Annotated in this window: 51 protein-coding genes, 1 rRNA gene and 1 pseudogene (1 of these 53 running past the window's edge); 22 read left to right on the top strand and 31 right to left on the bottom strand. The window is 41.7% G+C overall.

Annotation, left to right across the window (positions count from 1 at the left end; genetic code table 11):
• From ACJAZP_RS06295 to ACJAZP_RS06265, 7 genes are all read right to left on the bottom strand, one after another.
• Positions 1-2743, bottom strand: the 5' portion of a protein-coding gene (locus tag ACJAZP_RS06295; protein WP_415229888.1) for an ATP-binding protein. It extends 35 nt beyond the left edge of the window; 2743 of the gene's 2778 nt are visible here — the first part of the coding sequence; its start codon is at positions 2741-2743; the stop codon falls past the left edge of the window.
• Positions 2744-3186: 443 nt separating this feature from the next.
• Positions 3187-4728 (bottom strand): DHA2 family efflux MFS transporter permease subunit, encoded by a 1542-nt coding sequence (locus tag ACJAZP_RS06290; protein ID WP_415229887.1) that lies wholly within the window; start codon positions 4726-4728, stop codon positions 3187-3189.
• A 10-nt stretch (positions 4729-4738) separates the two neighbouring features.
• Complete coding sequence (locus ACJAZP_RS06285) at positions 4739-5812, bottom strand: HlyD family secretion protein (protein ID WP_415229886.1); 1074 nt, start codon at positions 5810-5812, stop codon at positions 4739-4741.
• A gap of 32 nt (positions 5813-5844) precedes the next feature.
• The gene (locus tag ACJAZP_RS06280; RefSeq protein WP_415229885.1) at positions 5845-6273 is read right to left on the bottom strand and encodes a MarR family winged helix-turn-helix transcriptional regulator; all 429 of its coding nucleotides are present in this window, start codon (positions 6271-6273) and stop codon (positions 5845-5847) included.
• A gap of 652 nt (positions 6274-6925) precedes the next feature.
• Positions 6926-7399 (bottom strand): hypothetical protein, encoded by a 474-nt coding sequence (locus ACJAZP_RS06275; RefSeq protein WP_415229884.1) that lies wholly within the window; start codon positions 7397-7399, stop codon positions 6926-6928.
• 142 nt (positions 7400-7541) lie between these two features.
• Complete coding sequence (locus ACJAZP_RS06270) at positions 7542-8045, bottom strand: hypothetical protein (protein WP_415229883.1); 504 nt, start codon at positions 8043-8045, stop codon at positions 7542-7544.
• Positions 8046-8083: 38 nt separating this feature from the next.
• Complete coding sequence (locus ACJAZP_RS06265; RefSeq protein WP_415229882.1) at positions 8084-10294, bottom strand: YHYH protein; 2211 nt, start codon at positions 10292-10294, stop codon at positions 8084-8086.
• Between the two features lie 1213 nt (positions 10295-11507).
• Here ACJAZP_RS06265 and ACJAZP_RS06260 point away from each other — a divergent pair.
• Positions 11508-11792: a hypothetical protein gene (locus ACJAZP_RS06260; protein WP_415229881.1), complete on the top strand. Its 285-nt coding sequence runs from the start codon at positions 11508-11510 to the stop codon at positions 11790-11792.
• Between the two features lie 291 nt (positions 11793-12083).
• Here ACJAZP_RS06260 and ACJAZP_RS06255 read toward each other — a convergent pair whose 3' ends face one another.
• Both ACJAZP_RS06255 and ACJAZP_RS06250 read right to left on the bottom strand, forming a co-directional pair.
• Complete coding sequence (locus ACJAZP_RS06255; RefSeq protein ID WP_415229880.1) at positions 12084-12962, bottom strand: Dyp-type peroxidase; 879 nt, start codon at positions 12960-12962, stop codon at positions 12084-12086.
• A gap of 200 nt (positions 12963-13162) precedes the next feature.
• Positions 13163-13654, bottom strand: a complete 492-nt coding sequence (locus ACJAZP_RS06250; RefSeq protein ID WP_415229879.1) for a MarR family winged helix-turn-helix transcriptional regulator — start codon at positions 13652-13654, stop codon at positions 13163-13165.
• A 92-nt stretch (positions 13655-13746) separates the two neighbouring features.
• Between ACJAZP_RS06250 and ACJAZP_RS06245 the strand changes: the two genes are divergently transcribed.
• A complete protein-coding gene (locus ACJAZP_RS06245) occupies positions 13747-14946 on the top strand; it encodes a multidrug effflux MFS transporter (RefSeq protein ID WP_415229878.1) in 1200 nt (399 codons plus the stop codon).
• Between the two features lie 141 nt (positions 14947-15087).
• Here the strand turns inward: ACJAZP_RS06245 and ACJAZP_RS06240 are convergent, their stop codons facing one another.
• From ACJAZP_RS06240 to ACJAZP_RS06215, 6 genes are all read right to left on the bottom strand, one after another.
• Positions 15088-16485, bottom strand: coding sequence for a TolC family protein (locus ACJAZP_RS06240; protein ID WP_415229877.1), 1398 nt, complete (start codon positions 16483-16485; stop codon positions 15088-15090).
• 4 nt (positions 16486-16489) lie between these two features.
• Positions 16490-18442: a MacB family efflux pump subunit gene (locus ACJAZP_RS06235; RefSeq protein WP_415229876.1), complete on the bottom strand. Its 1953-nt coding sequence runs from the start codon at positions 18440-18442 to the stop codon at positions 16490-16492.
• 2 nt (positions 18443-18444) lie between these two features.
• Positions 18445-19632: an efflux RND transporter periplasmic adaptor subunit gene (locus tag ACJAZP_RS06230; RefSeq protein WP_415229875.1), complete on the bottom strand. Its 1188-nt coding sequence runs from the start codon at positions 19630-19632 to the stop codon at positions 18445-18447.
• 69 nt (positions 19633-19701) lie between these two features.
• Positions 19702-20403, bottom strand: a complete 702-nt coding sequence (locus tag ACJAZP_RS06225) for a YbhB/YbcL family Raf kinase inhibitor-like protein (RefSeq protein WP_415229874.1) — start codon at positions 20401-20403, stop codon at positions 19702-19704.
• A gap of 218 nt (positions 20404-20621) precedes the next feature.
• Positions 20622-22097 carry an ATP-binding protein gene (locus ACJAZP_RS06220; RefSeq protein ID WP_415229873.1) on the bottom strand — a complete coding sequence of 492 codons (1476 nt, stop codon included), beginning with the start codon at positions 22095-22097 and terminating at the stop codon, positions 20622-20624.
• A 9-nt stretch (positions 22098-22106) separates the two neighbouring features.
• A complete protein-coding gene (locus ACJAZP_RS06215) occupies positions 22107-22790 on the bottom strand; it encodes a response regulator transcription factor (RefSeq protein WP_415229872.1) in 684 nt (227 codons plus the stop codon).
• A 286-nt stretch (positions 22791-23076) separates the two neighbouring features.
• Between ACJAZP_RS06215 and ACJAZP_RS06210 the strand changes: the two genes are divergently transcribed.
• From ACJAZP_RS06210 to ACJAZP_RS06190, 5 genes are read left to right on the top strand one after another with little or no spacing between them, the layout of a single operon-like run.
• Positions 23077-23742: a CerR family C-terminal domain-containing protein gene (locus ACJAZP_RS06210; protein ID WP_415229871.1), complete on the top strand. Its 666-nt coding sequence runs from the start codon at positions 23077-23079 to the stop codon at positions 23740-23742.
• Positions 23743-24738 (top strand): HlyD family efflux transporter periplasmic adaptor subunit, encoded by a 996-nt coding sequence (locus tag ACJAZP_RS06205; protein WP_415229870.1) that lies wholly within the window; start codon positions 23743-23745, stop codon positions 24736-24738.
• Entirely contained in the window at positions 24728-26308 is a 1581-nt protein-coding gene (locus ACJAZP_RS06200) for an ATP-binding cassette domain-containing protein (protein WP_415229869.1), read from the top strand. Before ACJAZP_RS06205 ends, ACJAZP_RS06200 begins: the two co-directional genes overlap by 11 nt.
• The gene (locus tag ACJAZP_RS06195; protein ID WP_415229868.1) at positions 26305-27420 is read left to right on the top strand and encodes an ABC transporter permease; all 1116 of its coding nucleotides are present in this window, start codon (positions 26305-26307) and stop codon (positions 27418-27420) included. The genes ACJAZP_RS06200 and ACJAZP_RS06195 overlap by 4 nt, the downstream gene beginning before the upstream one ends.
• A 48-nt stretch (positions 27421-27468) precedes the next feature.
• On the top strand, positions 27469-28569 hold the full coding sequence (locus ACJAZP_RS06190) for an ABC transporter permease (protein ID WP_415229867.1): 1101 nt from the start codon (positions 27469-27471) through the stop codon (positions 28567-28569).
• Between the two features lie 82 nt (positions 28570-28651).
• Here ACJAZP_RS06190 and ACJAZP_RS06185 read toward each other — a convergent pair whose 3' ends face one another.
• Entirely contained in the window at positions 28652-28828 is a 177-nt protein-coding gene (locus ACJAZP_RS06185; RefSeq protein WP_415229866.1) for a hypothetical protein, read from the bottom strand.
• A gap of 512 nt (positions 28829-29340) precedes the next feature.
• Here ACJAZP_RS06185 and ACJAZP_RS06180 point away from each other — a divergent pair.
• Positions 29341-30006, top strand: a complete 666-nt coding sequence (locus ACJAZP_RS06180; RefSeq protein WP_415229865.1) for a cytochrome b/b6 domain-containing protein — start codon at positions 29341-29343, stop codon at positions 30004-30006.
• Between the two features lie 74 nt (positions 30007-30080).
• On the opposite strand, the gene ACJAZP_RS06175 is transcribed toward ACJAZP_RS06180, so the two are convergent.
• Positions 30081-30530: a c-type cytochrome gene (locus ACJAZP_RS06175; RefSeq protein WP_415229864.1), complete on the bottom strand. Its 450-nt coding sequence runs from the start codon at positions 30528-30530 to the stop codon at positions 30081-30083.
• A gap of 439 nt (positions 30531-30969) precedes the next feature.
• On the opposite strand from ACJAZP_RS06175, the gene ACJAZP_RS06170 reads away from it, so the two are divergent.
• Positions 30970-31128 carry a DUF542 domain-containing protein gene (locus ACJAZP_RS06170; protein WP_415229956.1) on the top strand — a complete coding sequence of 53 codons (159 nt, stop codon included), beginning with the start codon at positions 30970-30972 and terminating at the stop codon, positions 31126-31128.
• 304 nt (positions 31129-31432) lie between these two features.
• The gene (locus tag ACJAZP_RS06165) at positions 31433-31819 is read left to right on the top strand and encodes a DUF488 domain-containing protein (protein WP_415229863.1); all 387 of its coding nucleotides are present in this window, start codon (positions 31433-31435) and stop codon (positions 31817-31819) included.
• Positions 31820-32023: 204 nt separating this feature from the next.
• On the opposite strand, the gene ACJAZP_RS06160 is transcribed toward ACJAZP_RS06165, so the two are convergent.
• On the bottom strand, positions 32024-32758 hold the full coding sequence (locus ACJAZP_RS06160; RefSeq protein ID WP_415229862.1) for a sulfite exporter TauE/SafE family protein: 735 nt from the start codon (positions 32756-32758) through the stop codon (positions 32024-32026).
• Between the two features lie 319 nt (positions 32759-33077).
• Between ACJAZP_RS06160 and ACJAZP_RS06155 the strand changes: the two are divergent.
• A pseudogene (locus ACJAZP_RS06155) lies at positions 33078-33234 on the top strand (transposase); the annotation flags it as partial.
• A 345-nt stretch (positions 33235-33579) separates the two neighbouring features.
• On the opposite strand, the gene ACJAZP_RS06150 reads toward ACJAZP_RS06155, so the two are convergent.
• The 3 genes from ACJAZP_RS06150 to ACJAZP_RS06140 all read right to left on the bottom strand — a co-directional run bounded on the left by ACJAZP_RS06150 (position 33580) and on the right by ACJAZP_RS06140 (position 36045).
• The gene (locus ACJAZP_RS06150; RefSeq protein ID WP_415229861.1) at positions 33580-33774 is read right to left on the bottom strand and encodes a hypothetical protein; all 195 of its coding nucleotides are present in this window, start codon (positions 33772-33774) and stop codon (positions 33580-33582) included.
• A gap of 305 nt (positions 33775-34079) precedes the next feature.
• Positions 34080-35177: an alkene reductase gene (locus ACJAZP_RS06145; RefSeq protein ID WP_415229860.1), complete on the bottom strand. Its 1098-nt coding sequence runs from the start codon at positions 35175-35177 to the stop codon at positions 34080-34082.
• A gap of 334 nt (positions 35178-35511) precedes the next feature.
• Positions 35512-36045 (bottom strand): TetR/AcrR family transcriptional regulator, encoded by a 534-nt coding sequence (locus ACJAZP_RS06140; RefSeq protein WP_415229859.1) that lies wholly within the window; start codon positions 36043-36045, stop codon positions 35512-35514.
• Between the two features lie 139 nt (positions 36046-36184).
• On the opposite strand from ACJAZP_RS06140, the gene ACJAZP_RS06135 reads away from it, so the two are divergent.
• Together ACJAZP_RS06135 and ACJAZP_RS06130 are read left to right on the top strand one after the other, a co-directional pair.
• Positions 36185-36619 carry a VOC family protein gene (locus ACJAZP_RS06135; protein ID WP_415229858.1) on the top strand — a complete coding sequence of 145 codons (435 nt, stop codon included), beginning with the start codon at positions 36185-36187 and terminating at the stop codon, positions 36617-36619.
• A gap of 9 nt (positions 36620-36628) precedes the next feature.
• Positions 36629-37579, top strand: coding sequence for a pyridoxamine 5'-phosphate oxidase family protein (locus ACJAZP_RS06130; protein WP_415229857.1), 951 nt, complete (start codon positions 36629-36631; stop codon positions 37577-37579).
• Positions 37580-37598: 19 nt separating this feature from the next.
• On the opposite strand, the gene ACJAZP_RS06125 is transcribed toward ACJAZP_RS06130, so the two are convergent.
• Together ACJAZP_RS06125 and ACJAZP_RS06120 are read right to left on the bottom strand one after the other, a co-directional pair.
• Entirely contained in the window at positions 37599-38378 is a 780-nt protein-coding gene (locus tag ACJAZP_RS06125) for a prolyl hydroxylase family protein (RefSeq protein ID WP_415229856.1), read from the bottom strand.
• A 54-nt stretch (positions 38379-38432) separates the two neighbouring features.
• Positions 38433-39800: an aldehyde dehydrogenase family protein gene (locus ACJAZP_RS06120; RefSeq protein WP_415229855.1), complete on the bottom strand. Its 1368-nt coding sequence runs from the start codon at positions 39798-39800 to the stop codon at positions 38433-38435.
• A gap of 1006 nt (positions 39801-40806) precedes the next feature.
• Between ACJAZP_RS06120 and ggt the strand changes: the two genes are divergently transcribed.
• From ggt to ACJAZP_RS06100, 4 genes are all read left to right on the top strand, one after another.
• Positions 40807-42549 (top strand): gamma-glutamyltransferase, encoded by a 1743-nt coding sequence (ggt, locus tag ACJAZP_RS06115; protein WP_415229854.1) that lies wholly within the window; start codon positions 40807-40809, stop codon positions 42547-42549.
• Between the two features lie 852 nt (positions 42550-43401).
• Complete coding sequence (locus ACJAZP_RS06110) at positions 43402-45513, top strand: protein-disulfide reductase DsbD family protein (RefSeq protein WP_415229853.1); 2112 nt, start codon at positions 43402-43404, stop codon at positions 45511-45513.
• Positions 45510-46037 (top strand): protein disulfide oxidoreductase, encoded by a 528-nt coding sequence (locus ACJAZP_RS06105; RefSeq protein ID WP_415229852.1) that lies wholly within the window; start codon positions 45510-45512, stop codon positions 46035-46037. Before ACJAZP_RS06110 ends, ACJAZP_RS06105 begins: the two co-directional genes overlap by 4 nt.
• 118 nt (positions 46038-46155) lie before the next feature.
• Positions 46156-46884, top strand: coding sequence for a DsbA family protein (locus tag ACJAZP_RS06100; protein WP_415229851.1), 729 nt, complete (start codon positions 46156-46158; stop codon positions 46882-46884).
• A 176-nt stretch (positions 46885-47060) separates the two neighbouring features.
• On the opposite strand, the gene ACJAZP_RS06095 is transcribed toward ACJAZP_RS06100, so the two are convergent.
• From ACJAZP_RS06095 to ACJAZP_RS06075, 5 genes are read right to left on the bottom strand one after another with little or no spacing between them, the layout of a single operon-like run.
• Positions 47061-48242 carry a hypothetical protein gene (locus tag ACJAZP_RS06095; RefSeq protein WP_415229850.1) on the bottom strand — a complete coding sequence of 394 codons (1182 nt, stop codon included), beginning with the start codon at positions 48240-48242 and terminating at the stop codon, positions 47061-47063.
• A complete protein-coding gene (locus tag ACJAZP_RS06090; RefSeq protein WP_415229849.1) occupies positions 48242-49150 on the bottom strand; it encodes a cyanophycin synthetase in 909 nt (302 codons plus the stop codon). The genes ACJAZP_RS06095 and ACJAZP_RS06090 overlap by 1 nt, the downstream gene beginning before the upstream one ends.
• Positions 49147-49986 carry a hypothetical protein gene (locus tag ACJAZP_RS06085; protein WP_415229848.1) on the bottom strand — a complete coding sequence of 280 codons (840 nt, stop codon included), beginning with the start codon at positions 49984-49986 and terminating at the stop codon, positions 49147-49149. The genes ACJAZP_RS06090 and ACJAZP_RS06085 overlap by 4 nt, the downstream gene beginning before the upstream one ends.
• A complete protein-coding gene (locus ACJAZP_RS06080; RefSeq protein WP_415229847.1) occupies positions 49980-50516 on the bottom strand; it encodes a hypothetical protein in 537 nt (178 codons plus the stop codon). The genes ACJAZP_RS06085 and ACJAZP_RS06080 overlap by 7 nt, the downstream gene beginning before the upstream one ends.
• Positions 50517-50518: 2 nt before the next feature.
• A complete protein-coding gene (locus ACJAZP_RS06075; protein ID WP_415229846.1) occupies positions 50519-50974 on the bottom strand; it encodes a YHS domain-containing (seleno)protein in 456 nt (151 codons plus the stop codon).
• A 400-nt stretch (positions 50975-51374) separates the two neighbouring features.
• Between ACJAZP_RS06075 and ACJAZP_RS06070 the strand changes: the two genes are divergently transcribed.
• The 3 genes from ACJAZP_RS06070 to ACJAZP_RS06060 all read left to right on the top strand — a co-directional run bounded on the left by ACJAZP_RS06070 (position 51375) and on the right by ACJAZP_RS06060 (position 53555).
• Positions 51375-51887 (top strand): hypothetical protein, encoded by a 513-nt coding sequence (locus ACJAZP_RS06070; protein ID WP_415229845.1) that lies wholly within the window; start codon positions 51375-51377, stop codon positions 51885-51887.
• A gap of 1 nt (position 51888) precedes the next feature.
• A complete protein-coding gene (locus tag ACJAZP_RS06065; protein WP_415229844.1) occupies positions 51889-52653 on the top strand; it encodes an NRDE family protein in 765 nt (254 codons plus the stop codon).
• 146 nt (positions 52654-52799) lie between these two features.
• Positions 52800-53555: an NUDIX domain-containing protein gene (locus ACJAZP_RS06060; protein ID WP_415229843.1), complete on the top strand. Its 756-nt coding sequence runs from the start codon at positions 52800-52802 to the stop codon at positions 53553-53555.
• 61 nt (positions 53556-53616) lie between these two features.
• On the opposite strand, the gene ACJAZP_RS06055 is transcribed toward ACJAZP_RS06060, so the two are convergent.
• Positions 53617-54579 (bottom strand): LysR family transcriptional regulator, encoded by a 963-nt coding sequence (locus tag ACJAZP_RS06055; protein WP_415229842.1) that lies wholly within the window; start codon positions 54577-54579, stop codon positions 53617-53619.
• 131 nt (positions 54580-54710) lie between these two features.
• Between ACJAZP_RS06055 and ACJAZP_RS06050 the strand changes: the two genes are divergently transcribed.
• Both ACJAZP_RS06050 and ACJAZP_RS06045 read left to right on the top strand, forming a co-directional pair.
• The gene (locus tag ACJAZP_RS06050; RefSeq protein ID WP_415229841.1) at positions 54711-55346 is read left to right on the top strand and encodes a carbonic anhydrase; all 636 of its coding nucleotides are present in this window, start codon (positions 54711-54713) and stop codon (positions 55344-55346) included.
• 220 nt (positions 55347-55566) lie between these two features.
• Positions 55567-56205, top strand: a complete 639-nt coding sequence (locus ACJAZP_RS06045) for a hypothetical protein (protein ID WP_415229840.1) — start codon at positions 55567-55569, stop codon at positions 56203-56205.
• Positions 56206-56228: 23 nt separating this feature from the next.
• Here ACJAZP_RS06045 and ACJAZP_RS06040 read toward each other — a convergent pair whose 3' ends face one another.
• Both ACJAZP_RS06040 and rrf read right to left on the bottom strand, forming a co-directional pair.
• Positions 56229-56798, bottom strand: coding sequence for a VOC family protein (locus tag ACJAZP_RS06040; protein WP_415229839.1), 570 nt, complete (start codon positions 56796-56798; stop codon positions 56229-56231).
• A gap of 411 nt (positions 56799-57209) precedes the next feature.
• Positions 57210-57325 (bottom strand): 5S ribosomal RNA (gene rrf / locus ACJAZP_RS06035).
• Between the last annotated feature and the right edge of the window lie 346 nt (positions 57326-57671).

Genomic DNA, 57671 nt, shown 5'->3' with positions numbered 1-57671 from the left:
CAGTAGGTTCGGCTGATTGTGCTTTGTATATTGCAAACATAAAATATTTACTATTATCTAAATCTACAATTTTTCCCCCTTGCCTTGGGATATTGTCAATATTATTAGGGTGAGTCAAAACACTCCAATAATCATTAATTTTTCTTATTTGGAGTAATGCAGATGGGATTGCATTCTTAAACGATGGAGATAATTTATCAAGATCGAAATTCTTCACAAATAGCCAACTATCAAGGTATTGCCCTGTTTGGGTGTAAGAGCTATATTCACTCCAATAATTTTCATAAGTCTTATTTAAAATATAGTTATAAATAGTATGCTCAATTATTGAAGCTTGTTTATCTACATTAAGAACACACGAGTACGCCATATCATCAAATAATTTAATAAAATTTTGTTCATAAATAACCCCTCGTTTTTGAGATGTTGATATAAAATCAACGAAGGTATAATTAGTTTTTTCAAATAATTCCTTACAAGTAAATGGTATTACTTTTTCAGGTAAAAAAACTAAAGGCAATAACTGTGTGTTGTAATTATTGATAGGGTACTTTTGGATTACATTTTTTATAAAATCTTGATTAAACTTATAGTTAACTAGAATTACTTTAACCTCTTCAATAAATATATTTTTGACACTTTTATTCAATTTTTCTATTTCAAAAAATTTATCTGTAACAAGTGCATCCCTTGTCAGGTTTAATGGAAAGACACCTTGATTATCAAAAACACAAATTTCTAGATCGTTAATTTGTATCGTGGATATACCATAAGATATTTTTATCATGGGAGTTTTCATATTTTGAATCATGATGCCATTACAGTATAAGTATGGGGTTGGAGCACTCCTTTTCCAAAGCACCCCTTCTAATATAGAGTCATTCACCCTTTGCCAATTTTCAAACAAATCTCTTTTAGCTAGATTGTGATATGCATGTTTTTCAGTGGTTATATTTTCTTTAAGTACATTAACTATGATTTCTGGTGAATCTAAATAATACCACCAAGAGGTATTAGGTTTTTTATCTTCATAGTATAAATGCTCAATATAGGGCTTACCTGCTAATCCATTCTCAATATCAGTTAAACTTTCTTTATTGGTATGAATGATTATTGTCGTACCTATGTCCTGTTTATCGGAAAAAATCAATTCTATTTCATTAGAATCTAATTTATATGAAAAAGAAATTGCCCTAACATCACTATCGTTATGGTATTTTGTATGTACTTCTATTTTATGACCAATAAGAAAACCAGCTAACATCCCGATACCAAACTTGCCTGTTCGTGGTACTAGTGCATGGCCTTCTGGCATAAAATTAGATTTCCAATTTTCAGATGTTCTATAAGATGATCCGATTTTTAAAAAATAATTTTTTATCACATCAACATCCATTCCAACCCCTTGATCTTTTATCATCAAAGTATTGTTATCGAAGTTTAATTCAACATGGATTTGAAATGGTACAGTTTTATCATTCGCTGGGCAGCCTTGTTCTATACAAAAACGCTCATTACAGGCATCTAAAGCATTCTGTAACAGTTCACGCAGTCCTATTTTAGGGTGATTACCGTAAAGTGGTTTTATAAGCAGCGGAAATAATTTTTGATCATCTGTTTTAATGGATAAAATTTCTGGGTGGTATGATTTATAGTTTTTCTCAACATACTGACTTGCATTATCAATATTTGATTTTACTCTTCTGAAAACTATTGCTAATTTTTGGACTTGGGGGTATCGACTGTATACTTCTCCATTAACAGCCCAAAATTCGTCTAATTCTTTTTGCAAGCCAGTTAAAAGGTATTTTATTCCAACTAAAGTTTTTGCATCCTCAGGGAAAGCCTCAACAAACAATAACTCGTCATCGGGATGAGAGGTATTAGTTGAAATTATTGCTAAATGTTTTTTCCACTCATTAATAGAAATTGGGCTACAGAAACCCATTGTATTAAATAAAATCTTCGGTGTTCTGTCCGATTTAAATTGTAAATAATCAGAAATTCTCAAAACTCCCATCAGATAAGTTGGATGAGTATTTCTAAACTCGCGCTTTCTATCATCAAGCAGATCAACTACAGTTCGTAAGCTGTGATTATGGCTTCGAGCGACGAGCCCTGATAATTCATTTAAATACTTAAATTCTTTGTTGAACAATTCATATGGACCACCTCTGGTAGGCATTCCATGTGTTGCAATAATTTGAGCAATACATGCATGATATTGCCTTACAAAATCACCAATAAGAACTTTTTGATCATCATTCATTGAACTACAGCCTTTTTCAGGTAGCTCAATATTTTTATCTTCACCAAAAAATTTAGTAAAATCTGATTCATCAAATTTTGTTACATCGGAGGAAAATTTTTCCCACCTTTTTGACCATTCATCTTCTCTAGAAAATCCTAATAAAACACCATTATAAATATCACTAGAAATAAGATCCCATAATCCCGACTTTGTTATATGCATAGCGCAATCGTGTAATAGTATCGAAGATGTAAGTACGTATATATCCTCAGGAGTTAATATATTCCATGATTCATCTGTAATGATTTCTTCAGTAGTGTTCAAAACTGATTGGATATGTTCAATACCATGATCCGTATATTCGGGGAAAAACTCGGTGTTATTTGCCCCTAACCATCCAGAAAATCTATCTATAACCGTAAATAATGCGCCATACAAGGAACTGTTTTTTTCAATGATATTATTAAATTTGATAGGTAAACTGAGTTTCATAATTACCACTTTTAGGTAGGGTGAAATTTTTAAATTAAAAAATAGCATCCGCGGTCTCTGGTTTCTACTTTTTAAAAGAAATGAATTTGAGTATATTTATACAATAACAAACATGGCATTACATACATATTTATAAAAAAAATAAAAAAACTTAATCAGGTTTAATTGTATGAAAATGTAAAATAACACTGAATAAACAAGTGATGACAGCCAAAGCTTTTTATTTCTAAAGCACCAAACCAATGCGGCTAGGCAATTTCCGTACGTTTTTCTTGCGATGAACAAACACTTTAGCAAGAGAAAACATGGAAGTTTTCTCTAATCTCAGCCAGTACAAGGACGTACTGTCTGAGGTGCTGCGTTTAAAAGTGGTTGGGCAGTGCAAGAATAAAAAACGTCAGGTCGGAATGGCACTGCATTAAGGCTGAATCGCCTGATTTATTTTACGAACCGGCCTTTTTTTCTGGTGCTTTAAGCAAAAAAACCAGCGGTACAGCGGCTAAGGTCACCCAAATCATCAATCGAAAATCCTGTAGATAAGCGAGCGTTAGCGCCTGCCTGGTAACTTCAGCGTTAATCCCAACTAAACCCGCTGTTGTTGCCATATCATACACACCTAACTGAGATGCATGATTAAGTGCATAGCTGAAAGGATTGATATATTCAGAAAATACAGCATGATTAATTTGTGTGCGCTGAGAGAGATAAGTAACCACCACAGAAATACCAATACTACTTCCAATACTACGCATTAAGCTAAACAACGCGGTACCTTCCGTCCGAAAATGGGGAGCAAGCGTCGAAAAAGTAATAGTTGATAAAGGTACAAAAATAAAACCTAATCCAAGTCCTTGAATAAGTCCCGTTCTAACAATATCCCAGCCTTTAATGTTCAGATCAAAGCGAGTCATCTGCCATAACGACAGAATGGTTAATGTTAGGCCGAGTAATATTAATGGTCGCGGACCAATTTTATTTAATAGTTTACCCACCAGGATCATTGAGATCATCGTTCCCACACCGCGTGGTGCCAACAAATAACCTACATCTATTACCGGATAATTAAGCAAATTTTGTAAAAATGGCGGTAACAAGGCCATTGTTGCTAATAGGATCACCCCAATGATAAAAATAAATACCAGTCCCACACTGAAATTTCTATCTTTAAATAAATCAGGATTAATAAAAGGATGTTTAAAGGTAAACGTATGACATAAAAATAGATAGAATGCCAACACGCATAAAATTGCTTCGGTGATAACTTCCGGACTACTAAACCAGTTTTGTGACTCGCCTCTATCTAACATCATCTGCAACGCTCCGATAGCCAAACTCAATAGCGCAAAACCTAAAAAATCAAAGCGCCGTGAGCTATCTAGTACGGTTTCTTTTACAAAAGTAGAAAGACCAAACCAGGCTAAAAGACCAAACGGAATATTGATATAAAAAACCCATCGCCAATTATAATATTCGGTTAACCAACCACCTAATGTCGGACCAAGGATGGGACCCACCATAATTCCCATCCCCCAGATAGCCATCGCCGAGCCGTGTTTTTCTTTCGGGTAGGTATCAAGCAATACCGATTGTGATAAAGGGACCAAGCTTGCCCCAAAAAGGCCTTGAAGTAGTCTAAATACGATTATCTGATTAAGACTTTGCGAAGCACCACACATCATGGAAGTGACCGTAAAACCGATAACCGAAATGATAAATAAACGTTTGCGACCAATGCGCGCACTAATAAAGCCAGTTAGCGGCATAAATATGGCTGATGCAACAATATAAGAGGTTAACACCCAAGATATCTGATCTTGAGTTGCTGACATACTACCGCGCATATGAGGTAGTGCGACATTGGCGATCGTGGTATCAAGTGATTGCATGAGCGCAGCCAACATCACTGATAAAGTGATAAACAGGCGCTGCGTATTCAGTTCTTTTTCGCTTGGTAGCTTGCGCTCAATGGAGATTGAATTACTCATAACCAGAGCCTTAAATCGTCATGCCAAACAATTGTCGATGATGGCCGGTATCAATTTCAACGATTGCGCTCAAACCAGCAAGTAACTGAGGTAGTCCCTCAATATTATCTAAACTTATGCGAACAGAAACTCGTTGCGTAATTTTAACCCAATTACCCGTCGCATTTTGTGCAGGTATCACCGAGAACTCAGATCCCGTTGCAGGACTAATACTTTCAACTTTTCCGGTCCATTTAAGATCAGGATAAGTATCGATTTGTATCGTAACATTCTGCCCTTTTTTAAGGTGTGTTATATCTGTTTCAGTAAAATTCGCTTCAACCCACATGTTGCGGTTAGCAATCAATGCCATCGCCGTATTACCAACATTTGCGAACTGCCCAGGTTGTGGTATATGACTAACGACGCCGGGTAATGAAGCGCGTACATTCACTCTTTCAAGATCAAGCTTTGCCTGATTTAAAATCGCGACAGCAGCAAGATAGCTTGGATGTTGCTCAGTAGGCGAATCAACACGCCCTCCTAGGGTTTCAGCAATTCGATGTAAATCTTGTTGAAGTACCTTAATTTGCTGTTTAACAATATCAGCAGTCTCTTTAGACTGATCAAATTGACTGCTGGAAACAAAATTCTTAGCAATCAGACCTTGTTGACGAACTTGCTGCTTATTTGCAAATTCTAAACGTGTTCTTTCCAATTCAATTTCTGATAGTTTCTCAAAATAACTGGATTTTAACGCGGCCAAATCGGTACGCACCTGGGAAATATTTGCCTGTGCTTTAGCAACTGCAACCTCAAAAGTCGCGGAATCAATACGAAAAAGTACCTGACCAACTTCGACTTGTTGGTTTTCTTTCACTAAAACTTCTTCAATCATGCCGTCAACTTGTGAACTCACAGGGACCTTGTCTGCTTTTACGTAGGCGTTATCTGTGTCCACAAAACGTCCACCTGATAAATAAACACCCACGATACCAACAGCGATTAAAGCAGGGATAACGGTCAATAACACAAACCGTTTTTTCCGGTGTTTAGGCTTTGAGTTGTCTTCTGCAACATCATCTGCTAATTCGTTACTACTCATCACTACAACTCCAAAAAATTTAATATGAAATACTATTGCGACAGGTTATGGCGCATGGTTTTTAAATACTGAAAGACCACTTCGTGTTGGCTTTCGTCAATACCCACAAAAGCCTTCTCGCGTATTTCTGAAATAACCCGATTAACGACAATAAGCTCTCGTTCACCTTCGGGTAACAGGTATAAGCAATAGGCACGACGATCATTTATATCTGGCCTGCGTTCAACCATTTTTGCTTCGCTTAATAGATCAACAAGACGGGCAATTGTTATCGGTTTTATATCTAGCTTTTCGGCTAATTCTACTTGCCGTAGACCTTGAAAAGTTGATATATAACGTAGCGCTTTAGCCTGAGCAAAGGTGAGATGTGAAGCACCTTGGACTTGTTGTTGATAGTTATGACGCATTAACCGAAAAATATCGGACATTAAAAAACCGAGATGTTCTTTTTGCAAATTCATGACTAAAACCCTCATATAGTAAGCTTTGCTTATTATATGTATTAACTATTAAATTTCAACCACAATTTGAACAAGTGTTCATTATGCATAATTGTAGATATGCCAATAGGCATTAGCTTATTAACGACGACTTAAATAACAGAACAAAATTATCAAGACACCTAAGCAAAAATATCAAGATACTCATGTTAATTATTTGAATTTACAAAAAAGATTGGGCAGTGCAAGAATATAAAACGGCTAGGAGAATTGAATATCAGTTCAGAATTATGAGCAGAGCAGGCTCTGCCGTCCCTGTATACGGCACTGTGAGTTATGCATCAGGATAGATCTGCGTGGCCTGTTTTCTTTTGCTGTTGAAAGAGCATGTGCGAAACTGCGTTTAAGTTTTTCATCGTCTACACGCCGTCATGGGTGAAATACCAACAAAGAAAATGAAACCAACAGCCACCAGCGAAAAGGACGATGGGGTCAAACCTTTGATGGTGCAAAATGAAAGAGCTAACTCTCATGACAAAAGCGAGCCCCGTTGCCTTAGAACGATTACATAAAATGCTGGAAACCTGTTTTTATACCCTACAGATAATCTAAAGACCTTTCCAAAAAAATTCGCTTCAGCCCCCTTTATGCTGAAGCGCTGGTTGGGCCAATATTAAGCAAGCCGCAACTCATTTAAAGACGCAAATACATTTCTATCACTGATGTCTGGATTGATGCTCAACTCCAGAATAGTGACTGCCGGAAGATCTACCTCATATTCTTCAATTTCACAGGTTGAACCATCGGGACTGAAGTTCCACTGCTGCCTTACAATTTCCTGATAGGATTGACCACCGTCCTGAAAGCAACGCAAGACATATTCCTGCGTACGTTCAACCTTCAATTCTTCGAATTTCAAGCGGATCTCTTTTATACTCTGAGGATTGTCGAAAATAAGTCTAATCATCTGCTTTCCTCGTTCTGAGGCACGCCACAGCGAGACTTTACCAGGCAGCAATGCGCACTCGATTGGAAATGCTTGATCCTCGGAGGTGACTTCGACTAGCGCAATATTGTCGATATCCAACCATTTTGGATCAGGAATAATCTCTTGTTTATTTTCTGAATTAATAATTTTTTTACGCATCAGGATCCCTTATATATTGTCACAAGTGCTAAACACGCTTAATAACCAACCGTATTTTGACTTGTTGATTAACTTGATAAACTACTCTCACTTACTAAAAGAATTACCAAGACACCCATGTTGATTTTTATAATGATGAAAGTTAAAACACAACATCTGCCCTTTCACCTGCACTGAGTAATTTATATTGTGGTTTAACAAAACTTACGTGTACCGCGCCTAAGCTTTTATGAAATGAAATAGATACATTCTTCACTTCAGGAAAGGCATGTTGCGCTTGAAAAACGATTTCACCTCTGTCTGTGTTGGTATTATTTGCCAACGTAACTCGTTCAAAACTTATCACTTTATTGTTTACCATTAAGTGCATTTTTTGTTTAAGCGCCTTTTTAATAAAATCCGCTTGTTGGACAGCGCTTAAATTTTCAGGCATCACGGTATCAATATCACCCAACAGCCATGCCTGGTTGTCTTGTAAGGCCGATATTAAATGATCTATATCGGTTATGACTCTGACTTCAACCTGCCCGTCTCTTAAAATCACTTGCGCGCTTGTATCATTTAACTCATGTGCGCTTAGCGAGAGATTCATCCCCGCTAAAGCACACGCTAAAATGAGCCATTGTAATTTTTTAAATAAAGTCATAATAATTAACTTCTCGTTCTCAGTATTGTTATTTGAATCTAAGAGGGTTGCTCAATGGTTGTTCTGCATATTAGCGTATTGTCTGTTTCAAGGTCTTCACCCCAAATAAGCTGCGCATTTTCATCCCAATTTATTTCATCATAACCATCTTTCGGCCCGACAGAGGCAACGCTATGCTCTGTTGCATTAGGCCAGCTTGAGTCATCAAAATTGCTTTGTAACCAATTTGCAGGTGCTTCTTTAGACATAAAGGTGCAAGCGCCTTCACCGGCAATGGGGTTAGACTCGCCCTCACATGACTTATCGAGCGGTGCCCGGTGCAGTACTTCGCACTTCCAACTGTTATTACTGACTGCCACGACTTTATTTGTGTCGGTATCGGTTATTTGTAATATAAAACCGCCATCACCCATTTGTTGATTTCTGGCACCTATATACTCTAACCCGGAGTCATTTTGCTTGAAGTCTTTTAATATTAAATTAAGTTGAATGGGATAGTCTGCTGAAAATGCGATGCTCTCTGCATTAAATGAACGTTCGGTAGTAATAGACACTGAATCTTCAATCAGTAACTCTTCACCAATGTAAGCTGCAAACCAATTATCCGCCCATGCTTCTAATTTCAGTTTATGTTCACCCGTGATTGTCAGATTAGGCTCACTGATGGTCATTGACTTATGTTCATTTACTGCTGGTTTAGGCTCTCTTTGTTTAAGGTCACGGGGTTTAGGGTCACTCGGCTGTGCGTCTCGACAGAATGTACCTGCCTGAACTTTACCGCCATTACTGATGGTTTTTTGTTTAAAGTCGTAACAGCTATCGTCCTCAGCTGATCCGCTATAAGTAGTGTAATACTCTTCACCCTGGTACGAATAAGTCATAGTACGACTGCCATCTTCAGCAACAGTGTATGTTAAGTTTTCAACCCCACCCCTTGGTGGTCTAAGATCTGCCCTTATTTTTTGTGTGTCACCACTTAACGGGGCAACGCGAGGTAATTTACTGGTATCCACTTCCCCCACTAAACATTGAATAATATAAGGCGGGGTGACTGATGTCTGGTAGCGATAACCGTATGTATCGTCTGCTTGACCGTTACACACGTCTAACTCACCCGTTTTAATAGTACTGCCGTCGGGGTTTTGATTGCCATACAGTGGGTAACCATCGTAAGCCCAACCAATAATTGCGGCACTTGTCGGATTTTTCATGGTATCGATCATACACGTAGGTGACACATGGTAGTGATAGTCATCACCTCTTCCTGCATGTCCACCGCAATTATCCAACTGCCCGAGCACCAGGGTATCGTGCTTTGCATCGTAATTATTGACATCTAACTCACCCTGCGACGAGTAATCGTAGATAGGCACGCCATTCACTGCCACACCCACTGCAGCATCAATAGTGGTTATTGCCTGGGCTTTTTTAGGGGCAAGCTTAATAGGTGCGGCAAAACCTTTTGCAGGCACCGGAATTTGCTCATTGGTGCCGGTAATGCCTGTCATTAGCTCATGGTCTGGGTAAGTAGAAGAAGCAATGTAGGCATAATTTTCATCACAAGTAACAGCAACACTCTGCTCAAATCCGGCTTTATCTACAGAGCCTTTAATGAGTTCGCAGCGAGGTGAGTCAACATTTGCAGCGATTTTAGAGGTCATAGAGGATTTTTGATCATTATTAAGTGGAGCCGCGCTTTCACTGCTTTGCGTATAACTTACGTTCATTTCTGCCGAGTCTAAGGTGATATCCTTTATGGCCGCCAACAGCGTGGCTCTGTCTATTTTTGTTTTATCATTAAAATCAACCGACGCAGACAAAGCATACACAGTGTACGTATAGGTTTTCGATCCCGGACCTTTAGAGCAAGGTGCTGCGTATGCGTTTAAATCATTGACACTATTTGAGCCTGTTTGACCCACGGTTTCAGCACTTTTAATCTGCGTAGTATCGGCATTTATATTATACAAAGTCCAATACCAATGCACACCATCGGGTGAATTATGATCAATAATTAACGCATAAGACTTTGTATCTTGCGGCGCGCCGCTCCAACTAAGTGGAGGACTAACACTGTCGCCATCACAGGTGTAGGTAATGGGTAAATTACCGCCGTCGACCATTTGCGAGCTGCTTAAAACAAACTCATTGGGGTTAGTTTGTGGCTGTGATTGGCTATTATCGTCATAACATGCACTTAGCGTAAAGCAGCATACAGTGCCGAGTAAAAACGTTCGCGTATTTTTCATTATTTAAAGCTCCAACAAGATAAAGACCACCATCGAGGTCTGGTGTTTTGCTCCGTTAGGCGCAAAACAATGGGAGACCCGAATGGCAAGCACTGTGAGTTAATGGACAGTAATGATTTATATCGTGATATTTTTAGTTTACAGATATTGATAATAAAAAAGACGGGACAGCCAAGCCTTTTGTAAGTTAATAAATTGAATTTAAATTCTTCAATAAATCGGTTTTCTCGACTTCTATTTAATAGGCTGATCAACATTGTCTTAGTCACCGATTGATGTCAGTAAGCATACCTACTTTTACAATATGAAACATCACCTTACAGCGTTTTAATAAAAAACGAGAACACATAACCACATAAAAGTGAATTACTTACTTTGCTCTCCTTAGTTCACAAGAGAAAAGGAAAACTTCAGTATGCAGTGGCTTTTATTCCACACCACTATATTTAACCCACCTGCACGACTAGGAAATTTCCGTACGTTTTTCTTGTGATGAACAGACACTTTAGCAAGGTAAAACATGGAGCAACAAATTTTTCAGGAACAAATTTGAACGTTGGAATTTACGACAACGACCTGAAAGGCGTAGGACAGGATACCCGAAGTCATTTACTGCAGTTCAGAATCATGAGCGGGCTAAGCTCTGTGTGCCCTTTGATTTGACTAGCCTCAGCCAGTACAGGGACGTACTGTCTGAGGTGGTGCGTTAAAAAGTGGTTGGGCAGTGCAAGAATAAAAAACGTCTAGGCTTATGAGCGGCAGCTCAGACTTATGAGCGGGACAGGCTCTGCCTGTCCCTGTGTACGGCATTCTCTTTACCTTATTTTTCTTGCTGTTGAGAAGCATGACTCCTTCGATCTTCAAAACTGCGTTTCGGTTTCTCATTGTCTACACGCCTTAAAGGGCGGAATACCAACTAAGAAAATGAAACCAACAGCCACCAGCAAAGCTTTCGAATAACCAATGTGTTGTGAGTTATGCGACAGCAGATAAGAGACTTACCAAGACAACCCTGTTCATTATTTAAAATAAAAAATGAACCACTTTAGCGCTTAGAACAATTCAAAAAAAGGCCGCAAAAAAGGACCTAAATGCCAATGTTAAAAACAACAACTCAAGCTTGGTATTAAAAATAATTTAGATTATTTTACTACTGCTCAAAAAAGCGCCTATAATTGTGGGTTAGATAATCCTATTAAGGAGCAAAAAGTAAATGACTACCCTCACAGAAACCAGATTGCCGCAACACGATCCGCTCGTTCATGGTGAATTGATGCACGTCGCCTCTCATGTCCAGCGCTTTAACGGTGAATGTATGGTCAACACCCTGATGATGGATGGCTTCGATTTCCCGTTTAAATACGGCCGCAAAAATAAATGTCGAAATCTTAAAGGCAAACAGGTCGACCTCTCCTATTATCCTTCAATAGAAGTCATCGCTGATTTTGAAATGAATATTATGAAAGTTGTGCAACTCAAAGTCATTGCAATGGAATAAGACGTCCTGCTTATACCTAAGCAACGTCTAGGTAAGCGACTTCAAAATACAGATTCAAAGCTTTGCCGCAATCCAAGAGTAAGATACAACATGTTCCATTTTTAAGTGTTGTAACCTAGGGTTCGCTTTCGGGAAAAAATACTGAAGGGTAATACGATAAACGATGATTTTGGTTGCCAGGTGCTGTCGATTTATATCAACTAAATCTCAACCTTGCGCCCGTAAGTTCATCATTTATCGATTTTTTGATGACTGCATTTTGCAGTATGTTGGGAATATTAACCTGTTAAGTTAAATGAGTGCGCTTAGGTTCAAGCCAGAAGCATCAACAGGCGGACACCAGAAATAGGCTCCGGTGACTGGACGACTAAATTCAAATAATCCATCGGTAATACCATCCTCCATGCCAATCATGCGTTTAAGCTGTACCTCAAAGGGGTAATAGCTAGTTGCAAAACAGATAAAGTGCAATCCACAACGGCCATTTTGCGTCCAAGGCAGTGAACGACGCCACATAAAGGCTTCCGGTGTAAAGCTTTCCTGCGCGGTACGTTTAACATGCGCCGAGACAGGCGCGTCATCTAATTCCTCATTATCGCTTAAGCGGCGGCCGATAATGTGGTCCTGATCTGTTTGCGGCATACTTTTGAGGTGCTTAATATCATGAACCCAGGATTGCACGGCCACAAATGATGAACCATTGATGCCCACTTTATCGCTTTGAATAATAGCCGTTTTAAGCGCATCATCACCTTCCGGGTTTTCGGTGCCATCCTCATAGCCGCTTAAATCGCGGTTTTGGCGATGGGTAAAAGCCGGAACTTGTTCGCTCAATACAAAACCTTCGGCAACGGCTTGGATGACGGATTCAGCGCGAAACATGCACTCACCCGGATCACCGCCGCTGACGCGAACCCATAACGCACCATGAGAAGTAGGAATGCTAATGGCTCCAGACTGCAGTGATGGCATGGGTTTTAGCCCCTCAATCACGCAATTTAATGTTTTTGTCAGGCTCGCGCCTATTCCCACTAACATTGAGTCATTATCAAAAATTGACTGCAGTGCCAGCAGTGAAGCTTTGGCTGTGCTGCCCGACTTGCGTTCAAAAGTCAAAAATTGTGCGTGAGCGGGTAAGGAAGCTAGGATCTGATCTTGATAAATTGGCATAAAATATCCTGTTTTGAAATGGAGTAAGTTTAAACTATCATCTTATATGGGCTTTGACCCATAACATTATTATCAATTTTATTAGCGGAAATAAAAAATAGATATCAAAATTTATCAAGCCTTAGATTCAAATAATAAGTGATATGGTGATAAATTTCAGTTTACAGTTATTGATGGATAACCCGTCCGCTTCGCTTAAGTTATTCCCATTCGTCTAATATTTTATTGAGTAACACGTTTAATGCGGCTTTTTCATTTTCAGATAAAAAAGCCATTTTTGTCTGCTCTTGTTGATGCAATTCAACAATTACTTTGCCAATTAAAGCGTTACCCTTCTCGGTTAGTTGAACTAACTTTCCACGTTTATCTTGTGGGTTATCTACACGCTCGATAAAACCTGCAGCAGTGATCCGGTTTAACAATTTAGTCAAACCTCCGGAGCTGAATACCATCGACTGAGATAATTCCGTGGCTGATAAACAGTGCGGTGGTGGTTCTTTTCTCAATGTTTCTAATGCACCAAAATCAGCCGGTTGAAGGCCATAACTTTCAACTGTTTTATTTAAATTCTGTTGTAAATGTTGGTGAATTCGATGAATTTTTAATATTTCAGGTGAAATATTTTGATTAGATTCCGGCCAATTCTCTGCTGTATTTTTGAGTATGCTGGTAATTGATTTTTGTTTGCTCATAACCTCATTCCTTTTTAATGGAGACAATATACCTTGCTAGAAAGCTAAAATACAACTATTATATTCCTTTCCAGAAAGCAAGTTGAGTTGTTATGAGTAAGTTTATTTCTACACCATTATTATTTTTATTGGCGGGTATCTCCGCATTAACCCCTTTTGCAACGGACGGCTATTTATCGGCGCTGCCGGTCATGGCGGAAGATCTTAATACGGATATATCGTTAATAGCGGTAACCGTCAGTTTGTATATCTTAGGCCTTGCCATTGGTCAATTGATTGGCGGACCATTATCAGACAGATTAGGTCGCAAGCCTGTCATTATCATTGGTTTGATCCTGTTTTCCATTGCCAGCTTTGTTATTCCCTATGGACATTCTATAGAAATGCTGTGGGGATTTCGTATGCTCCAAGCTATCGGCGGTGGTATTGCCTTTGTCGGTGTTCCTGCCATTATAAGAGACAATACATCGGGGAAAGATTCTGCTCGGTTATTCTCATTAATTATGTTAATTACTATGCTGGCGCCTTCAATTGCGCCTTCCGTGGGAACGGTCATTTTAAAAACTCTGGGCTGGGGCTGGATTTTTATTTCGTTGGCATTGGTAGGTCTTATGGTGACCATGTCGGTGATCGTCATTATGCCCAAAGAGACTAAAACGAAACAAAGGGTTAAAAATTGTGGTTACCTTGGTGTGTTTAGAGAACGTCGTGCATTGGGTTATTTATTAGCTCAAGGTTTTGGCTTCTCTGTGTTGATTACTTTTTTGACTAACGCTCCTTTTGCCTACATGACGCAATTCCATGTTGATGAGACATTTTTCTCCGGATTATTAATCCTTAATGTTGCCGGGGTTGCGGTTATAAATCGCCTTAACCATTTTTTATTACAGCGTTTTGAACCGCATCAATTATTGAAACTATTTTTGAGTCTACAGATGGTTGGTGTGTTGATATTGGTACTTGCAACCGCCTTTTTCCCCGACAATTTGTGGTTAACCGTCTTTGCTTTTGTTGCGACAACGGCAACAACAGGAGGAATACTGCCCAATTCAAGTGCCTGTTTTATGAATTATTTTGGTAAAAGTGCGGGTATTGCAGCGGCAACCTTAGGTGCCACTCAATATCTTGTTGGAGCGGCAGTGAGCGCGCTCGCTGCAATATTAAGTGATGATTCCCTCTGGCCTATTGTGCTGATAATGACGACCGCTACGATCATTGCCCTTTGTGGTGCATTTTACCGCCCACAGGTTGAAGGAGAAAAGCAAGAAGGCTTGATGAACGCCTGCTCGTAGGGTGCGCTTCAGCACCTATTGCGGCTGCTTGCGGTGCATAAAATGCATCCTACCGATAGCTAGAAGTGAGAAGCCTAGAGAGCGGCGAGTCGCTAGTGGCGACCCGAAGCTCGAAAGCTCGAAGCTAAACGCCCTAAAGCCTTATTGATTGTCCAACAAACTTAGTTGGACAATATCAGCACCACCAAGAGACTGATAAATTTTAGCCAAGGTCACAAACTGGTTATATCTGTTTTCCAGTACCGAAGCTTCGACATTGCGCCTGGTTTCCATTGCATCTATCCAGTCAACCATATTAATCGCACCAAAGTTATATTTCCCGGCGTAGATATCTTCTACCTCCTTGGCAGTCGTATATTGCTCGGTCAGGATATCTCCTTGATATTGATACTGTTGTCTGGCGGATAAAAAATTAGACACCTCTGAAAAAGCCTGATAAAGCGTTTCGCGGTAATTAACAACGGTCATTTGATAGTCTATTGCGGAAATCTTTTTATTGAGTTTCATTTCATGCCAGTTAATAAAAGGTAAAGCCAGATCGGCACCCAGTGTGCCGATCGGATTTTTCAATAACTCAACAAGCTGCGATGATGAAAAACCTAAAGAGCTGGTTAAACTTATTTTTGGAAAATAACCGGCATCAACGGCATCTTTACTGGCCAGTGCAGACTTTAATGCATACAAGGAAGATTTGACATCGGGTCGACGCATTAACAGATCTGCGGGAATCCCGGCTGACACGCCCGGCAATGCCGTTTCAGGCAGTTTATCAAGACTCCACAGCGCTTCCTGTAAAGGCTGATTAAGGAGAATGGATAAAGCATTTTGTGTTTCAGTTAACTGCTGCTGCAACTGACTATACTCAACTTTTTGGCTGTATAGGCTTTGCGTAGATTCAAGCACCTCCAGGCGGGGGGCTGAACCGTTGGTGTACTTACTTTGGGTCAGCGTTACGACCTGCTTAATGCCTTTGATATTTTGCAAAGAGAGCGCAAGTCGCTGCTTCAAATAGCCAATTTTCCAATACAGTGAAGCCGTTGTCACGATCAGGCTTTGCGCTGTACTTTCTCTGTCCTTGGCACTTGCTTTGGCAGCCCATTGTGCGGCATCAGCCGTTGCCGATACCCGCCCCCATAAATCGAGCTCGTAACCGAGCGACAGGCTGACGCTATGACTGACATCTGTGTCGCCACTGTTGAAATTCTTTTGATCGGAAAATGCAGAAGAAAACGCCGGTGTCGGCAATTTATCAATTTCAGTCAGCCCGGCTGCAAGACGCGCCTTGCGCAGGGTCAGAGTAGCCAGTGCTAAGTCATTGTTGGTTTGCATCACCGCGCTAATCAGACTGTCGAGTTTTGGATCATTAAATTTTTTCCACCATTGCCCCTGCAGCAATGATGGAGCACTGTCAGCGCCTGCTTGCTGCCAGCTGCTCGGAGTGCTTGTTTCCGGCAGCGTAAACTCACTGGGAGAGGCGCAGCTAAATAGCAGCGAGACAACAGGAATCAGTGTTGTTAAACGAAGTTGAACTGTTTTCATAGTATTAATCTCTTGCTAATGCATCGACAGGGTTAAGTCTGGAGGCGTTTCGAGCTGGCAGATAACCAAACAGGATCCCTATCAAGGTTGAGCAGGCAAAAGCTGCAACGATAGAGGTCATAGAGTAAACCATCTGGAAACTGCTATTGAATGACGAGAAACCGAAACCGACCAAAAACGCCAGGGCGATTCCCATAATGCCGCCGCAGATGCAGACCAGCACCGCCTCAATTAAAAATTGCCGCATAATATCGCTCTGTCTGGCACCGACAGCCATGCGTATACCAATTTCCCGAGTCCGCTCGGTCACCGAAACCAGCATAATATTCATCACCCCTATTCCGCCGACAATCAATGAAATAAACGCAATAGTCGAAATAAGCAAAGTCATAGTGGCCGATGTTGCCTCTATGCTATTTCTTATCGTATCGGTATTGATGGTAAAGAAGTCGATCAGCCCATGGCGCATTTTCAGCAGACTGATGATCCCCTGCTCAGCGGCGCTGCTGGAAACCTGCTGATCGATGCGCACCGTGATATCACTGACATAATTCTGTCTGTAAATACGTCCGGAAACCGTGGTATAAGGGATCCAGATATTAAGTGCATCACTGTTATCAAATGCGTTTTCGCGCGGTTGTGTCACTCCTATTATGCGCACCGGCAGTTGCCCGAGGAAGATCACTTTGCCAAGCGCAGTCTCATTTGCAAACAACTCACTCTTGGTATTAGCGTCAATCACAGCGACCTGAGCAAGCTGGTCAACATCGTCATCGTCAAAATATTGCCCCGATGCCAGCAGATAACCGCGCACTCGAAAGTATTCGGTGCCGACTCCCTGTACCTCTCCGCTAACAGCTTCACTGCCATAACGAATGGCGACATTGGCTCTGATGGTAGGAGTAACACTGTCAACAAAGGAAAGGCTTTTTAATGCCGAGGCATCAAGCGCGGTCAGTGTTTCTATCCTGCCGGAATGCCTGTCTCCGCGGCCGGTGCCGGGTTTGATCTCGATCGTATTGGTACCCATCGAGGCAATGTTATCCAAAATAGCCTGCTGCGATCCGGCACCAAGCGCAACCACGGAGACCACGGAAGCGATGCCGATAATGATGCCAAGCATCGTTAAAAAGGTCCGCAGACGGTGGTTGGACATCGCCAATAAGGCCATTTTCAACGCTTCTATATAACGCGACCAGTCTAATCGGCTATGCGTCATTTTTTCAGAATTTTTTTTAGGCAATGCAGCAGAGGGGTTATTTTGTGCCGATCCGGTAAGATGATCACTTGTTACCTCACCATCTTTTAACTCAATAATACGATCAGCAAAGGCGGCAACATGCGGGTCATGGGTCACCAAAATAATAGTATGACCGTCTTTATGGAGCTCCTGCAGCAACGCCATCATCTCCTCGCCACTGTGACTGTCCAACGCGCCGGTGGGTTCGTCGGCCAAAATCACATCGCCGCCATTAACCAGTGCGCGTGCCACACTGACACGCTGCTGCTGTCCGCCACTCAATTGACTCGGCTTATGAGTCAAGCGGTCACTTAAGCCGAGACGGCAAAGTAGTTTTTCAGCCTTAGCACGACGAGTTTGTTTATCTTCACTGGCATACAGTGCCGGGATCTCCACATTGGCGACGGCGGTAAGGTCGCCAAGAAGATGATATCGTTGAAAGATAAAACCAAAGTATTCACGGCGCAGTGCCGCCAATTGATCCTCACTCATTTTGGAGGTATCCTGGCCATTTATCAGGTAGCTTCCTGCGCTGGGTTTATCCAGACAACCGAGAACATTCATCAGGGTCGATTTTCCCGAGCCGGAAGCACCGATAATGGCAATCATCTCGCCCTGATTAATTTCCAGATTGATATCTTTAAGTACGGTTAACTCCTGCTCTCCCGCAGCAAAAGAACGACTGACACCAACAAGTTTGAGCAATGCTTCTGACATATTTAAAACCTCATCGCTTGTTGTACGCTTCTGCTTGAAACAGTCTGATCAGCGCTCGACGATTCACTCAGAATAACCTCATCCCCCTCTTCAAGACCGGACAATATCTGCACATAAACTTTGTTGTTGATACCGACCTCAACATCTCGATATTCAACCTTTCCATCTATTTTAAGCGGTACTTGATAGGCATTTTCCTGATTGGCTTTCTTAACCAATACCTGAGAAGGAACCAGAAGTGCGTCCGTGGCATCAGCCAAAATAATCGACACTTGCGCAGTCATCCCAAAGCGTAAGCGCTTGTCGGGATTTTCAACGTCAAACAGTGCGTTATAGTAGATAGCATCACTGTCACCAATAGTCAGGTCAGTGTCATCGCCATCCATTAAGGTCGGGCCGGGTTCAATCGCGCGCAGTACGCCTTTATATTTAAGGCTAGTGTCACCCAGAGTGGTGAAATAGACGCTTTGTCCGGAGCTGATATAAGCAACATCAGCCTCAGAAACCTGTGCTTTGACCGTCATGACATCCAGTTGAGCGAGTTCAATAATGCTCGGCGTACTTTGATTGGTATTAACCGTTTGCCCTTCTTCCACTGAGATATAAACCACAGTGCCGGCTATGGGCGCTGCAATCGTTGTATAGCCCAAATTTAATTTGGCATCATCGACACTGATAAGCGCCTGCTCTTGCAGTGCTTTTAACTGATCCAAATCCGCCTGGTAGACCGCCAGTGTGGATTCCGCCGAGTCATAAGTTGATTGTGACGTTGAACCATCCGCCAACATTTTTTTCTGACGTTTAAACTCTGAAGCGGCTCCGCGAATTTGCGCTTGTTTTCCCCGGTACTGGGCATCAATACTATCCTGTGATGCCTGTGCTTCTTTTAATGCGTTTTGCTGGGTCAAACTGTCAATTTGTACAATCAAATCACCCTGCTTTATTTCATCACCATTGTTTACTGAGATTGTATCGATCATCCCTGACACCTGAGCCCCGACATTAACCAGCTTAGAAGGATATAAAACACCATTAGTCAAAACAACATTTTCTATGTCTCCTCGCTGCACGAAAGTGGTCGTATAAACGAGCTGATCTTTCTGGCCTGCAAATAAATAAACCGCTAAACTCGCAGCGACAACGACAATAAGTAACCCAATAATTAGTCTGCTTTTTAATTTTTTTTTCATTTTCTGTTACCTGTTACTTAATAGAAAGGAAGCTGAACTCGCTGCCGGTGTTAAATCTTGTGTGCCAGTTTATTGACATGTTACTGCCGGAATATTATTAGCGGCGTGCTTCAAAGGTGGCGGGTTTTTACCCTTTTCCGGATTTTCCTGTGTTGCGCTTCGTTCGAATTCCACCGACAGGGAAGCGCTGTCCAGAACAAGATTCTGCATGCATTTGCGTAAAACAGCTTCGCTTACCTTTTTAGGATCGGACAAGGTTAAAACGTCGGATAACGCATAGAGATGAATAGTGTAGCGTTTCAAACCGGGACCTTTTGAACAAGGCGGCGCATAGGCATTTTCATTATTGACAATGTTGCTGCCAAGTATGCCCAATGACTGACCGGCATCCAGCTTGCTTGCACTCACGGGCACATTATATAGAGTCCAATACCAACGCAGCTCAGTGGATTGAGACTGAGGGTCTCGGTGCGCAGCAGTCGCTTTATTGCTGTCAGCTTGGGTTTGTGTTTGCTCTTGCGCTTGCTTTTGCGGACCTGGGCCCGGATGAGGTTGGTGATCCATAATAAAAACCAATGATTTTGCGGCTGCAGGGACACCACTCCAGCTTAATGGCGGAGAAATAGCCTTCCCCTCACAGGTGTAAAGAACAGGCAAAGTTCCGCCCTCTTCCATCACCGGACTTGTTAGTTTAAGCGCATCTTTTGCGGATACATTCGCGCAACAAAGTACAGCCAAAACAATGGCGGGGACAACAACTTTAATTTTCATTTACCTATTATCCTTAACTCATATGAATTAGCTTTAGTATATAGAGTGGAATAGGCGCATAAATTACATTATTGTCATTTAACTCATGAGCAAGCAATACCTAGTCTTGCTTTTGCCCGCCTGAAGGCGGGATTCCAATTTAGTCTGCCACTTAACAGCGGGGTTTTGGTGGGTATTTTCGACACTCAGTTTTTTTTATGTATTTCGGAACTGAGCCTTCAGGCTCGGCGCTTTCCAGCTTCTAGCTTGCTGACGGGGAGGCTAAGCTTTAGTGTCACCACATTTTCTGCTGTTGGTTCAAGAAGTAAATCACCTCCATGGGCTCGCGCTATCTCTCGAGCGAGGCTCAGACCTAAACCGCTACCGGAAATGCCCTGATAATGGGCGGGCTCGCCACGATAAAAACGATCAAAAAGATGCTCACGGCAGTGGCTTGAAATGGGCCGGCAATGATTGCTGATAAACACTTCGATCACTGTACCATTGAGGCTGGCGTTAATGGTTATACCCTGCTCAGGCTGGCAATAACGCATCGCGTTACTGAGCAGATTATTAAACAACTGCCGCAATAAGAGAGTATCGCCCTTGAGGTTCAAATCACGTTTGATATTACAATGCAGTATTTGTTGCTCGGAGAGTAACTCAAGATCATCAATCATCTCGTCTAACAGGTCGGTTATACTTATCTTCGTAGGATGAATAGCCAATGATCCGGAATCTGCTTGTGATAATAATAACAACTTACGCGTAATTGCCGACAGGTTGCCGACCTCATCCAGTATGCTGTTAAGATCGACTAGGCGGGGATTCTCTTGATTTACCGCCAGCTCAAGTCTGCCCTGCAAAATGGTCAGCGGCGTTTTAAGTTCATGCGCAGCATCTGCGGTAAACCGGGATGTCTGCTGAAAACTGTATTCCAAGCGGTCAAGCATAGTATTATAAACATCAATCAGTACTTTAAATTCATTATCTTCTTTATGTTCCGGCAGGCGATGAGCGAACTCTTTTGAGGTGACCATCTGCATGGCATTATGGAGACGATTTAAAGGCCTTATGGTAATACTGGCAATAAACCAGGCACCGAGCGCACTGAGCAATATCGCAACCGGAATAACCACAATAAGCGCGGTGTGCACAGCACTTTGCAGATCACTATTAGTTGCAGCAATATCAACGGCCACAAAGCTGCGAGCGTAGGGCAATGTATAAAGACCCGCCCGCCATTCACCTTGTTGATTCGTAAACGACACTAACTGACAAACTTCTTGTTTTCGATTGTGCAGCGCGCTTTCTTGATTAGCAGCGATCATAAGCGAGACGTCAGGCAGGACAGTCTTTGCCGCTGGCCAGTCCAGGTCATTGATAAAACGCTGGTTTACCTCTGTATCAGACTGAAATTTGATGCCCTGTTGTGACGATTCAACCAATACCATCAATTGTTGTAAAGAGTGAATACGCAGTTTTTCGGCCAAATCATTAGTCAGATTTTGTCCTGCGGGCGTATTGCTCAACAGCACAGGTTGATCTGCTAAATGTTTTTCCGGCACTAGACGTTTGGCTTCCATGCACAGTCGAGTATCAAGATGATCAAGCTCGACCTGCATAATACGCGACCAACTGATTGCCATAACAACAATTAATACGGTGCTGACGGTCAGAATAGAGATAGCAAAAATTCGCGTGCGAAAAGACATTCTAATACCTCAACGGGGATTCAAACGGTAACCTGTACCACGCACCGACTCAATGGCGCCCGCCATTTTTCCAACTTTATCTAAAGAATTGATCTTACGACGAATTCTCTTAATACAGACATCAACCACATTGGTGCAGGGATCAAAATCATAGCCCCAAACGTGTTCTAAAATCTGCCCGCGTGTAAACACCAGATTTGGCGAGCGCATCAGATATTCCAGCAAACTGAATTCTCGCGTGGTCAGCTCGACATACTGCCCGTGACAACTGATTTGCCGGCTAAGGCAGTCCAGTTGTAATGACCCTAACTGCACTATGTGTTGCAGGGCCCCTTCTTTACGACGTAACTGCGCATGAATTCGAGCAATCAACTCCTCCACATAAAAAGGTTTCGCCAGATAGTCATCAGCCCCCATGTATAATCCTTTAATACGATCGCCCAGCTCATTACGGGCAGTCAGCAGAATAATCGGCGTCTCTATTCCGTCATTACGCAGAGACTGGAGAATATCAAGGCCATCACGACCGGGCAGCATGATGTCGAGTATAATGATGTCATGCTGATCTTGACTTGCGATTTCAAAACCACGGTCACCATCGGCACAATGGCTGACCACAAAACCGCGATCATTCAGACCTTCACAGACAAAGTCTGCAATTTTCTGCTCATCTTCTATTAACAACACCTTCATACGGTTTAACCCTCGACAATTTTCTCAATTATGTCACTGCACACTGAAATAGCGTAATAATAATGACCACTTTGTGCTTATTGCGAATTATTAATATTTTCTGATTTGGACAGATGCCGCCTTAATAAAACAAGTGTACTCGTTTATCGATTTCAATGCCTTGCAGAAACGAAGCGGTAACCCGAAACGCACCTTTTTATATTTGCATATTATTCTACTGCGCTTGCAATCAATCAATTGATTGACTAATATAATTCAATCAATTGATTGGTTTTTGAGAGTAATAATGAATTTACAGAAAATGGATATTAAACAAAGGTTATTGATAGCGGGGTTGGCGTTATTTGCAGAGCGCGGATTTAATGGCGTCAGTATCAGAGAATTAGCCGCTGAAGCAAATGCCAACTCGTCGATGATAACCTACCATTTTGGCGGTAAAAAAGGACTTTATTTAGCGGTATATCAATATATTGCGGATCTTTTAAATGAAAAAGTAACGCGCGTTTTTATTGAACATAAAACCTTAATAGAAAGCATAGATGCTCAGCAAAAACGGCCCAGAAACAACACAATATTACAGATATTAAAAGTCATTTCAGATCGTTACATGACCCTCATGTTAGGACCCAATTCAGTTTCTATTGCTAAATTATTACTCGCCGAACAAGACCATAAATCGGCAGCTTTTATGATTTTATATAACGGTTATATTAATCCTGTCTTAGTGCATATTGCTAACTTGCTGGGTAAATTACTCGATGAGAATCCGCAAAGTATTAAAGTAAAAACACTAACCATTAACTTTATCGCGCAGCATGTGGTGTGGCGAATTATGCACAATATTGGCGAATGTTTTGTTTTAGAAAAACCAGACGATATGTTGGCAAATTATAAAGAAGAGATTCAATTTCATATTTTTGCGCAATTAAAAGCAGAAATTAAGGCGGATTAGATGAACAAAAAAATTATTATCTTAATCGTAATTATCAGTGCCGTAAGTGGTTATGTTTATTATGGAAATCAGCAACAAGCACAACAGATGGAAGATCCCGTCTTGTATGGAAATGTGGACATTCGCAGTGTTAATTTAGCCTTTCGTCAGGCGGGACGTATGGAGAATATGTGGGTGGATGAGGGTGACACAGTGCTTAAGGGTGAATTATTAGCACAGTTAGATGACGCCGATTTTAATAATGCCTTAGCGATTACCAAAGCCAATTTAAATCTGGCCAATGCACAACTCGCTCAGGTTTTATCCGGCGCGCGTGCCCAGGATATAGAAGCGGCTCATCAGAATATCATTAAATTACAATCCAAGTTGGTGCTTGCAAAAAGCACCCTGCAACGCCAGCAGAGTCTACGAAAAACCGGCGCTGCCAGTCAAGGTGCCTTGGATAATGCAAAAGCCGCCTTTACCGAGGCAACAGCTGAGCTCGCTGCTGCAAAACAGACATATTCGTTATTAAAAGAAGGTCCGGATAAAGAGGATATTGCCATTGCCTATGCACAAATTGATATTGCTAAAGCACAACTTGCCTCGGCGCAAACCACCCTCGATGAAACAAAATTATATGCTCCAGATAATGCCATCGTACAGACGCGTATTTTAGAGCCGGGTTCCATCGTGAGCATGAATGTACCGGTGTTATCACTTTCAGTGCGCACCCCTGTTTATGTGCGTGCCTATGCTGACGAGCCCCTATTGGGCAAAATTTCACTCGGCCAGAAAATGGAAATCTATAGCGACAGCAGAGAAGCGCCTTATCAAGGTCATATTGGTTTTATTTCAGGCACAGCAGAATTTACACCTAAAACAGTCGAAACGGCGTCATTACGCACGGATCTTGTGTATCGCTTACGGATACTGGTGGATGGTGATGACATAGGATTAAATCAGGGTCAGCCGGTGACCCTTAAACTGCATAAAATGAACTCTAATGATGAGTAAATCTATCGCCGCTGATATTCAATCCGTCAGCAAACACTTTGGGAAAGTGCTTGCTGTTGATGGCATTAATGCGCAAATTGAAGCGGGCAAACTCACCGGATTAGTCGGCCCCGATGGTGCGGGTAAAACAACGCTAATGCGTATGCTGGCCAACCTGATGCAGCCAACCTCCGGCGGGATCAGTATAAAATCATCCAATCACCAGAATGATATTTGTGAGCTAGTGGGTTATATGCCGCAACGTTTTGGTCTCTATGAAGATTTAACCGTAATGGAAAATATGCAACTTTATGCACAGTTGCGCGGCATAGACAGTGATCATCAACAGGCCTTATTTACTGAATTATTAACCTTTACCAAATTAGGACCTTTTGTAAAACGCTTAGCGGGAAAACTGTCCGGTGGTATGAAGCAGAAATTAGGGCTGGCCTGCGCACTCATGGCAAGACCAAAACTGCTGCTTTTAGATGAACCCGGTGTCGGGGTTGATCCCGTCAGTCGTCAGGATTTGTGGGCAATGGTACAGGCATTAACCGATGATGGCATGGCAGTTGTATGGGCAACGGCCTACATGGACGAAGCTCAGAAGTGTGAGACTGTGTTGCTGATGGACAAAGGTAAGTTCTTATATCAAGGCACACCGCAAGCGTTAATGGCTCGCTATAAAACACCTTTGTTTGAGAATGCCTTTATTGAACTGCTGGGTGGTTTTTCAATGACTCATTCTGAAATAGCAAACAGAATGCCAGAAATAACCTTACCCCACCTGCCAGTTGAAGATCAAAGTAACGGCGATCCAAGACCGACTATGGTTGAATGCACCCATTTAACCAAAAAATTTGGTGATTTTAGCGCCACCGACAATGTCAGTTTTAGCGTAAAACAGGGTGAAATTTTTGGTCTTTTAGGCCCTAATGGCGCAGGAAAATCAACCACCTTTAAAATGCTCTGCGGTTTACTTTCGGTGACCGAAGGAAGCGCCAGAGTAGTCGGTTTAGAATTAGCCCATGCGGGTAAGCAAGCTAAATTACATCTTGGTTATATGGCGCAGAAATTTTCTTTATACAACTTACTTTCAGTAAAACAAAACCTCAATTTTTCTTCTGGTGTGTATGGCTTAAAGGGCAAGGAAAGAAAAGATCGGATTAATGAGATGATCGAGACATTTCATCTGCAACCTTTTTTAGAGAGTTCTCCTGAATCGTTATCATTGGGTTATAAACAACGATTGGCGCTGGCCTGCGCGTTAATGCATCGACCCGCTGTGCTTTTTTTAGATGAGCCAACATCGGGCGTTGATCCCTTAACCCGACGCGAATTTTGGATGCATATTAAAGCCTTCGCCGCTAAGGGCATGACCATTATGGTGACCACCCACTTTATGGACGAAGCCGAATATTGCGATCGTATTGCGCTTATGTATCGCTCGCAACTTATCGCCCTGGATACGCCCGAAAAATTAAAACAAAGCGTGGCTGAAAAAGGCCAGACTATCGACATGGAAGAAGCCTTTATTACCTTAATTAAACGCAATGAAGCCCATCGTAAAAACCCGGAGGTGGCTCAATGAGCAAAGCAATAAATGCAATGCGCTTAAAAGCATTAATTTATAAAGAAGCGCTACAGATCATGCGCGATCCCTCGGCCATTATTATTGCTTTTGTTTTGCCGGTGGTATTATTATTTTTATTTGCAACCGCGGTCTCTTTAGATATTAAGCAAGTCCCCATTGGGGTTGTGCAGTTATCAAATAGCCAGGAAGCTAATACGCTGTACAGTGCTTTTAAGGGCAGTCGTTATTTTAAGGTTTATAGCGTGCGAAATCGCGCTCAGGTTGAGACGCTGCTAATTGATGAAAAAATCGATGGTTTTGTGGTCATCCCGCTTGATTTAAAATCACGTTTGGTAAAACAGCAATACAACGGACTTGTCCAGGTGGTAACCGATGGCGCACAACCTAATACCGCGAATTTTGTGACCAACTATACCAAAGGTGTCCTGCAAAGCTGGCTCTCGAATCAGGGTGTAGAAGCGATGCAAATCCCCATAAAAAGCCGTGTTTGGTATAACCCCGAAATTGAAAGTAAGAAATTTCTGGTACCCGGCGCCATTGGTATTGTCATGACGATGATAGGCACAATGCTGACCGCTTTAGTTATTGCGCGAGAGTGGGAACGCGGCACCATGGAAGCTCTGCTTTCAACTCCAACCAGTATTAGTGAGATTTTATTAGGGAAACTGATCCCCTATTTTATATTAGGAATGACCGCAACCTTGATGTCGGCCATATTAGCACAATGGGTTTTTCAGGTACCCTTTCGAGGGTCCTGGTTTGCGTTATTTTGTATATCAGCGGCCTTTATGATCCCCGCTTTAGCGCAAGGTTTACTCATTTCTACCTTGGCAAAAAATCAGTTTATTGCCTCTATGACAGCACTCTTATCTGCCTTTTTACCGGCCTTTCTATTATCCGGATTTTTATTTGAAATAGACTCCATGCCTGTTCTGATTCAATGGCTTACCAAAATTCTGGCGGTGAAATATTTTATTACCAGTATTCAGGCAGTGTTTTTAACGGGTGATGTGTGGGAGCTATTTTTACCGGACATAGGCGCAATGCTACTGATAGGAATTGTTCTATTTGCGATAGCCTTTAAAAAAACCCATAAAAGTTTAGAGTAGCTTGTTTTAAAATGCAGCTTTCACCGCGAATTTAAAAAGAGAAAAACTATGTTTAGTATACTTTTCGCACAAATCATTAAAGAGTTTTTAAGTATTCTTAGGGATTCCAAAACCCGTATTATTTTAATAGGCCCCCCGCTGGCGCAACTGTTTATCTTCTCCTATGCCATTACCTTAGAAGTTAATAATGCCACCATCGCGGTCTTTAATCAGGATACCGGCGCTTACTCGCAGCCCTATATTAGTAAATTATCTCACTCTTATATGGTCAAAAAAATTATTCCTATTTACAGTCAGCAGGCGTTAAAAGAAACATTAGATCAAAGAAAAGCAATATTAAGTGTCACTATTCCTGAGAATTTTTCAGTGCAATTAGCACAAAAGAAATTACCGACATTGCAGGTTATCTCCGATGGAAGACGGGCCAATGCAGCGCAAATTGCGATGGGTTATATTCAACAGATTAGTAATCAATTTATAGCGGAAAAAATCACCTTATCAGCCACTATTTCACCGGTAATAGAAAGGCACTGGTTTAACCCTAATCTTTCTTATAAATGGTATGTAGTGCCAAGTTTATCGGGGGTTTTGGCAATGATTATTTCTTTGCTGTTAACCGGCTTAAGTATTGCGAGGGAAAGAGAATTAGGGACTTTTGATCAATTACTTGTTTCGCCAACCAGCAGTGGTGAAATTATTTTTGCAAAAATATTGCCGCCGATTGTCATAGGCATGGTCTTGGGAAATTTAATGATAACCGCAGGTGTGGTGATTTTTTCGGTGCCTTTTGTCGGCTCGCTGTTTTTATTAGAGCTAGTATTATTTGTTTTTATGTTGTCTATATCAGCCGTCGGTTTATGTTTTTCTGCGATATCAAATACCCAGCAACAGGCCATTTTAGGCTGTTTTGCGCTTGCCGTACCGCTTATTTTATTATCCGGATTTGCAACACCGGTTGCCAATATGCCGGCCATTTTACAGCATGTGGCAAATTGGGTGCCGTTAACCCATTACCTTGTTATTGTGCAAGGCACTTTTTTAAAAGCGCTACCAACCAACGTCATTATCGAGCATTTAATCCCGATGATCATTGTCGCCATTGTGAGTTTAACCGCAGCAACTTATCTGGTAAGAAGCAAACTGCAATAAGTTTTGGCGGTCTATAGATAATGAGAAACCGAAAGCCGGTTAAGGATATTTTTAACCAGCAAGGATGATCACCTTTATAGTTTTAACAGTTGCCTTTTTTAGCCTGGCCTGGAGGGCAATGCTTGCTACTGTTATTTGAATTGTCATCCACGGTGATTTTAGGGCCAGATACATGTACAGAAGGACCGGTTAGCTGACAGCCCGTAAGTGAAATTAATAATACTAGAGGTAATGCTTTAATTATTGTCATTGTTGTCATTGTTGTTCCTATTTAAATATGCAGTTTTTTGCGTAATCAGTTGCTTCATTCATCTTTGGGTTTGATAGCGACTGAGATTTAACTTGAATGTCACAATCACCACCAACAAAACGCCTTTATATCGAATCCAAAATTAAAAAAGCAAACTTTTTAAGTTTGCTTTTTTATGATCACAGAGCCTTTATCAAGACAGCTTTTATAAAGACACCCATGTTAATTATTTAACGAACATGATAACACCTGTTTATCAAGACACACTATTTAATTAAAATTTGCTAATTTGTGACTATGACCATCCATGGAGATTTCCCACTTTTACTTTTTGAAATGATGAACGGGTATTTGAGAAAAGTAGCCAACCAGAGTGAGTGAATTTAATTGAGCACATCACGCTGGTCATAAAGTGAAATATAATCATGATATTGTATTTTATTGTATAAACTTAGTTGTTTTAATTATGGCTTATGAGCTTATAATTTATTAATAAAGTAATCATATTAAGCGGGTTAATAATGAGTATAAAAAAACAAAAAATTAAGGTCTGGGATTTTCCGACACGATTTTTCCATTGGGCAATGGTTTGTTTATTGGGTGGACTATGGTGGACAGCTGACATTGGTGAAATGCAATGGCATCAGGTCTGCGCTTACGTGTTAATGACCCTGATAGCTTTCAGACTGGTTTGGGGGATAGTGGGAAGTGAAACATCCCAATTTAAAAATTTTATTGTATTGCCCAAGCAAGTCATAAACTATGCATTTAAGAAACAAAAGCCCCATTCAATAGGCCATAACCCCCTTGGTGGATATATGGTGATCGTATTGCTTGGTTTGCTTGTAACTCAGCTTGTCAGTGGACTGTTTGCCACTGATGGTATTTTTACAGAAGGCCCGCTTTCTTCTCTGGTTTCTTCCGATACAGCAGACTGGCTGACATGGTTACATAAAACCAATTTCAATATCATTCAGGCGATGGTGGTTGTTCATGTTCTTGCGGTATTAGTGCACATGGTTAAAGGTGAGAATTTACTTAAGGCAATGTTCAGTGGCTATAAATATGTTAGCTCAGGTATTACCGCACCTAAGCTGCGCTCACCATTGCTGGCGTTGGCGATTATATTGGTTATTTTTACGTTTGTATGGATAGCCTTATTGGAACCCGTTGTAAGCTTTTTATAATCCAGTACTTTTTGTAACCATAATAAAAAGCCCATTAAAATGGGCTTTTTATAGTCTATGACTTAAATCGACTGTTAGTCCTTTTTATAGTCGTCATGACAAGCTTTACAGCTTTTACCGGTGTCCATAAAAGCTTGTTTGAGGTTGTTTTTGTCGTCTGATTTAGCGGCAATAGCTAATACAGCGGCATAATCTTGAAATGCCTTCGCTTTGCTATCAAAGTCAGCCCTTTCTTGCCATATTTTAGCTAGTGCTTCCGTATCGCCCTTATCAGATCCTTCAATAAAGCCTTCGTATGGTATTTTAGACAGTGCAGCAACATTATCTGCACGACTACTAAATACCGCGGCATCAAAAGGTTTTTCACCTTTTAACATTGCCCCCATATCACCAAAGTTATAAGCAATTAAGTGGAAAGCGGCTTGACGGTATTCAATAGCATCTGCAGGCTTTTTGAAATTGTTTGCCGATACAGCGGGAATAATCATCACAGCTGCCACAACTGCTAGTAATATTTTTTTCATAGTAGTCCTTCACCTTTTATTTGAGGATGGTACAGCGCTGATACCCACTATAGCTTTAAACTATAAAGGGGTTGAACTTATTCTACACAATTTTAGCATTGTTCTTGGATATGTTTCATCAAAGGTGTGACCTATAAGTGAAATAAAAGTCATTTACCATCAGCCTTGGATTCAAATAGTAAGCATATTATAAAGGCACCCATTGTAATTATTGTTATGTGTTCTTTACCGCTAAAGGTATCGTTAGTATAACGTTTAAAATTAAATTGCGTTTTTATTGACAGTTAAAATTAATTCTTTATGAAACTTAACCCCATTTATGACCAAGGTGGAATGGCGACCAGTTAGGTGGCGTATCACGATCGATGAGATTAGAATGTGATCTACAAGAAAGGAGATTCCATGAACCAGTCACCCATAGAAAAAAAGCCCATTTGAAATCAGTCCGGAGCAAACCGTCCGCGAGCTGGTGGTGAACTATCCCGCGTTGCGTCCACAGCTGGAAAAGCTGGGGATCGATTATTGCTGCGGTGGCGTCCGTTCAGTGAAGCGGTGCAATCTGCCGGTCTGGAATGAAGCGCGGCAGAAAACGCTCTGAAGCTGGCCTGGACCTTCGGTAGATTGGAATGCGGCATCGCTGTCCGGTCAGGCCGATCATATTATCGAAAAGCACCATGCATTCAGCAAGGAGCAATTGCTTCGTCTCGATGAGCTGTTACAGAAAATTCAGCACGCTCATAGCGAATAGCACGGCGAGTTGTTAAGCGAATTACGGCAGGTGTTTGACGGACTTCAGGCCTTAGAAGCCGATTTCCACGAGCACATCTATCTGGAAAACAACATTCTGTTCCCGAAAGGCATCGCGCAGAAAACCCACATAAACCGATAAAGAGAAAACCCCAATGAAAATTCAAATCAAGCGTATCTACGATCAGGTCCAAGTGTCGGACGGGTGGCGCGTCCTTGCGGATCGTCTCTGGCCACGCGGAGTAGCCAAGGTGGTTGCAGAGGTCGATGAATGGGCGAAAGAAATCACACCCAGCACGGAATTGCGCAAGTGGTTTAGTCACGATCCCGGCAAGTGGAACGAATTTCAAAAAGAGTATAGGGCGGAACTCAAAGAGAAAAACGATGATCTCGCGCAACTGATTGACCGTTGCCCTAAAGAAACGCTGACGCTTCTTTTTGCAGCCAAAGACGAAACGCACAGCCATGCAGTGATTCTCAAGAAGGTGCTGGATGAAATGCTGCTGGATGAAATGCTGCTGGATGAAATGCTTAATAAGTGATGTAAATTTCAACGGGTTAAGGATACAAAGAAAAAATGAGGGTCAGGTCAGAATAGCACTGCATTAAGCCACATCGCGTGGTAATGCCATAAAAGCTATCTACTTAGAAGAGTGCCATTCATGCCTACCTCTATAACCCCGCAATGGGACTATCATCAAACCCTATCAATCAGAGGGTTACAAAATAAAAGACCCCATAGCCCTTTAGATACCTGAATAAATCATCTTAAATCCAATAACTAACAGCATGGTATGGACTATACGGCGAAAATTAATATTGTATTTAAACAATAAATGATAGCCCCACATTCCGAGAACAGTGCCTAAAAGCAATGCTGGAATAGCTTTTATACCATAGCTAAAAACATCTTCAGTTAATAACCCCTTGTGCCAAAAAACAAAAGCAGTAGGGAAAAGTTGTGCTAAAAACAAACACGATAACGTCCCTTTAATCTTATGTGCAGGCCAAGGCAGCATAGAAGTATAAGCAATCACCGGCGGCCCCGATGCGCCTACGCTAGCGCCGCAAACACCAGATAAAAAGCCGGCTAACAAGCTACTTGGCAGATTCTCTTTACTAAATAAAGTTGATTTTGAACTTAAACAATAGATGCTTGATACAACTAGAATACACCCTAAGATCAATAGCAGTGTTGTCTCGGGAAGATAAGTCAATAAACTTGCCCCAAAATAACACCCGGGCAGTGAACCAATAAAAAGAATACCAGCAGTAGACCAATCTATATATTCACGTAATTGCCATATAATAGGCAATGCGAATGGCGCACTGAAGATAGCAATTAAAGGAACCGCAACCTTAACGCCAATAATTAAAGATATAAAAGGAATGGTTACTAAAGCAATACCAAAACCTGTTAACCCCTTGATAAAACCACCAAAGGTAATAATAAAAAAAAATAAAAGTAATGTGAAATCCACGATTAATTAAACATCCTGTTAGCGTGATAAGTTTGAGCACATTTTAAGCAAAAGGCAGGATAAAAGTACCTTATCTGTCTTAAAATCATCTGTAAAAAAACATCATACTCTTACAAACTGAAAACTAACATTGCACAATAATAGATTGACTAAAAATGCAGGACTTGACCTTATTACTTTGGATTGGCGGTATTTTTTCATCTTTCTGACAAACGGAGACAAGACTAAAACGTCCGATGGGTTACTGACGAGGTTTAATAGATTCACACATTCCAGTTAAGACATAATGAAGCTAACCGGAGAAATAGAATGACAACACGTGAAAAATATTCAAATAGATGCAATATCGCTCGTCAATGAGAATGGTTACAACAATGCTGAGGCCGCTAGAAACCGAGGTATTAGCCCAAGTTTACTGGATAAATGGATTAGAAAGCCGAAAAAGGCGACGCCTCGCTTTCAGAGACAATAGTAGCTGAACACCTGAACAATTGGAAATCCGTCAACTCCAAGAATAAAACAGGAAACTTAACATCCTAAAAAACCGCTTACATGCTTAACTTCCCCCTTCTAACTAGAAGCACTTTTTAACACCGCTCATCTATACTATTCATAGACTACTGAAAAATGATCCGTCGCCTTTTGGTGAGTAAATTCCGTCAAAAAACTTGCTCTAAGGGGAACTGCGGATCCCATGTTGGCGGTAGAAAAAATTCTGTTTAGCGATGTGATAATATTCGAGACTATTTTCAGTTGCCATTAACTGAGTGTGGAGATAATTATTAAAAATAAACCCAAGAGTAATAAATGCCTACCTGTTATTAATTCGCCCTCCAGATCTGCATTGACAGCGCTAAAATAAGGCTAACAGCACAGGCTGAAATCACCTGTTTGGCATTTAAACTGAGCATATTTTTGTAGCAAAAAGGGAATAAAATGAGGCTGGCAATCAGAAAACGCACGGCAATAAAAATCTCTTCACACACCTTCACACAACTGATTTGGATGCTATCCATCCAACAGTCGCAAGCAGTGTGACTATTAACAGATGAAACTCTGCGCACATAGTATTTTCTCTTTTAAAGTAATACCAAATCCATTAAATCCATGCGTTTCCCCGGCGCCTAAATAGATCATCCAATGAGTGGAATTGGTATTATTTTCTGAGGTTACGACAAATTTCAAAAATAGCTCACAAAACTTTGTTTTTATTATAGCTTTGGTAGCACTTTGAGTCTTTTCTAAATAAATTTAAAGTTTGTGATGCTAGGAGCCTCCGCGCAGGGTTGCTCCTAGGGAATCGATTTAAGCTGAGGTCTGCCTATTGGTTATATTCAGGGTAATCAGTAAGCCCCTTTTGTGCGCCACCGAAGAGAGTATCCGGATCGTGTGCCGCTAAGGGGTAACCTTGTTTAATACGATTTGCAAGATCCGGGTTAGAGACAAAAGATCTCCCGAAAGCAATCATATCGGCTAGGTCTTCAGTAAGAGCTTGTTGTGCTTTCTCGGCGTTATAACGACCGGCATAAATCAGAACACCTTGATAAACTTCACGTAGCGCTTGTTTAAATGCCAGCGGCGTATCCGGTGCATCATCCCAGTCAACTTCAGCGATATGAAGATAAACTATCTTGTGGGTATTAAGTAAAGCCGCGGCTGCCGTGTATGTTTCAACCGGCGTAGCATCAACCGTACCATTTAGCGAGGTAAAGGGCGCCAGACGGACAGCAACACGTGACGCGCCTATCGCATCAACCATAGCGCCGACAACTTCGTCTAAAAAGCGTAATCTGTTTTCAATAGAGCCGCCGTATTGATCGCTGCGATTGTTGGCTTCTGAATCAATAAACTGATTAATCAAATAACCATTTGCAGCATGCAATTCGATGCCGTCAAATCCGGCTTCAATCGCATTGAGTGCTGCCTGACGATACTCTCCTACCACCTGCTTGATATCTGCGATGGTCATTGCACGCGGCAGTGCAACGTCAACAAAGCCGGTCCCCTCGCTACCGTTATCGACGAACACTTTGACATTTTCAGCTTTTATTGCAGAAGAAGATATTGGCTGCTCTCCGCCCGTATTCTTCGAATGAGAAACACGTCCAACATGCCAAAGTTGTGCGAAAATTACGCCATCTTTATCGTGTACAGCAGCGGTGACTTTCTTCCAACCAGCAATTTGCTCCGACGTATAAATACCGGGTGTCCAGGCATACCCCTGACCGAGTGCTGATATCTGCGTACCTTCGGTTACTATAAGGCCTGCGGTTGCACGCTGTGCATAGTACTCGGCCATCATATCATGGGGGACATTACCCGGCTGACTGGCTCGAGCGCGCGTCATTGGCGCCATGACAATACGGTTTTTAAGTGGAATGCTGCCCAATTGTAACGGCTGAAATAATAAGTTTGTCATTATCTTTTCCTTATAAATTAGTTTGTTTGAATCAGCTAAATTAACTGTATTAAGAAGAGTCTTTATTCTTTGATGATGAGAAATATACGCCCTTCGAATGCACATTTGAAATTATCATAAATTATTAATATGATAATTTTATGTTATCAATGTGCCGCGCGTGTCATGCGCAAACTGATAAAAAGGTGCAAGAAACACAACAGAGTAAAACTTCTAGGGCACTTGCAGTTGCAGTTGCAGCACAGAAATACCACGATAAGAGAAAGGTTTTAGGTGCGATATGAGTGGTTGTTGAGCTTTCGCATTCACTTGCAGCAGATTTTCTTCACTTTTGTTAGATGAAATACCGGGCCATCTCTTTTGCCATCAGCGCCGACTGTTTCATTCCTCGAGTATGCGCCATTACGATAGCCCCCTCGACCAATAAGCCGATTTGCTCCGCTTTATTCTCATCAGCTGCAGGCAGTTGTGTTCGAATGAGTTCAACAATCGCCTGTTTATGCTCAGCCGAAAACCTATGTATCGGATCCTGGGGATCGGTGTATTCGGCGCTGGCATTAATAAAATTACAACCAAAAAAAGTGTCGCTGTTAAACCACTCGTGTAATGCGTCAAATATCGCCAACACCCCGGATTCACCCGTTTTAATAGCCTCATCGACCCTAGTGCGGATCATCAATAACACTTGCTCGTGCCGCTGTTGTAGTGCCGCCAAAATCAACTCGTTTTTACTGCGAAAATGTTTATATAAGGTCGCTTTTGACACCCCGGATTGCGCCAAGATCAAATCAATGCCGGTAGCGTGATAGCCCTGCTGATTAAATAAAACTAACGCAGTGTCGAGCAAATGTTGTTTTCTTGGTTGCATAGCATTTTACCTTTGTGGCTGTCGCTAAAATATAAGGTTAAATTATAACAAGTTTTAACTTGACGTAAACAGTTCTGTTCACCTATGCTAGTAGACAGATTTGTACACCTCTTCAAAAAAACATAAAAAGGTCATTACTATGTGCAGCACAACAACGAATTCAACCTTCGATATAACGCCCGTTAACACTTTAGGTATCCATCATCTAGGCCTTAGCGTGCCCGATATCAAAGAGACAGCCGCTTTTTTTATTGAGCAGCTGCATTTTAGTCAAGTAGGTGAAAAACCCGATTACCCTGCTATTTTTATTTCTGATGGCACCGTCATGCTGACATTGTGGCAGATTAACGATTTAAACAAGATCACGGCATTCGACCGCAAACACAACGTCGGCTTGCATCATTTCGCACTTAAGGTAGCCAACCTCGAACAATTACAAGACTTAGATCAACAATTAGCACTGCTTGATAACGTCGATATTGAGTTTTCACCAGAACCATTAGGACAGTCATCTTTGCAGCACATGATGTGCCTGATCCCCGGTGGTATTAGGCTTGAATTAATCACCGCTTAAGGAATTAAAATGGATAATGAACTGGCATCGAGTTGGCATCAAGGTGAGTTAAAGGTGCAAAAGCGTGCAGGAACAGATAAACGTATGACTGAAATTGGGCCAAAGTTTATTCGTCAGTTTATGCCACAGCAGCACCGAGACTTTTTTCAATCCTTGTCGATGATCTTTATAGGCTATACGGATAACCAATCACACACTTATGCCAGTGTATTATTTGGAGTACCGGGCTTTATCCACTCAATCACTGAAAGCGAATTAGTGATAAACACCCAATCTTCGATGGCCGACTTTATCACTGATAACGTCAATATTGGTGATCGAATTGGATTATTGGGTATCGAATTCGACAGTAAAAGACGTAACCGCGTTAACGGCATTATTACCGATATCAATCAAAAAAACATTAAGGTCATAGTATTACAAAGTTACGGTAACTGCCCGAAATACATTCAAGCAAAAACATTCATACCTAATCGTTATTATGGCCAATTTCACACGACCATTGGCGTTCAACTCAGCCAAACTGATCGGCAGGTAATAACCGGTGCAGATACCTTTTTTATAGCCAGCAGCTTTAATGATGGCCGGCAACTCAATAACCGCGGTGCCGATATATCTCACCGCGGAGGCCCTGCCGGTTTTGTGTCGATTAACGCGAAGGGGCAATTGTTAGTCGACGATTATGTGGGTAACGGCTTTTTTAACACTTTAGGTAATTTGCTGGAAAACCCCATTACCAGCTTATTATTTTGCGACTGGCAGCAGGGTCACGCATTGCAGATAAGGGTATCGAGTCAAATCCTCTGGCATGATGATATCACGCCGAAAAATGCTGCGCTCACCGCGAGACAAGGCAGCGCAACGGCAAAAACTGCACGAACACTGTGCTTTACGCCACTGAAAATAGAACGCTTAAGCAATGGACTCGCTTACCGGCAAGCTCATCCATCACCGCCTTGATCCTTTAAAAAACAGCTCGTTATAACTCAAACAACACATCGCTGCGAATAATGTATTTCACGCCTGATAAAATAGGCTCCGAGCTATGAATACAATGCAGCGGATGCATGCCATGGGGGAAACACAGTACACTTCCGGCCGGCGTGCGCACATCGATTTGACGCACGTTATCACCGCGCTTAGCCGGTTTATCGGGGTGGTCAGCGTTAACTAAAAATCGGGTGGCACCACCTTCAAAGTCTTCGGTCAGTAAAATGAGAAAGGTCAGCTGACTATAGCGATCGCCAAAGGCATCATGCACTAATTGGTCGTCAAGCACTTGGCTGCCGGGCCAGGAACCATCGGAATGCGGTTTAAAATAATCCCCTGGGTTATAGCGATAAAAGCGAAAACGGTTATTTAATCCCAGCGCGGCTTTACCCTCAAAAATACCACCGTCGTCGGTCATCAGCGCTTGAATGCGATTCCAGATCAATCGCTCGGTAGTATTATCGACCACCCAGGTTAAGCTGTCGTTATGGCGAACACTGCGCGGTAATGACACCGCAGCATCGGGCAGAAAGCCCATACTTTCACTGGCAGAGATCAATCGTTTACACTCATCCGGGGTCAACACATTCAGTAACTGAAAGGCACCGGGCACTTCAGTTAACATTTTTTTGCTTATTCCACCGGGCTTAATCTCAGCCAACGCGGCTACATTTTCCTGGCGATTACCCCAGGTAGGCAACGCGGGATGCTCGGCACCCGGCTCATATTGGACCACAAAGTAATTTGATTTTACGGCAGATTCTTCCATCTTATTGCACCTTTTTCGATAATATCAACTAACGCTAACGCGCCAGTTCTTAAATTAATAACTCATCACCCGTATTTGGGAGAATTGACGATGCCCTGCTGCTGTGCCGTGAAAACCAAAACCACTCTGCTTGGCACCCACCCATGGTACATTGCCTCCACCAGCGCCTTGATTAACGCCAACCATGCCGGCTTCAAGCTGCTCGGCGACCGCCTTAGCACCTTGGCCACCAAACACTACCGCCCCTAAACCATAATGACTGCTATTGGCTCGACTAATGGCTTCTTCAATGTCACTAAAGCGGCTAATCACCACCACCGGACCAAAGGTTTCTTCACGCTCCAAAATCATCTCCTGCGTAACCCCGGTCACCACCGTCGGTTGAATAAAGGGTAATGGATAGTCATCGCTGCCGAGTAAAAATGTCGCACCTTTGGCGTTAGCATCTTGCAGCTGCGCCAGTACTTTTTGATGTTGTATTGGGTTCACCATAGGGCCAATATTGACATTAGGCTCGTTCCATTGACCGACGCGGTAACGGCTGGCCAGTGCAACCACCTTTTGTTCAAATTCAGCGGCGATACTTTGATCAACATAAACACGTTCAGTTGAGGTACACATTTGTCCGGCATTTTCAAAGGAGCTTGCCACGGCAAACCGCACCGCCGCATCCATATTAGCGTCCGCCATGACAATCATCGGATCGTTACCGCCAAGTTCCATCACCAGACGTTTTAAGCCGGAAGCCGCATTGGCCATAATGTGTTTACCCGCAGCCATAGATCCGGTAAATGCCACCATATTAATGTCTGCAGCCACTACTGCTTGCCCCAGGGTTTTATCACCTTGAACACATTGCAGTAGATGTTCCGGTAGCACTTTATTAAGGGTGTTAACAAATAATTCGGCCACCAGCGGAGTTTCTTCAGACGGCTTTAATAGCACGCTGTTGCCGGCCATTAGCGCCGGCATCAATAAATTATTGGCCATGGCTAAGGGGTAATTCCACGGAGAAATTACCGCTACCACGCCTAATGGCCGATATTGTAATTGTGTATGATTATCAATCTGCTCAGTGCTTAATGCAGCACTTATTTCACTGGCAAAATACCCTGCGTTTTGAACTGTACCGCCCACTTCATAGGTCGCACGGCGATAATCTTTACCCATCTCCTGGCCAATTAATGTTGCCAGTTCATCTTGTACAGACTCAAGCTGCTGATAAGCGGCTACGACTGTTTTCTGGCGCTCAAGTAATGACAAACTGGCCCAGTTTTTTTGCGCTGTGCGGGCATTGCTTATCACCATGGGTAATTGTGTAATGGTGGTTATGTGAACATTCCCAACCGCATTGGCTTCAATGCGCGTATCATTCTGATTATTAAGGTAAGTGCCCGGATTGTAAGATGTTAATACTGCCATGTGAAAAATTCCTTAATGGGACAAAATGGCGCTAGCCTGATTAGAATCTATTTTGATACTATGGAGCATAAAAGCAACTAGTATACTTTTAGTAACCTTATGGATAGTAAAAAAACAATAATTAAAACAATGAGTAATGGTTAAAAAATATTAATCTTTGTGCTGAACCTTACTCCATTGAGCCGGCCGTAATCGGTGCTGTGAGTAATAAATTAACGAATATCCTCTCAAAAAATGAGAAGCACAAGGGTTAGTGAATACGTGTATAACTCAATTGTCCGCCGGGGCTATAAATATAGCCCCCTTGAAATGAAAATTTAGGCAAGACGGGATGTTATTTGAACAGGCTTTTTGAAGTACTAGCAGAGTCTGCAATGCATTTAATAATCCAGCCGAAGTGATACGCGATGCTATTTCCACAGGATGGTTTAACGTTAAAAATTATTTTAAGTCGCTTCAAGTCGTCAGCATTTGCGCAGACTTTTCTCTCAGCAATTCTCTAAATGCGATTACCGCGGGGCTAACTTGCTTGCTGCTCGGAGAAATTAAATGCAGCTCTACAGCTGGTGACGGCCTGGTACACTATGTTATTAACCGCAATAGGCAATGATAACGACAGTAGTTTTACGCTTGACCTCCCCTCTGCAATCCGCGCTTACGAGGAGCGTGATCAGGCTCGTTGCTCGAAATGGCAAGCTAAGTTCCAATAATCTCTGTTGCTTAGGTCACCGCAGATATTTAATTTTTACAATCGACAAATTTGAACTAGTTTTAAGTGCAAGGCTTAACGGCAGATCTTTGTTATTTATTGATTTATTGTTGATCATCATGGTGCATTAAATGACTCCGCTGCACCACCATCAATGTTATCGCCGAATAACTTATCCTAACCCATTGTATTTAAATAATAAAATATGGAATACAATTTGCAAGATGATATGGACGGACTGATATGCACTGCCATTGACTGGTTTAACGTTATTAACGATTAAAAATAAGGATATCTATGTATAAGAATTTATTGTGCGCAGGTACTGCCCTGCTCTGTTTAAATGTGTTTGCTTCCCCGCAAGCGGCGGATAGCGTCGCCCCAGAAAGCGCCTCCTCCTATACACAAAAAACCACGGTTGTTGCTTCTCAATATATGGTTGCTGCCGCAAACCCTGTTGCGGTTGAAGCCGGTTATCAAGTTTTAAAAAACGGCGGAAATGCAGCCGATGCATTAGTTGCGGTTCAAACAGTATTAGGACTGGTTGAACCTCAATCCTCAGGGCTTGGTGGTGGCGCCTTTTTGGTCTATTACGACGCAAAGCAGAAGCTATTGACCACCTTTGATGGACGTGAAACCGCACCTTTGGCTGCTAAACCGGAGTTATTTCAGGACAGCCTTGGTAATCCCTTAACCTTTTACGATGCCGTTGTCGGCGGGCGTTCCGTTGGTACGCCAGGCACCCTTAAGTTATTAGCGACACTGCATGATAAATACGGCAGTAAAGAATGGTCAGAACTCTTTCAGCCCGCACAGAAACTTGCCAATAACGGTTTTACGGTTTCACCGCGCTTAGCTTTCGCCATAGAAGACGATAAGGAGCGCTTAAGCCGCTATCCCGATACCAAAGCGTATTTCTTTACAAAAAATGGTGAGCCGTTAGCCAAAGGCAGTTTACTGACCAATAAAGCCTACGCGAAAACCTTGTCAGTGATCGCAAAGCATGGCGAGAAAGCTTTTTATCAGGGTCAAATAGCACAAGATATTGTTAATAAAGTGAACGGTATAACGGATAATCCCGGAGTACTCGCGCTGGAAGATTTATCAACCTATAAAATAATTGAGCGTCAGGCGGTGTGCGCGCCTTACCATCAATATGATGTATGCGGCATGGGCCCGCCCAGTTCCGGGGCATTAACCGTTGGTCAGATATTGGGTATGGTAAGTCATTTTGATCTGAAAAAACTCGGTGCAGACAGCCCTGAAGCGTGGCAGATCATAGCCGATGCTTCAAGACTTGCTTTTGCTGACCGTGGTCGTTATATGGCCGATACTGACTTTGTGCCAATGCCCGAAGGCTTGCTTAACCCGGACTATCTTGCTGAACGCGCGAAACTTATTCAACCGGGTAAAGCGCTGACGGAAGTAGACGCAGGTAACCCTCCGTGGAAGAATGTTATCGCTTTGGCAGACGATCAATCCATTGAATTCCCCTCCACTACCCATATTGTGATCACCGATAAACAGGGCAATACCATCTCCATGACCAGTACCGTTGAAAATGGCTTTGGCTCCCGCGTAATGAGTAATGGTTTTATCCTTAACAACGAGCTGACTGATTTTTCATTCGAGTCTTATAAAGATGGTTACCCTATCGCTAACCGCGTGGAGCCGGGAAAACGGCCTCGTTCGTCCATGTCTCCGAGTATCGTCATGGAAGACGGCAAACCTTATCTGGCGTTAGGATCTCCCGGCGGATCACGCATTATCGGCTATGTTGCATCGACCCTTATTGCGCATTTAGATTGGGGAATGGATATTCAACAAGCAATCGATTTACCGCATTTAGTGAACCGTTTCGGAACCTATGACCTTGAAGCCGGAACAAAAGCAATAGGGTTTAAAGGAGCGCTTGAGCAGATGGGTTATGAAGTGAATATCCGCGACTTAAACTCAGGGCTTCACGCCATACTGTTTAAAGACGGGCAATTAATTGGCGGCGCAGATCCTCGCCGTGAGGGGATAGTTTTAGGCGATTAACGGCTTCAGCAAGCAGCCATTAAAAAGACCAGTATGACGCTGGTCTTTTTATTTTTATCAATAAGTTATGTATAAAAATAAAATTAAGTATTAAGGTTTTTTTATTAATTTAATCTATTTTACTTTGCAGACGTCTGTCTTCAACAAGCTACCGGGGAGACAACTATCGAATGCAGACCGCGTCAAAAACCAGCTTGACTTTGAATCATTTATCAATAGGATACGATGATATTCAGACTTTTAGATTGAGTTATATTTTTTGAGATTCTCGCGCTTACCATACAAGCCGCAAACACGTGCATCATGGTCATTACTGTTAGTGGCGATTGTACTCTTTGTGTGTCTTTCTCAAAATCTGGGAAGATCCTCTTTATGCCCTTTATCACCTCACTTAGCGTTGACAGAACAAGTGGCATCGGACACTCAAAATGATAGCGGCTCAAAATGCACCAGCAGTGAGCACCTGATCAATGTTTTTATTGTTAATTTAGAGTCTGCTATCCCCCTGTTTATGCTAGCGCTGGTGATTGTCGCTATAATAATCCAACAAACACGAACACCCCATCTCTTTACTGAACCCATTAGCTATTATGGGGTCCGGCGACATCTGGCATTCTGCACCTTTCAAGAATAAATACTCCGTTAATACCTTTCTCTTTGCAACTATTCAGAGCAGTGTTTTTTCGATACTTTAAGTGATCGTTATTTAGTTAAGGTTAGAGTGAATAAATACCCTTTTTTAGTATTTTTCTCTTTGAACTAAGCAAACACCTGAATATTATAAATAACAGATCGCATTTATTCTGCGCCTGGATGGTTGCATCTTTTATAAAAAATTTACGGAGTAATACTGTGTTTATATTTCAATTAATAAAAGTAGCAGCTAGATCACGATTGACCATGCTATTCGTTTTATCACTATTAGTGTCAGCTTTTTCGGTCTCAGCACAACCTCTTTCGACAGGTTGGCTAACCCATCCCGATCACCCACCGGTTCAAGTGCGTTTTATGCTTACCGGAGAGGTTGATAAAAGCACTCACCAAGCCAATGCCTTACTTGAAGTTAACCTTGAAGGAGAGTGGAAAACCTATTGGCGATCTCCAGGTGAAGGAGGCATCGCGCCAGCGCTTGACTGGAAAAAGTCAACTAACCTATCTGATTTAAAATGGCACTGGCCAACCCCCACTTATTATGAGCAACTAGGTGTGATGACTCTGGGTTACAAACATCATGTTATTTTCCCCATGCAGTTAACCCTTGATGACATTAATCAACCAATGGTTTTTTCAGGAAAATTAACACTTCCGAGCTGTACCAATATTTGTGTGCTCACGGAATATGAACTGGATTTGCCAGCGCTCACATTGGCCGATATTAAAACCAATGCCACCGCGCAACATTTGTATCAGCAGGGGTTTTCAGCCGTGCCAACCCACAGTGAATCAACCCAGGTTACTGGCGCTTCCTTTGACTATGATTCACAGCATCTGCAAGTGACATTACAGCAGGCAAACGAGTGGCAGGATCCACAGATTATTATCGATGGTGAGCAGGTCAGCGATGACTATTTTTCTCAACCTGCAATAAACATTAATAATAACATTTTAACGGCAACCTATAAGGTAATCAATTGGTTAGGTAAAACCAACCTAACCGGAAAGTCTGTTTCTATCACCGTTTCTGACACGCTTTTTGCGCATGAACTAAGTACAGTGATTGATGATAAACCCTTAGTACAAAGCAGCTCAAGCAGTTTACTGACCATGATTGGTTTTGCATTACTCGGCGGCTTAATACTCAATATTATGCCCTGTGTCTTACCCGTCTTGGGCATGAAAATCAACAGTATGCTGACCTCGTCTAAGCTCAGTAAAAAGACGGTTCGTCTGCAATTCTTAGCCTCTGCACTTGGCATATTGACCTCGTTCTGGTTATTAGCCTCAATGTTACTGATTTTAAAGCTCACAGGTCATGCAATGGGGTGGGGAATTCAGTTCCAAAGCCCCTGGTTTATTGCTTTTATGGTGACCATAACCGCCCTCTTCACGGCCAATTTACTGGGTTTATTTGAAGTGCAATTACCAGCTCGATTGTCAACAACAATCGCTAATAAAGGCGGGAATTCAACCCTGGGTCATTTTGTACAGGGGATGTTTGCAACACTGCTTGCAACCCCCTGCAGCGCGCCTTTCTTAGGGACGGCGGTGGTTTTTGCTTTAGGGGCAAGTCTGTTTGAAATGTGGATGGTATTTACCTTTTTAGGGCTGGGCATGGCGTTGCCCTGGCTAGTTTTTGCGTTATTCCCTAACCTCATCTCCTTTATGCCTAAACCCGGGCTGTGGATGAATAAAATAAGAGCCGCTTTTGGTTTAATGATGCTGCTGACAACCCTGTGGTTATTAAGTTTGCTGATCCCTTTTATCGGCGGCTTGGCAACTGTGATAATAGGTTTATTGTTCGGTGCTTATTTGTTATACCGAATAGCTAAAAATCAGGGCAAAAAAACAGTCTTTGTGATTTTAACCGTTGGCTTATTATCAAGCTGTGCCGGGCTTTTTATTGCCAGTCTGACCACCGAGCATTGGGCGCCGCTTATTAAGGACGATCTGACTTGGTTGCCACTCAATGAAAACAGCATTGATCAATATGTAAAACAGGGAAATAGCGTTTTTGTTGATGTCACGGCTGATTGGTGTATCACCTGTAAAGCCAATAAAATCGGCGTTATTCTGCAAGAGCCCGTCTATTCTAAATTGCAGCAGAAGAGCGTGATCACCATGAAAGGTGATTGGACCAAACCTAGCGACAAGATAACCCGTTATTTGAAAAGTTATCAACGTTTTGGAGTGCCTTTAAATGTGGTTTATGGTCCTAATGCCCCGCAAGGTTTGCCTTTATCTGTTTTATTAAGCAGTGATGAGGTGATTGAGGCACTGGAATATGCAGGGAGAAAACCACAATGACAGATCAGAAGATGAAAAAGCATAAGCCTAAAACAAAAGCTCAACGCTGGGTGAAAGAGATTCTCATATTAACCCTTATTCTGACGGTTTTTTCGATTACTATTGATGCCTGGCGCAGCAGAGAGATGCCATCGGCAAATATGCCAGCACTTTTGATGAGTACTTTGGAAGGTGACCTGGTCGATATTAAAAAGATGAGTCACGACAAACCCGTCTTAATCTACTTCTGGGCCACTTGGTGCCCGGTTTGTAACTTCGTCAGCCCAAGTGTCAATTGGCTATCAAAAAGTCACCAGGTCATTTCTGTTGCGATCACTTCGGGTGACGATAAACGCTTAGGGCAATTTATGGCTTACAAAGAGTACAACTTCAAGGTGATCAACGATCAATCGGCGAGCATTGGCAAAGTATGGGGCGTTGCTGTCACACCAACAATCGTAATAGTTAAAAACGGTGAAATATCTTCAATCACAACCGGCTTTACAACTCCGATGGGTATGTGGCTACGTTTATATTTTTCTTAAGGTAAAGCTATGAAATCAACATCAATTGCAGCATGTTAATACGTTTATAGTTCGCTTAAGGTAACCATATGAAATCAATATCAATTGCACTATCCGGCACTCCTATTAAGGTAACATTATGAAATCATTATTATTATCAACATCAATTGCAGCAAGCCTGCTGTTCTCTTCAGTCATCTCAGCGGAAAATATAAGCGCAACCCAGCAAAATCAATTATCCAAAATAACCAATTTATTGGAACAGAATCCAGAAGTTATTGAAGGATTATATACAAATTTAAGCAAGTACGTCGACAGTCAAGGGAGCATCAGTAATGCACTAAAAGAGCATTATGACTATTTGTATAATAACCCGATGCATCCTTATTTTGGATCAGAGTCCCCGAAACTAACCGTAATCAACTTTACCGATTACAGCTGCCCCTATTGCAAGCGCTTAGAATCAGAGCTGGTTGAGATAATTAAAAAGTATCCTGAAATTCGGGTCGTTAATATCGACTTATCATTTCAGCAAAGAATGATCCCTGATTTGAAGACCAATACAGCCTGGTATGCATTAAATGTCTGGGAGAATAATAGACCGGCCTTTGCTGAGGTACACCGTTTAATGATGGCTAAACCATCGCGACACGACAGAAAATCGATTATGCAGATAGCAGATATCACGGGTACTGAAGCGGCGTTAGCAGGAAGTGCAATAAAACAGCCGTTGGTGGATAAAAATGAGAGATTTTTCAGTCAATTAGGTTTGCGGGGAACGCCTGCCTTAATTATTGGCGATGAAATAATTCCGGGTTTTATTCCTCAGGCGGAGCTCGATAAATTGATCCAGGCACAATTAAAATAATATAAAAATCAGCACCCATCACTTAAATTAAAGGCTAAGGATGGGTGACTTTATTGAAGCACGACAGAGCAGATCTTTTGACAATCATTTTGATTGTCAATTTTTAAGCATCTATTCAATGACTGAAACTTCGTTTAGACACATTGCATTGTCCATATTAAGGGCAAAAACTTCAGTCACACCAACTTGTTAGCCACTCTGTATTGGGTACGCCCGTAAAATAGATAGATAAAAACCACCGGGGTTATCAGCAGATATAAATGCTGCAGTTGTTGCAGTGGCGCGTCATTGCTGTTGAAAAAATAACCGGCAACACTAAAAAATAATATAAGAGCAAACTGCGAATAATAACTTTTACAGATAATATATTGAATGGGCTGGGCTAAGCTTGCAACATCATAAAAACGTTTGTTAAAAGCGAGGCGAAAAAAACTGCTTAAAAAGGCAATCGACAGAACAGCTGAATATAAGAAAAGCGGACCTTCCTGCAGACTTAATTGTCCGCGCAGCAGCCAGGAAATAGCATAACCGAACACCGCAATAGTGAAAATTCGCTGGGTATTAGTACGGTCAATACGCTTTTTGATAAGGTAGAATATAAAGGCTAAAAGCACGCTTAATAGCACAATCAGCAAGCCCAGTTTTAACAGATTTTGCTGGGTCAGAAGATATAATGACAACACCCAAAAATAGCTTTCCAGGAATAAAAACAGACCATCAATTAAAAAAATCATTTTCGACTTAAAAGTATCTTTAAAGTTAAGCACCTCAAGCAGAGAGAAAGCTTTAGGTTGATGGCTGCTTAATTGTTCAATCTGGTTAACCAGCGTGCTGCTAAGCAGCCAATAACCTAGGGTGGAGATACTTATAAAGATGACAAGCAGCAGATTAATCTGTGCCGCTGCTAATAAATAACTGCCCAGCAATATCCCTAATTTCAGAACAACCATCACTAAAATCTGAAAATTTGCAAAGCGCGCACCACTGTTTGTGGTTTGCGTAATACGCTGAAACAAAACCCGTTGAGTTGACCAGTAAAAACATCCGGCTGCGCCATTAATCAATGCGCCTATGGTTAATAAAATAGGCGCAAAATCCCATAATAGAATAATGACCAGTAATATTTCCAGAACAAAAGAAAGCGCCACTATCTTTGACCAGTAAGCTGCTGCGCGTAATCTATCCCAAAAATAAAGCGCAAGAATAAAACCGAGGGCACTAAGCGCGATAAAGTGGGCAATCTCGTTGAGCGAAAGCCCTTTATTCCAAAGAATAACCGGAATAAATATGGGTAATAAACCGATCAGAAAGGAGTGTATTGCCACAAACAGATAAAAGCTGCGGACTAATCCTGTCATTAATAGGTGTCTTTTTGTTGAATATTAAGCTCTTCCAACTGTTTAAAATAGATCGACAGATCTTCTGCCTGGCCATAACGCGGAAAGGCATGCATTTTTAAATAAGGGCGTGAGTTAACCTCTAAAAAAATACATTTTTGCTGTTGATAATCCGTGGTGATGCCCTTCTCCATAATCACATCAATGCCTAATATATTGGCATCAAAGCGCTTCAGCACATCTTTAAACAATCTTTGATTGACCTCTGGAATAGTCTCTTTATCAATCACTTCAACCACGCCACCGGGTGCTAATGAGATGCGATAAAATAGCAGCACCTGTTCATTTAATTGCGGTACCGTTGCCAAGTTATAAGCTTTTTTGGCTAAAAAGGTTAACGTTTGTTGGCCTTTTTGCAGTGGCGAGATACAAGGGTATAAATTCATCTCTTCTCTGATGCTATTTTCCCGGTCAATCAACTCGCTGATCGAAGCTTGTCCATCACCGGTTACAAAGGGAGCATAACGCTGTAACACTGACATTATCTGCCCGTTTGCCACTACCACACGATAATTATTGCCCTGTAAATATTGCTCGACAACCGTATAGGGCCACCATAATTTGGCTAATAAAATCGCCCGCCACAATTCTTTGTGGTTTTCAATCGGAAAATAACTGCCCCGTGAGAAACCACTTACATTGGGTTTGATAACTAAAGGAAAGCCAACTTCTTTGGCAAATTTGATCGCTTTAAAGGGGTTTAGAAAAATGAGTCCCTGTGCATGCGGGAAATTCGCCGCGGCAAAAACATCTCTTGCCTGTTCCTTGCTACGGCAACTTTTACGCACTACAAGGTCATTATAATTACTGCAGCCGCCCATAAAATTTTTACTTATCCATGCGTAGATCATTTTTTTCAACTGCATCATGATGAAATCTCATTTTTAGTAGCTCTTTTTAATCGCTGAGCTGATTTGAATTTATTAAAAAATATCGCTTTAACGGCTTGGGTGCGCGGAATCGTGCTGGTGACTTTTACTAACTGCTTCATACTGCTCCGTATAAATTTAATTTTCTGCCAAAGGCTAACCTCTTGCACTAACAAAATTAGCGGCATAGGGACATAAAGATTGATTTCAATAACATGAAACTGCCCCGCAATCAGGCTTTCCAGGGAATCTGCACGAACGCCATAACGGGCAATACGAAAGTCACCAATTTTTTTAAGATGCGCCCAAATTTCATTTTGCTGTGTCAAACTAAGCTCGGCTAAACAGTCTCTGTAGTAGGTATTGTCATTATAAATACCGTTTATAGGCAGAGGATCATCGCCGCTGTTGCAGGTTTCAGTAATAGATAAAACGGAAAATTGCTGTAAATTATCTTTTTCTGGAATAACAAATATTTCAAATTCGCGTTTTCCCGGTGCGGCTTGCTGAAGCAGATAAAAAGGCGGGCTCACGCTGCGTGTCTGGCGTATTTTCTGCAGCGCATTCAGGTTATCAATACGCACAATACCCTGCGAGTTTTGTCCCCATTCAGGCTTCATAAAAACAGGGTAAGTGCTTGGGTTGTTATTACCAATATCCATAAACTGCACAAGCCGCCATTGCTCGGGAATACGCGCATCCATGTCTAATTTAGAAAACAGATTACGTTGTTCATTAAAGTAGGACGCGTTGAGCTGAAAATACTTCCAGGGTGCAACCGCAAACCGACAACAATATAAAATATATGAAACAACCAGTGCAATGCGTGTCAGCAAGTTGACCCCCTCGAGTGCAGATTTTTCCGGGTTAATTCCAATTTGTAGCTGCGAATATTAATAACAAAAAGAACAAGTCCCAAAAATACAATGGAAGTGGCCGCATAAAATAAACTGCCATGGTCACTTTGTCCTTGGTGGATCACCTCAATCCCAAGGGGCGTCAGCAGATGAAAAAAGACAGCGCCGCTCATAACAAAAAAAGCAAATAAACCGCCAAGGGCATGCATTAAAGATTGGCTAGGCACATAACTCAGCAGGTTAACTTTGCTTAATAACCACAATAACGCGGGTAACAATAAAATGATGCTCACAAGCAGCTCGAAAGAACCTACCACATAGGATCCGTAATTGCTGAACCAGGTGCCGATGTCCACCGTCAGAATACCCGTCATCCATTGTCCTATTGTACCAAAAATATGCTGTGTATCGGGGTGTAAGCTGAACTTGTAAGGGAGTGAAAAGAGGAAAACTTTACTTATCCACAATACAATTAGCCAACTAATAACTTTAGTTTTATTCAATGTCATTATTATTCCTTATCCAGTTTAGCCCAGCTTTCAGCGGCTTTTTTAATAAAGTTATCTTTATCCGCTAACCACAAATCCTGAATGTCCTGATCGTAATTAAGGTAGAGCTTATCCTGATAAATTGTCCAAAATGGTGGTTTGCCCGGTGCTATTTTATTCTCAGCCATTGCCCATGCGCAGTAACCACCGTACTGCGGCGCAAAATAGTCCGGATTTTTTTTAAACTGTTCTAAATTGTGCTGGCTGCTAAAATACCAATCGGCCCCTTTATATTCAAGGCTAAATTTTGCTGAGCCCTTAAGCGGTTTTTGCTCGCTAAAAAAAGCAACCGCATCAAACCCTGATATCGCCTTATGACTAAAATAGCCGGTATAAACTTGATCTACAGCCAGCACTGAACGGCAGCTGAAAATAGACAGCAGTAACAATATTTTTATTGAAATATTTGCAAGTTTCATTTTATGTCCTTATTTTCTGCAACTGAACTATTAGACCTAGGCAGGCTTGTAAATATTTCATATTAGTCTATTTTTTGCATGGGTGAAATGGTAGCACTGAGCACAGGTCTCTAAAAACAGCGTTTTTGTAGCTTAAAATTAAAGGCCGGGTTATGGTAAGGTTCGACAAAGTATAGATTTCGCCGAGCGGCTTTAGACTACTTTGGTAATCTGAAACAGTCACAAATATTGTAATTCCGCCACGTCATTATTGCACGATGGCTCTTTTTTCAGTAAATATTCACCTCATCAATTCAAAAGTGAATAAACTATTATTTATTTAAGCGCCCTCTGGGGAAATATTTTTGCCGTTACCTCGGTCATATAGGGGGGTAAATATTTTCAAATAAATGGAGAAACAATGAAGCAGCTGCGTGAAGCGACAGTAGAGGCACTACTGCAAGTACAACAATTAGTGATAGCGAGTGAAGGAAAATATTATAACCAACCTTCAATCCATAGCGAATCAGGCATCGGCAAACATATTCGTCATATCCTGGACCATTTTTTAGCGTTTCAGCAGGGTTTAATCAATGATCATATTGACTACAATAGCCGCCATCGCGACAGCGAAATTGAAAATGATGCAGGGCTGGCTTTGCAGTTAATTAAGCAGTTAATCGAATGGTTCAAGCAACCTCATGCAGAATTAAAAGAACGCGCTGTGAAGGTTGAGTCGGAAATTTCCTTAAAGCAGCAACAAAACATGTTGTTTGATAGCAGCCTAAGCCGGGAATTATGTTACCTCATTAACCATACCGTGCATCATTTGGCCTATGCCAAATTAGTGGCAAAAGAGTTAGATATCCAGGTCGATGAAGTGATAGGCATAGCACCTGGTACAGCGACTTATCTGCGTCAGCAAGGTCATTAATATGTGTACACTTAGCGTGCTGCGTTTAAGCAATTCATTAGTGATAACCATGAACCGTGATGAATCGCGCTCGCGCCATGAAGCCGGTTTAAAAGAGCAGCAACAAAATGGGATTGAGCAACTCTACCCCGTTGACGGACAAGCCGGCGGCACCTGGTTTGGTGTTAATAATCACGGGGTGGTGCTTGCCTTGCTTAATCGCTATCAAGACCCACAATCAGTTGTGGCACCCACCCGTGGAAATATCATTCCGCAAGCCTTAGCCTGTGGCGACTTTGACCTTGTTAAAAACCACCTGTTTGAGCAAAACTATCAATACTACAACCCCTTTGATTTACTGCTCGCTTGCCACGCTGAAAGCTTACATTTAAGCTGGAATGGCCGGCATTTAAGTATTTATGATACAAATCAGCCGGCACTGCTGCTTAGCTCATCGGCACTCAATACCGACGCGGTAATCGCTAAACGCCAGCAGCGCTTTCAACAATGGTTAACACAGCCCTCTGAGCTGTCGGCCTCTGAAGTCCTGCAACAAATTCACCTGCAGCATGATCCGAGCAGCCAGGGTGACTCGGTATTAATGGATCGCAGTGATGCACACAGTAAAAGTATCTGTCAGGTATTGCTCGATGCTGATTGCTGTGAGTTTAACTATTACCCGGAAGCCAGCCTGCAACAATGGCGCTACCATCTAAGCTCGGGTAAGCCCCCTTTGCTTAATCCTCAATTAAGCAAGCAACAACGACTTCTCGCGCTTAAAAAATGAGCAAAGTCTTGCTTTATTATGCTTGATAGCGCCTTTACCTCAATTTAACCTAAGAAATCACCAAGCTTAGGTTAAATTGAATATTGAATTAGTTGGAATTTTTGTTCACACTGACAACAGTGAATAATACTTTCAAGGACCTTTATATGAATTATCTTAGTTCCGTTAATAATCAATACGGTGGAACTTATGTCGCCCCAGAGGATCTACCCGCCAACAGCGCGGCTTTCGAAGCACAACTCACTGAGTCACTAAAAATTTGGCATATTCAAGAGATTAAGGTGGTGTGGATTAAGATTCCCAATGCACGGGCTAAGTTATTGCCGTTTTTATATCAGGCGGGTTTTATGAATCACCATTGCGCGGTTGATTTTATGATGTTGACTTTAAGGTTAGAAGACGGAGCGATGATTCCACCTTTCGCCAACCACTCTATTGGCGTTGGCGGACTGGTTATTAATGAGAATAACCAGCTACTGACTATTCGCGAAAAAGACCACATTAAAACACACCCTCACAACTGGAAGTTCCCAGGAGGAATGTTAGAGCCCTATGAGCATATCGAACATGGCGTTATACGAGAAGTCCTTGAAGAAACCAGCGTTCAAACCGAGTTTCAAAGTTTTATCGGTTTTAGACACCATCATCAGGGACAGTTCAATACCTCCAATATCTATGCAGTGTGTCTGCTCAAACCGCTAACCTTGGAAATTACCATTCAAGAAAGTGAAATTTTTGACGCCAAATGGTTCCCGATTGAGGATTATCTGACTGACCATAAAATTGGCAAATACAACCAGAATATGTTACGCAGCGCGCTCCAACACTCGGGGCTAAAAAACCTTAATGTGCCTGGTTATATGCCATCGGATCAGGATTACGAAGTGTTTATGACACAATAATAAATTCAGGATTACTATCTGCAGCAACGGTAAAAAAGGCACAATTCAACACATTTTATATTTAATGGCTCTCGTGTTTCTCGACAAAATGTCTTTCTAAGAAACGGTTGCATAATCCCGCGACATTTTCTTCGGATGATAAGGCAAAACTGATAAATGCCTGAGCAATAGGTGACAAATGCTTACCCTCGTGATGCACTAAATACCAGCTTTTTAACAAAGGAAAGGCTTCAATATCAAGCTCTACAAGGCACTTGGTTGCAAGCTCCAGTGTCACGCTATGGCGGGAAAGTGCGGAGATTCCTAAATCCGCCATCACCGCCTGCTTGATTGTTTCACTGCTGCCTAAAACCATATTAGGCTGTAGCGTTAACTGATGTGACTGCAGAAAATCTTCTAATGCCTTGCGCGTACCCGAGCCCTTTTCCCGGAAAATAAAAGGGTGCTGTGAAAGTGCCGCCAGCTTAATATTTTTTTTACCTGCCAACACGTGGTTGGGGCTGGCAACAATCACAATCGGATTATCCACAAAAGGATGGCAGGTGAGTGACATCGACTCCGGCACTAAGCCCATAATAACCAGCTCATCTTTATTTTCCTGCAGACGCTGAATCATCTGCTCGCGGTTGACTATATCCAAACCAAGGTTAACTTTCGGGTAACGTTTATGAAAAGCACCCAAAAGATGCGGGGTGAAGTATTTGGCACTGCTGACAGCGGCAAGGCTAAAGTCACCTTCCAGGCTGCCTTTCAATGCACTTAATGTCATATCCATACTGTCAAAACGGGCAAATATCTCATCACAAAAGTCATTTAATGCTTCTCCTGCGGGCGTCAAAAAAAGCTTTTTTCCTACTTTTTCAAATAAAGATAAATCAAGATTACTCTCCAGCTGTTTGAGCTGAATACTGACAGCTGGCTGCGTCAACCCTAACTGCTGGCTTGCTTTGGTGTAATTCATTGTTAAAGTCACTTGTTTAAAAACCTTTAACTGACGTAATGTTGCGCGCATAGCAATACTCATTAATAAAATTTATTCTTTAGATAATATATATTAATTTTTATTAATACTATTATTCTATTACTATGTGCCCAGTTTATCGTTGGTATTGATTAATAAAGATCATATATCAGTCGATTCAAAGAGGAAAAACCATGTCAGCAACAGACCAGTTAATTGCGGGATACCAACGTTTTAGAGAAGGATATTATGAACTGCATAAAAATCAATTACAGAAACTGGCCGAGCATGGACAATCTCCTAAGATAGCAATTGTCAGCTGTTCCGACTCACGGGTTGATCCGACTATTATTTTAGACTGCGCACCGGGTGATCTGTTTGTCATTCGTAATGTGGCTAACCTGGTTCCGCCTTTGGAAACCTGTGATAGTTTTCACGGCACCAGTGCAGCGCTGGAATTTGCGGTTAATGAACTGCAGGTAGAAAGTATTATTGTACTTGGGCATACGCATTGCGGCGGTATTAAAGCCCTGATGGATACCGAGCCGACTGCAATACCGCAAACATTTATTTCAAAATGGATGAAACAGCTGGAAAATGTCCGTAAAGAAATATTAGAAAATGATAACTGCACCAGCAAAGAACAGCATTACCATCTCTGTGAGCAAAAAGGGATAGTACAGTCTCTGGATAATTTAATGACCTTTCCCTGTATACAAAAGCGGGTTGCAGCAGGCAACCTCAAACTCCACGGTTGGTGCTACGACTTGAACAGTGCGGAACTGTTTGCAAAACAGCAAGACAGCGATGAATTTCAGAAAATAAGTTAAATAGTATAATAACGGATCTCGTTGTTGCGCGATCCGTTTAAAATAAACAGTCTGGTACAAACACAACAACTAGGTGCACTGCTCAATTCCATTTTATGTCTTTGTAATTTCATAGCACTACGGTATGCGCTTATATTAGAAAATTCAAAGTTAAAGATTATCGCCATTTTAATGCTAAAATCCCGCCATCTGATCCTATAACTTAACAAAGGCCGCAACCGTGGACGCTTTTATTTCCAAGCAGATTGATAACTCATTATTAAGATCACACCCGTGGACAACCATGGTATCCGACGATGACAATCTATATATCGACTTTAAGAAACAGCCTCAGTTGATCCGCAGCACCCTGGAAGATCTTATCCCCTTTAAAAAATGGGACTTTGTCGAACAGTTTTATGCTCTGATAGAATGGGTAAACAGTCCGTCTTCATTATTGGAAAGTAACGATTGTATGTTTAGTGCAGCCGAAGACAATCCAGATCAGCAGTATCCCTATGCGAAAAAGTGCAGCGCACGGTTAATGATCCTGTTTCGAGATATACCGGAAAACTGTCAGGCTAAAAGTATCGATTGGTTGATCCAAAATATACTGCAGTATATCTCTAAAACTAAACGCGGATTTAAAGCCGGCGCTATTTGTTTATCACAATCACCAACCTGTTATTTGGCTTTGGGTAATACAGCGGATACTGGCGGAATGGGTCATCAAGTAACCTTGACCTTTTTTGCTTACGGTAAAAATGATCGCCGCTGTTATGAGAATATGCAGGAAGTATTAGCAATTGCGCAAAGTAGCTTGCAGCGAGTCAATAAAGGCATTCACAATGGAGAGGTTGATAGTCTCTATGGTGAATAAATGCCTAGCTTAGACAGTTGCATTTAATCGTATTTATTCAACATTTCTTTTTCTATCACAGTTTTAATGCCGGCACTGTGCACCTTAATGCAGATATTATTCAATTTAAAAGCAATGGTCGGGTTAGCCACTTTTTCTCCCGCCACATGCGGCGCAGAACGCTTGACCTTAATCGCCGGGTTGGCAGCCAGCAGTGCAGCAATATCAGGGTTAATACTCTCGAGCGCCCGTTCTAACTCAGCCATCGTTTGGGCATTACCCGGCAGCACTAACTCAATATGTTCCCAACCTTGTTGCGGGTAAAGTTTGCCCGGAAAAGGCAGTTCAACACAGTCAATTTTCCAATCACCAAGCTGTAAGGGTTCATCTAATGCGATGATATAAATAGGCCGACCATTAATAATACTGTCGGAGATAATTTTCCCCTTTTTCTGCCACTGCGTCAGCAATGCCTCGGCAACGGCAAGATCATTGACCCGCAATGCAGCATGATCACAAACTAAGGCTAAGTCTTTTAACCCCAAGCGCTTCGCAAAATGTAGGATTGCTTGGGAAAATTCTGGCCACTGAGATTTAAGCTGTTGATACTGCATAGTAATTCCTTCTTATTATTATTAAAAAATAATAGCATAACAAACTTGTAAATCAGCGCTCCAGTCTAGTCATACCAAACGCATTAATAAAGTGATCTGATTTACTATTTAAAATTGATCATAAATTTAATGGCTGTCTTACTTGAACGCCAACGAACACGAACCATGACAACAAACGCATAGCTCGTAGGGTGCATTAATAAAGTAATCAGATTTACTATTCAAAATCATACCGAGGGCTTTGTGAGCGTAAATTTTTCCTTTGAAGCACTGATCATAAATTTAATGCTTTTGGTATCACTGTTGCATTTTAATTGCACGGAAATGTTCCCGAGAATATTCCGTCATTCCTGCGCTTAAACGAAAAAATCCCTGCTGACGTAGTCAACAGGGATTATTCGTTTATTAGGCGCTTGGCGATGACCTACTCTCACATGGGGAGACCCCACACTACCATCGGCGCAATTGCGTTTCACTGCTGAGTTCGGAATGGGATCAGGTGGTACCACAATGCTATGGTCGCCAAGCAAAAACTTTTTAAAGCTTGAGCTTTATTTTTGCTTTAAATTGTTTTGGCCGGTAGGAGATTAACGTCTGTTTGTTAATCTTCCGTAAGGCAACAATCTAAAGTCTTTATAAAAAGTTAATTAGAAAAGCTGGTTTTATTATTGTTTTTATCAAGCAATCGTAAATATTTGTAAAATATGTTTCGCAAGCATATTTTCTTGGTTACACACTAACCCACGTTGAGTTTTCAAAGAGAAGATTAATAATCTTCTCTGACACTCCAAGCTTATTTGGTCAGTCCAACACCTTTTAGGAGTTGTATGGTTAAGCCTCACGGGTAATTAGTACAAGTTAGCTCAATACATT

Origin of the sequence: Psychromonas sp., from assembly GCF_047632955.1 — a bacterium.
Lineage (GTDB): Bacteria > Pseudomonadota > Gammaproteobacteria > Enterobacterales > Psychromonadaceae > Psychromonas.
This window is presented reverse-complemented; position numbering and strand designations above follow the sequence as displayed.

Coding starts and splice junctions, on each gene's coding strand:
- ACJAZP_RS06185 (WP_415229866.1), bottom strand. CDS start 28,828: ATGACAACAATGACAATAATTAAAGCATTACCTCTAGTATTATTAATT.
- ACJAZP_RS06075 (WP_415229846.1), bottom strand. CDS start 50,974: ATGAAACTTGCAAATATTTCAATAAAAATATTGTTACTGCTGTCTATT.
- ACJAZP_RS06270 (WP_415229883.1), bottom strand. CDS start 8,045: ATGACTTTATTTAAAAAATTACAATGGCTCATTTTAGCGTGTGCTTTA.
- ACJAZP_RS06060 (WP_415229843.1), top strand. CDS start 52,800: ATGAATTATCTTAGTTCCGTTAATAATCAATACGGTGGAACTTATGTC.
- ACJAZP_RS06195 (WP_415229868.1), top strand. CDS start 26,305: ATGAGCAAAGCAATAAATGCAATGCGCTTAAAAGCATTAATTTATAAA.
- ACJAZP_RS06135 (WP_415229858.1), top strand. CDS start 36,185: ATGTGCAGCACAACAACGAATTCAACCTTCGATATAACGCCCGTTAAC.
- ACJAZP_RS06190 (WP_415229867.1), top strand. CDS start 27,469: ATGTTTAGTATACTTTTCGCACAAATCATTAAAGAGTTTTTAAGTATT.
- ACJAZP_RS06105 (WP_415229852.1), top strand. CDS start 45,510: ATGACAGATCAGAAGATGAAAAAGCATAAGCCTAAAACAAAAGCTCAA.
- ACJAZP_RS06200 (WP_415229869.1), top strand. CDS start 24,728: ATGATGAGTAAATCTATCGCCGCTGATATTCAATCCGTCAGCAAACAC.
- ACJAZP_RS06080 (WP_415229847.1), bottom strand. CDS start 50,516: ATGACATTGAATAAAACTAAAGTTATTAGTTGGCTAATTGTATTGTGG.
- ACJAZP_RS06050 (WP_415229841.1), top strand. CDS start 54,711: ATGTCAGCAACAGACCAGTTAATTGCGGGATACCAACGTTTTAGAGAA.
- ACJAZP_RS06260 (WP_415229881.1), top strand. CDS start 11,508: ATGACTACCCTCACAGAAACCAGATTGCCGCAACACGATCCGCTCGTT.
- ACJAZP_RS06150 (WP_415229861.1), bottom strand. CDS start 33,774: ATGGATAGCATCCAAATCAGTTGTGTGAAGGTGTGTGAAGAGATTTTT.
- ggt (WP_415229854.1), top strand. CDS start 40,807: ATGTATAAGAATTTATTGTGCGCAGGTACTGCCCTGCTCTGTTTAAAT.
- ACJAZP_RS06285 (WP_415229886.1), bottom strand. CDS start 5,812: ATGAGTAGTAACGAATTAGCAGATGATGTTGCAGAAGACAACTCAAAG.
- ACJAZP_RS06245 (WP_415229878.1), top strand. CDS start 13,747: ATGAGTAAGTTTATTTCTACACCATTATTATTTTTATTGGCGGGTATC.
- ACJAZP_RS06275 (WP_415229884.1), bottom strand. CDS start 7,399: ATGCGTAAAAAAATTATTAATTCAGAAAATAAACAAGAGATTATTCCT.
- ACJAZP_RS06255 (WP_415229880.1), bottom strand. CDS start 12,962: ATGCCAATTTATCAAGATCAGATCCTAGCTTCCTTACCCGCTCACGCA.
- ACJAZP_RS06210 (WP_415229871.1), top strand. CDS start 23,077: ATGAATTTACAGAAAATGGATATTAAACAAAGGTTATTGATAGCGGGG.
- ACJAZP_RS06125 (WP_415229856.1), bottom strand. CDS start 38,378: ATGGAAGAATCTGCCGTAAAATCAAATTACTTTGTGGTCCAATATGAG.
- ACJAZP_RS06215 (WP_415229872.1), bottom strand. CDS start 22,790: ATGAAGGTGTTGTTAATAGAAGATGAGCAGAAAATTGCAGACTTTGTC.
- ACJAZP_RS06175 (WP_415229864.1), bottom strand. CDS start 30,530: ATGAAAAAAATATTACTAGCAGTTGTGGCAGCTGTGATGATTATTCCC.
- ACJAZP_RS06280 (WP_415229885.1), bottom strand. CDS start 6,273: ATGAATTTGCAAAAAGAACATCTCGGTTTTTTAATGTCCGATATTTTT.
- ACJAZP_RS06145 (WP_415229860.1), bottom strand. CDS start 35,177: ATGACAAACTTATTATTTCAGCCGTTACAATTGGGCAGCATTCCACTT.
- ACJAZP_RS06265 (WP_415229882.1), bottom strand. CDS start 10,294: ATGAAAAATACGCGAACGTTTTTACTCGGCACTGTATGCTGCTTTACG.
- ACJAZP_RS06205 (WP_415229870.1), top strand. CDS start 23,743: ATGAACAAAAAAATTATTATCTTAATCGTAATTATCAGTGCCGTAAGT.
- ACJAZP_RS06120 (WP_415229855.1), bottom strand. CDS start 39,800: ATGGCAGTATTAACATCTTACAATCCGGGCACTTACCTTAATAATCAG.
- ACJAZP_RS06290 (WP_415229887.1), bottom strand. CDS start 4,728: ATGAGTAATTCAATCTCCATTGAGCGCAAGCTACCAAGCGAAAAAGAA.
- ACJAZP_RS06180 (WP_415229865.1), top strand. CDS start 29,341: ATGAGTATAAAAAAACAAAAAATTAAGGTCTGGGATTTTCCGACACGA.
- ACJAZP_RS06055 (WP_415229842.1), bottom strand. CDS start 54,579: ATGAGTATTGCTATGCGCGCAACATTACGTCAGTTAAAGGTTTTTAAA.
- ACJAZP_RS06090 (WP_415229849.1), bottom strand. CDS start 49,150: ATGATGCAGTTGAAAAAAATGATCTACGCATGGATAAGTAAAAATTTT.
- ACJAZP_RS06065 (WP_415229844.1), top strand. CDS start 51,889: ATGTGTACACTTAGCGTGCTGCGTTTAAGCAATTCATTAGTGATAACC.
- ACJAZP_RS06235 (WP_415229876.1), bottom strand. CDS start 18,442: ATGTCAGAAGCATTGCTCAAACTTGTTGGTGTCAGTCGTTCTTTTGCT.
- ACJAZP_RS06225 (WP_415229874.1), bottom strand. CDS start 20,403: ATGAAAATTAAAGTTGTTGTCCCCGCCATTGTTTTGGCTGTACTTTGT.
- ACJAZP_RS06070 (WP_415229845.1), top strand. CDS start 51,375: ATGAAGCAGCTGCGTGAAGCGACAGTAGAGGCACTACTGCAAGTACAA.
- ACJAZP_RS06230 (WP_415229875.1), bottom strand. CDS start 19,632: ATGAAAAAAAAATTAAAAAGCAGACTAATTATTGGGTTACTTATTGTC.
- ACJAZP_RS06165 (WP_415229863.1), top strand. CDS start 31,433: ATGAAAATTCAAATCAAGCGTATCTACGATCAGGTCCAAGTGTCGGAC.
- ACJAZP_RS06250 (WP_415229879.1), bottom strand. CDS start 13,654: ATGAGCAAACAAAAATCAATTACCAGCATACTCAAAAATACAGCAGAG.
- ACJAZP_RS06140 (WP_415229859.1), bottom strand. CDS start 36,045: ATGCAACCAAGAAAACAACATTTGCTCGACACTGCGTTAGTTTTATTT.
- ACJAZP_RS06095 (WP_415229850.1), bottom strand. CDS start 48,242: ATGACAGGATTAGTCCGCAGCTTTTATCTGTTTGTGGCAATACACTCC.
- ACJAZP_RS06240 (WP_415229877.1), bottom strand. CDS start 16,485: ATGAAAACAGTTCAACTTCGTTTAACAACACTGATTCCTGTTGTCTCG.
- ACJAZP_RS06130 (WP_415229857.1), top strand. CDS start 36,629: ATGGATAATGAACTGGCATCGAGTTGGCATCAAGGTGAGTTAAAGGTG.
- ACJAZP_RS06100 (WP_415229851.1), top strand. CDS start 46,156: ATGAAATCATTATTATTATCAACATCAATTGCAGCAAGCCTGCTGTTC.
- ACJAZP_RS06040 (WP_415229839.1), bottom strand. CDS start 56,798: ATGCAGTATCAACAGCTTAAATCTCAGTGGCCAGAATTTTCCCAAGCA.
- ACJAZP_RS06220 (WP_415229873.1), bottom strand. CDS start 22,097: ATGTCTTTTCGCACGCGAATTTTTGCTATCTCTATTCTGACCGTCAGC.